Here is a 57,671-nt window from a genome sequence, read left to right as displayed (position 1 = left end):
CCAGGGCAACCTCGCTGTCACCGCTCTCAAGCTGTTCGGCGAGAGCGACGAGGCCAAGGAGGGCATCACCGCCTTCAACGAGAAGCGCGAGCCCGACTTCGGCAAGTACCGCAAGAGCTGAGGCCCGCTCGATGCGACTGGATGCCGAGCGGCTGGAGTTCGCCAAGGCGATCGAGTCCTTCTGCGAGCGGGAGTTCGGAACCCGCGAGCAGTGGGAGCGGGTGACTCTCGACGAGACCATCGCCAACAGCCCCGAGATCCTCAAGAGGATGGCGGGCCTGGGGTGGCTCGGCGTATCACTGCCCGAGCAGTACGGCGGTGGCGGAGCGGGCTTCGTGGACGAGTGTGTCTTCCTCGAGGAGACCAACCGCGGCCTGGCTCCGATCCTGGGCTACTCGACCGGCCTGACGGCTGCGCAGACCTACTTGAAGTGGGGCAGCGAGGAGCAGAAGAAGACGATCGTCACCAATCTCGCCGCCGGCAAGATCGAGGCGATCGCGCTCTCGGAGCCCGGCACCGGGTCCGACCTGGGCGCAATTCGCACCCGTGGCGTGCGGGACGGCGATGCGTATGTTGTCGAGGGCCAGAAGACCTGGATCTCGGCGGCACACGTCGCCGAGCACCTGCTGGTGCTGGTCCGCGAAGACGCCTCCGGGCCGAAGCACGCCGGCCTGACGCTGCTCATGGTTCCCACCGACACTCCCGGCATCGAGATGCGGGAGGTGAGGACGATGGAGGCACGCACGTGCAACGACGTGTTCTTCGCTGGCGCCCGGGTCCCGGTCTCGGCGGTCGTGGGAGAACCCGGCAGGGGCTGGCAGCATCTGATGCGCGGTCTCGGCGTCGAGCGCCTCATCATCGCCGCCTTCAGCATAGGCAACGCCAGGCGCGCACTGGAGGACGCTGTCGCCTACATGCGGCAGCGCGACGCCTTCGGCCAGCCGATCAGCGACTTCCAGGCCCTGCGCCATCGAGTCGCCGATCTGGCCACCGACATCGAGACCACTCGCGCATTCGTCTATGACGTGGCCCAGGCGATCGACGACGGCGAGGAGGCGAGTCTGGCAAAGGAGTCTTCCATGGCCAAGCTCCGAGCCACGGAGGTCGCCAAGAAGGCCACGCTCGAGGCCATGCAGCTCATGGGCGGCGCAGGATACGCCCGCGAGTACAGTATGGAGTTTCAGGTGCGTCGCGCACTTGCTCCGCCGATCTACGGCGGCACCAACGAGATCCAGCGCGAGATCATCGCCAAGAGCATCTTCGCCTGAGTGCCATTTCCCCATCAGCCACGACGACCCCAGGAGACACCCCGTGACGACCGATCCCTACTCAGGCGACGCACTCGCAGGCAAGCGCATCCTCATCACCGGCGGCGGCACCGGGCTCGGCCGCGGCGTCGCCAAGCACCTGGTCGAGCACGGTGCCGAGGTCATCCTCTGGGGTCGTCGTGAGCAGGTGCTCAAGGAGGCCGCCGACGAGGCGTCCGTCAACCGCCCAGGCACGGTCCAGGTCCAGACCGTCGACGTACGCGACTTCGATCAGGTCGACGCGGCGATGGAGCAGATCTGGACGCAGTACGGTCCGTTGACCGGGCTCATCAACAACGCCGCGGCCAACTTCATCGCGCAGACCAAGGACCTCAGCCCCCGCGGGTTCGAGGCGGTCACCGGCACGGTCATGAACGGGTCGTTCCACACCGCACTCGCCGCCGGCAAGCGGTGGATCGCCGCCGGCGACCCAGGAGTGATCCTCTCGACGCTGACCACGTGGATCTGGACCGGCTCCTCCTACGTCGTCCCGTCGGCGATGGCGAAGTCGGCGGTGCACGCGATGACCATGTCGCTGGCCGTCGAGTGGGCGAAGTACGGGATCAGGGTGCTGGCCACGGCACCCGGACCGATCCCGACCGACTATGCCTGGGAGATGCTCAACCCCACCGAGAAGTCGTCGGTCGGCGCCACCCAGTTCGACGCCGTCCCGGCCGGTCGGCCGGGCACCATCGAAGAGCTCGCCAACCTGACGATCTTCCTGCTCTCGGACGCCTGCGACTACCTCACCGGACAGGTGATCGCGATGGACGGCGGCCAGATGCTCGCCGGCCCCGGCACCTTCGCCGGTCTGACCACCATGACGGATGCGGACTGGGCCGAGGCGCGAGAGAAGAGCAAAGCCGCCACCGCCGCCAGCAAAGCCCAGCGCACCGTCTGAGGTCTCTGCGCAGCATGAGTGCTCCACCACTGTTCGCCCGCGGTCCCGAGACCCTGTTCGGGGTCGGCGTCGTGACGCAGCCCAGTCCTGCCTCGGACCTGATCCGCGGCTCCCAGCCGACGATCCTCGAGGGACCCGACGGCCGACCGGCGGTGGGGTCGCTCGGAGTGCTGGCCGACAATGTGCTCGGCTACTCCCTCATCGCGAGCCTTCCCGAAGGCTCGTGGACGGTCAGCACGGAGATATGGATCGACGTCGTCGCACCCCTCCCCACCCGACAAACCGGAGTGCTCGCCGAAGGCCGCACCGTCCAGCGAGGCTCGTACGCAACCGGATCGGTCACCGACAACGACGGAGACCTCCTGGCACTCATCCGCGAACGGGGCCGCCTCGTCGACACACCGGTCACCGCACTGGCACGAGACGTTCCCGCCGCACCCGCTCGCATCGGCACCGACGTCATGGACCGCCTCGGCCTCCTCCCCAAGGACGACGACACGTTGATCGTCGAGGTCGACGAGGAGTTGGAGAACCCCCGGCGGGCGCTCCACGGCGGCGTCTCCCTGTGTGCCGCCGAGGTTGCCGCGTCCTGGTCCCGGGTGCAGGCCAACCCTGACCTCGCCACGTCCTCGCTCCATGTCGTCCACAACCGACCCATCCCCAGCGGTTGCGTCGTGGAGTTTCGGGCGACGACGCGGCACGCGGGCCGCCGTCTGTGGGTGACGGACGTGACCGGGCTCGTTGAGGGTCGGGCCGCCGTCATCGCACGAGTGACCGCCGAGCCGCCGATTCTGTGAGGGCGACCACGATCCTCTCGATCTGGGCGGGGATCAGTCCAGGGCAACCAGCTTGGCGGCACAAACGCGACAGGTATCCGCATGGGCCAAGGGGAATCGGATGCCGAAGAGCTTCGGCCAGGACACGGTCGACATCCCGCATGCCGTCACCGTGCTCCCCATCTGTTTGGCATGCACCGTTGACACGAGCCGACCCGGCGGCCCGCCTGTGGCGATCTCCCAACGTACGGTGTGGGCGGCGGCGAACCAGCGCAGCCTCGTGGCGGGCGTCGCCCTGCCGACGGCGTCGGAAAGGTCGGAGGGCCCGTCGAGACTCATGGCTTCCTGCTGCCCGCGCTTCGGAGGGTAGGCACGTATCGGTAGGACGACGACCGGGTGAGCGCGAACTCGAAGATGCCGACACCCGGTATGCCGTTCCAGTCGAAGGAGGCCAGCCGGTCGGTCAGCGAGGAGTCGAGGGTCTTCGGGGTCACCGAGCCATCCAGGGCGTACACGTCGTACTCCTGGTGGTCTCGGCCCATCGGCTTGCCGTGGTGGCCGCCGTAGCCGGCGCCCGCCATATAGCCGCCACTCGCCCCCGCGTCCGTGGCCACGTCGTACGTCGCTCCGGACTCGGTCACGACCCTCACCCAGCCCGCCTCCAGGTCGAGCGAGTCGTCGAACACGAGGTCGTGCGTCACCTCGACGATGTCGTCGAGGCCACCGTCGGTGTGCATAACCGCACCCTCGAGCAGCAGCCGGCTGCCGTCGCGGCCCTCCACGAGCAGGAAGCCGATCGAGCGGTCGGGGAACTGAGCCTGATACCAGATGTGAAGGCCTTGGCCGCCGCTCATCGTGCGGACGCCGCGGGACCGGTCACGCTGGCCGTACCAGCCGTCGACCTGTTGGTCGACTCCGTCGATGATGAGCCAGCCGGAGTAGGTGCCGGACTGAAAGAGGTGGTCGAACGACGTCGGGTCGCCGGCGGTGTTCGTGACCGCCACGGAGCCCTGCCACGCAGGCGTGCGCGCGGTCCAGCGCAGGTCGAACTCGATGCCGGTCGGGTTCGGCGCGAGCGTCAGGCGCCACTCGCGGTTCGGCTCCTGCACGTCCCAGCGGAAGGGGCCGCCGGTGCGCCAGTCGGTGGCGCTGAGCTCGTCGGAGAAGCGCAGGTTCCGCTGCTCGGTGCCGTTGGACAGCTGGATGAAGCCGTCGACGACGTTCTTCGCCGGGTAGATCCCGAACCCGAGAATGATCGACGGGGCCGTTGCCTCGGTCGGGTGAAGGTTGAAGACGAACCTGTCGAAGAATCTCTCGGGCAGCCCTTCGGCCTCGTCCGGCGTGACTAGCGGGTCGTGGAACTCGGTCATCGATTCTCCTGAAGCAGCTCGGCCGAGGGCAGCGGCGGTTGCGGAAGGCCGGCCGCACGGTGCGCGGCCGCCAAGAAGGACTGCACCGAGGCGGGGTCGGCGTAGTAGGGGTCCCCGACCCCGAGTACGGCACGACGGCGGCCGTACTCGTAGAGCACGGCCAGCTTCCACAGCGCCATCGCGGTGTACCAGTGCAAGGAGTCGAGGTCCGCGCCGGTGCGGGCGGCGTAGCGAGCCGCGAGCTCGTCACGCGAGGGGTAGCCGGGCTCCAGCATCGCGGTGCTGAGCTCCTGGGTCGGTGTCGTGGGCTCCCCCGGCACCGGAACCGACGCCAGGAAGTAGCCGAGGTCGAGCAGCGGGTCGCCGATCGTCGCCAGCTCCCAGTCGAGGACGCCGCCGATCGCTCCGGGACGCTCGGCAGAGAGGACGACGTTGCCGATGCGGTAGTCGTTGTGCACGATCCCCGCTCCGGACTCCGGCGGCACGTTCTCGGCCAGCCAGCTGTCGATCGCGGCGAAGTGCGAGGGCGGAAGGCCGTCCTCGTCGGCGACGAGTGCCGCCATGCGTCGCAGGTGCCGGGCGTTGAATCCCTCGGGCTTGCCGAAGTCCCCGAGCCCTGCTGCCCGCCAGTCGACCAGGTGCAACTCGGCGAGGGTGTCGATGAGCGAGAGGCCGATCTCGCGACGGCGTGCTCGGGAGTCGAGCGGTTCCGGCGTGGAGGTGGTCACGATCGGCCCTGGCTCGAAGCTCATCACGTAGAAGTGGACGTCGATGACCTCGTCGGCCTCGGCGGTCGCCAGCACCGTGGGCACGGGTACGGCCGAGCCGTCGAGTGCCTGCAGCAGCCGAGCCTCCCGCAGCATGTCGTGTGCCCCTGGCGGCGTCGGCGGAGGAGGAGGTCGTCTCACGACGACCTGGCGGGCGCCGTCGCTGACCAGAAAGGTCAGGTTGGAGTGGCCGTCCCCGATTGCACGCGTGGTCACCGGCCCGCGGGTGATACCGCACCCCTCGAGAAAGACCGCTAGTCGTCCGCGGGTGTGCTCGTCCCAGTCCCAGTCGCTCATACCGGATCCGTCACCGCCCGGTGAAGCGCGGCTCGCGCTTCTCCTTGAAGGCCGCCAGCGCCTCGGGCATGTCCTCGGTCCGGGTCATCAGCGCCTGCCCCCGGTTTTCGAGCTCGAGCGCAGCGGCGTACGAGGTGATCTCCTGGTTGCGCTGGATCGCCCGCTTCGACATCCGTACGCCGCCGGGCGAGTTGGTCGCGATGAGGCGCGCCATCGCCAACGCCTCTTCCAGAAGGCTCTCGCTGGGGACGATGCGGTTGACCAGGCCGATGCGTTCGGCCTCCTCGGCAGCGACGATGCGAGCCGTGAAGCCGATCTCGGCGGCCCGGGCCGGCCCGACCAGGCGGCTGAGGTTGTAGGAGGTGCCGAGCTCACCCATCGACAGACCGACCTTGACGAAGGCGGCGCTGAACTTCGCCGTGGGCGCCGCCAGGCGGATGTCGGCCGAGAGGGCGAGCGCGAAGCCACCGCCGGTCGCGGGCCCATGGACCGCGGCGATGACGGGGAAGGGCAGGTGTCGGATCGCCTGGATGCCGCCGGTCGCCGTCTCCTGGAACTTGAGGAACTCGCGCACACCCATCTGGGTGATGACGTCGATCTCGTCCAGATCGAAGCCGGCGCAGAAGGCCCGCTCCCCCGCGCCGGTGACGATCAGCGCCCGCAGTGGCGCGTCGCGCAACGCGAACGCGGCCTCGCCGTGCTCGCTGAACATCCTCACGGTCTGGCTGTTCATCCGATCCGGGCGGTTGATCCGCAGGATCCCGATCTCTCCATCGACGACCTCGAAGGAGAGGGTCTCGAGCTCGGGGAACGGGAAGGGCAGTGCTGGGGCCTGGGTATTGGTCACGGTCATCTCCTCACGCTCCGGTGTAGACGGGCCGGCGCTTCTCTTTGAAGGCGGCGAGCGCCTCGGGCATGTCTGTGCTGCGGGTGAGCAGTGCCTGTCCTCGATTTTCGAGCTCGAGCGCCGCGGCGTAGGAGGAGACCTCCAGGTTGGCCTGGAGCGCGCGCTTGGAGAGCTGCACGCCGCCTGGGGAGTTGCCGACGATCTGCTCAGCCAGCGCCAGGGACTCGCTCAGGAGCCGCTCGGCGGGGACGACGCTGTTGACGAGGCCCAGTCGCTCGGCCTCCTCGGCGAGGACCATCCGGCCGGTGAAGCAGATCTCGCTGGCACGTGCCGGCCCGATCAGCCTCGTGAGCAGCCACGACACACCGAGGTCACCGGCGGTGAGCCCGATCTTGACGAACGCCGCGTTGAACTTGGCCTCGGTCGAGGCGATCCGGATGTCGGCGGCCAGCGCGAGCGAGAAACCGCCGCCCGCTGCCGCGCCGTTCACGGCGGCGACCAGCGGCACCCGCATCGTACGCAGCGCCAGCAGCGAGCGGGCGGCCCGCTCCTGCTGGTCGAGCATGCCGATGGCTCCGAGCGACGGCAGGTCGTCGGCGTCGGCGAGGTCGTAGCCGGCACAGAACGCCTTGCCCGCTCCGGTGAGAATAACGACGCGGAGGTCGTCCTCGGTGTCGAGCGCGAGCGCCACCCGCTCCATCTCGGAGAACATCGTGTTCGTCATCGCGTTGAACCGGTCGGGCCGGTTCAGGGTGACGACCACGACACCCGGCGCGGCCTCCTCCAGGGTGAGTGTTTCGTACGTCGTGCCAAGACTCTTCATCGATCTCTCCTCGAACTGTGGGTCGGGTGTGGCTCGAAGGGTGAGCCGATCGCGCCGGCCTCCTCCCAGGCGTGGATCTGCTCGGCGGGCACGCCCCAGGCGGCGAGGGCCGGTCGGGTGTGCTCGCCCGGGACGGGCGGCGGTGCGTCGACCTGAGCCGGCGTCCTGCTGAAACGTGGCTGGGGCGAGGGCTGGGTGACCCCGGCGACCTCCACGAAGGTCCCCCGAGCGCGGTTGTGCGGGTGCGTCCATGCCTCCTGGGGATCGAGCACCGCCGAGATGCACCCTCGGCCGTCGGCACGCTCGACCCACTCGTCACGGGGCCGGGTGCGGACGACGTCTGCGATGACCTGCTTCAGCGTGGGCCACCTCGCCTCGTCGTACTGGTCGGGAAGGCTGTCGGGGTCGAGGCCGAGGATGTCGAGGAGGTCGGCGTAGAAGTGCCGCTCCATCGCGGCGACGGCGAGCCAGCGGCCATCGGAGGTCTCGTAGGCGTCGTAGAACGGGGCGCCCGAGTCGACGATGTTGGTCCCGCGGTCCGGACGCCAGGTGCCGTTGCTGACGAAGCCGTGGAAGGCGGCGCCGAGCAGCGCGGCACCGTCCACCATCGCCGCGTCGATGATCTGCCCACGTCCGGAACGCGTCGCCTCCCACAGCGATGCGACGATGCCGAGGGCGAGGATCAGTCCGCCGCCGCCGAAGTCGCCGACCAGACTCAGTGGCGGCGTCGGGGGCTGTCCATGGCGGCCGACGAGTGCAAGCAGGCCGCTCTGGGCGACGTAGTTGAGGTCGTGCCCGACCGCGTGGGCCATGGGGCCGTCCTGGCCGTAGCCGGACATCCGGCCGTAGACGAGCCGTGGATTGACCTCGAAGCAGGCCTCGGGGCCGATGCCGAGGCGCTCGGCGACCCCCGGTCTGAAGCCCTCCATGAGGACGTCGGCGTGCTCGACGAGGTCCAGCACGACCTCGCGGCCAGCACGGTTCTTCAGGTCCACCGCGACCGAACGTCGCCCCCGGTGCATGACCTCGGTGCGGAAGTCGTCGTTGGGGCCCACCAGCGCCGCACCGCTGAGCCGGTCGACCCGGATCACGTCCGCGCCGAGGTCGGCGAGCAGCATCGCGCAGAACGGGCCGGGCCCGATGCTGCCGATCTCGACGACCTTCAACCCGGACAGCGGACCCGTGAACTTGGTTCCCGCCTCACCAGCCTGCTCCGGCGCCACCGACAACCACCTCCTTTCCGCCGAGCCTAGGCCAGATGCTAATGGTCAGTCCAAAAAATCGGCAGCACCGGCAGGAGATTTCTCCAGCGTCCCCGTGAACCCGTCAGAGTGCGATCAGCTCCTGGACCTCCCGGCTGGCGAGCTCCGCGACCGGCCCGCTTCCGACAAGCAGTCCGGTGCGAAGCGCGAGGAAGCGGTCCGCAAGGTTCTGGATCATCCCGATGTGCTGCTCGACGAGGAGCAGCGCGGTGCCGCGGGCGCGGATCTCCTTGAGCGCCTCGGTGATCGAGTCGATGATGACCGGGGCGAGCCCTTCGGTCGGCTCGTCCAGCATGAGCAGGGCAGGTCCGGACATCAGTCCACGAGCGATGGCCAGCATCTGCTGCTCGCCGCCACTGAGTGAGGTGCCTGGCCTGCGCTTGGCCCGGGCGAGGTTGGGGAAGAGGTCGTAGATGTCCGCGGTCGTCCAGGTCGTCGTCCGTCGGGACGCACGACCGAGCATGATGTTCTCCTCCACCGACAGGTTGGCGAAGATCCGCTTGCCCTGCGGCACGATGGAGACACCACGGGCGGTCGGGACATGAGCACGACCCTTGAGCGGATCGCCGTCGACGAAGATCTCGCCGCGAACGGTCGGCACTCCGTAGACGGCCATGAGAGTGGTCGTCTTGCCTGCCCCGTTTCGCCCGACCAGGCCGACGGTCTCGCCCGCCTCGATCGAGAACGAGACGTCCTGCAGGATCACCGCGCCGCCGTAGGACGCGTAGACGTTGCGGAACTCGAGCACCGTTGTCATGCCGCACTCCCCAGGTAGGCGTTGATCACGCGTTGGTCGGCGCGCACCTCTGCCGGTGTACCGGAGGCGAGCACCTTGCCCAGGTCGAGGACGGTGATGGCGTCGCAGGTGCGGAACACACCTTCGACGTCGTGTTCGACCAGAAGCACCGCGACGTCTCGTTCCCGGCACAACGCCCGTACGTGCTCCAGCATGGTCGCCGACTCGTCGGCGACCAGTCCCGCGCACGGCTCGTCGAGCAACACGACCCGCGGACGTCCGATCAACGCGATCGCCAGGTCCACCGAGCGCTGGGTGCCGTAGGCGATCTCGGAGCACACCCGATCGATCACGGAGCTCAGCCCGAGCCGTTCCACGATGGCGGCGAGGTCGGTCTCGCCGTTGGCGCGAGCGACCATCTCGAGCTGGGCTCGAACCGTCATCGACCCGAACACGCTGGTGCGTTGGAACGACCGGGCGATCCCGTGGCGGCGGCGCCACCGTATCGACCGACCGGTGATGTCCTCACCGTCCAACGACACGGTCCCCGCGGACGGTCGACGCCGTCCTGACAGGGCATCGATGAACGTCGACTTCCCGGCGCCGTTCGGCCCGATGACGCCGTGGACGATGCCAGGCTCCAGCGCGATGTGGACGTCGGTGAGAGCGGCGAGCGCCCCGTAGCGGACGGTGAGGCCACGGGCCTCGAAGATCGCACTCATCGATCCTCCTCGGTCGAGGGAGCGGGCTGGGCATCACGAGCGGCGCGGCGCCGACGGCTCCACGATGCGCGGAGCCGACCGACGGCGCCGGTGATCCCGCCGGGCAGGAAGACCAGCACCACCACGAGCGCGACGCCGGTGAAGAGGGGCAGGTTGCCCCCGAGGTTGAACTTGGCCTGGGCGTACACGAACAACGCGGTGCCGAGAAGCGGGCCGAGGAGGGTGCCGAGTCCACCGATGATCGCGGCGATCAGCGAGTCGCCACCCTTGGCGAACCCGAGCAGGTCGGGGCTGACATAGCCGGCGTTGACCGCGAAGAGCGCCCCGCCGACGGAGGCGACGAACCCGGACAGGACGAAGGCAGCGAGCCTCGGCATGAACGTGCCGTATCCGGAGAAGCGCATCCGCTCCTCGTTCTCCCGGATTCCCTCGAGGACCGTGCCGAAGCGTGAGCGACCCACGAGCCACAGCACGACGGCGCAGCCGACCAGGGCGACCCAGGCGAACGGCCAGAACAGGCCGGGGTTCATCAGGTCCGCGGCGGCCACCCCCAGGAACGTCGAGTCGCGGTCCATGACGATCAAGAGGCCGTCGTGCGCTCCCGTGAGCGAACGCATCGAGGTTTGGATGCACAGCTGGTAGAGCGCCTGGGATAGCGCGAGGGTGAGCATCAGGAACCCCATCCCCGACACCCGGACCACGAAGAACCCGATGACCAGGGCGATGAACGTGCCGGCCAGCACCGCGAACCCGAAGGCGAGGGTGGGCGACCACGCCCACTTCGTGACGGCGATCCCGAAGGCGTACGCCGAACCGCCGAAGAAGGCGATGTGACCCAGGCTGATGAGCCCGAGGTGACGGGCGAGAAAGCCGATGCCGAGGGCCAGCATGCCGGTGAGGGCGATCTCGAGCAGCAGGCCCATGGTGTAGCCGTCGGAGATGACGTACGGCGTCCCGAACCCGGCCAGCAGCACGCCACCGGCGACGACGAGGCCGATCACCAGGCCACCGGGGCGACGCCGACGCAGGACTGGCGGTCGACCGATGTCGGATGCGAGATCCTCCACAGGGGTGGACACGGTCATGACACTCTCTTTCCGGCGAGCCCGGTCGGTCGCCACAGCAGGATCACGAGGAGCGCGAGGTACGGGACGACGACCGCGATCGCGGGTGACCAGACCGTGGTGACGGTCTGGATCACGCCGAGGCCCAGCCCAGCGACCATCGCGCCACCGATGCTGCCGATGCCGCCGACCACGACGACGATGAGCACGATGATGAGGAACGTCCCGCCCATACCCGGGTCGAGAGAGATGTAGGGCGCCGCGAGCACGCCCGCCAGTCCCGCAAGCGCGGCACCGAGGCAGACGACGACGAGGCTCACCCGGTCGACATCGACACCCATGATGGACGCGGTCTCGAGGTCCTGGCTCGCGGCGCGGATGTGCAATCCCACCTTCGTCCGGTTGAGCCAGGCGATCAGGCCGAGCGCGAGCACCATCGCCACAGCGATGATCACCAGCCGGTACGTCGGGTAGTCGGTGCCGAAGACGGACGTTGTGCCCCCGAGCCCGGTCGGCGGGTCGAGCGACAGTGGCCTCTCCCCCCAGACCAGGACGACGACCCGTTCCACAATCATCGCGATGCCGAAGGTCACGAGACCGACCTCGATGTGGTTGCGGTGCTGGAGCGGCCTGAAGAGTGCGAGCTCCAGCACCGCTCCCAGAAGGGCCAGGACCAGCGGTGCGACGATGAGAGCGACCCAGAACGAGGTGCGCTCGGTCACCGAGTAGGCGACGTAGGCCCCGCCCATGTAGAGAGCTCCATGCGCGAAGTTCGCGACGCCTCGAAGCCCGTAGATCATCGCCAGGCCGGAGCTCAGGATCATCAGCAGCGAGCCGAGGGCGATTCCGTTGAGCAGCTGCGCCAAGTTCACGGCGTACCTTCCTTTCGACTGCGGGTGAAGGGCCGGAACCGTTGAGCTCTGGCCCGACACGCGGTCAGAGCTCGCAGTCGGAGTTCGGCTCGGGAGTCGTCTCGTCGGCGGATGCGGATGCGATGATCTTGAACTTCAGGCCACCTTCGTCCACGACCTGACCGAGGTAGCTGTCACGCAGCAGCTGGTGGTCCGCTCCGCGCATCGTCACCTCGCCGACGATGCTGTCGAAGGTGATGTCGTCCAGAGCGGCGGCGACGTCGTCGGGGTCGACGCTTCCGGCCTTCTCGATCCCTGCGAACAGCGTCTCCGCGGCAAGGTAGTTGTCGGCGGACACGTAGTAGGGCGCCGAACCGTACTCAGCGGTGTAGGCCTCGACGAACTCCTTGTTGAGGGCGTTGTCGGCGTCGACGTCGTAGCCGACGTTGTTGTAGTAGCCGGCGATGCTCGGGCCGAGCGTGTCGAAGAGCGGCTCGCTGACCATGTTGAATCCGAGGACCGCCTTCAGTTCCTTGCTGAGGTTGAACTGCTCAGCCTGCTTGACGAACGCGACCCCGTCCGCGCCGTACTCCACCGCGAAGACCGCGTCAGCGTCGCTGTCCTTGATCTTGGTGATGTAGGAGCCGAAGTCGGTCGTGTTCAACGGCGCGAACTGCTCGAGCACGACGTCCTTGCCGGCTGCGGCTGCAGCAGCCTTGAACTTCTCCGCCGCGCCGTGACCGGTCGCGTAGTCGACCGCCTGGATCGCCCACTTGTCGCCAGGGAGATCGGCCAGGGTCGAGGCCAGTGCGTTGACGTCCATACTGTTGCGCTGGACGATGTTGAAGCCGTTGGGGACGCACTGCTCACCGACGAGAGCGTCGTCCTTGCCGAGCGAGTTGAAGTTGAGGGCCCCTAGTCCGGAAAGCTGCGCCCCGAGGGCCGCATTCTCCGGGGACGTCATGATCGCCCCGATGAAAGTCGCCCCGTCCTGGGTCGTCACCTCCTTCGCGACCCGCAGCGTCGTGGCAGGGTCGGCGTCCGTGCCCTTCTCGACGATCTCGACCTTGCGACCATCGATGCCGCCATCCTCGTTCGCGACCTTGGCGGCCAGCTTCCAGGCCTTGACGGCGTCAGCCCCGAAGCGGGCGAGCGCACCGCTGGTTGGGGGGATCAGAGCGATCTTGATGGGCGCGTCGCCGTCATCCGAACCACCCGCCACGCCGCCACCGGTGCTCTCGGCCCCGCAGGCAGTCAGGGCAAGCACGGTCGCCAGCGCGACGCTCGCTCTCGTCAGACTTTGCATCATTCGCGAACTCCTACTCAGGTCAGATGGACCGGCCGAGCCCGGCAGTGTGGCGTGCGCCACATACATTGTGGTCTGATAGTTGGAGCAATATCGCCCCTCGTAAGAGTCAATCGCCTCCCCCCTTCGAGTGACACCCCTCACCTCGGGGGGATGTGTGCCGACTCCTCGACCGGCGCGACCGCCCTGCTCTCGCCCCACACCATGAGAAAGACCGATCCGACCACGAGACCGCCGCCGACCAGCACCGGCAGCCCGATCGGCTCCCCCAGCACCGCCCAGCCGAGCAGCACGGCGACGACGGGGTTCACATACGAGTGCGTCGAGGTCAACGAGAGCGGCACATGCGTGAGCAGCCAGGAGTAGGCCACGAAGCCGACCACGGAGCATGCGACGACGAGGTAGGCGAGAGCGAGCCAGCCGTGCACGGAGTAGTCGATGCTGAACCGCTCCCCCGTCGTCGCGGCAAGAAGCGCGCTGGAAGCTCCGGCGACGAACTGCTGGTACGTCGCGATGACAAAGGTGTCCCGTGGCAGGTCGACGACGCCTTGAAGATGGGAACCGACGATCCACGCGAGACTCGCTCCGAGGCACAGCATGAGCCCCACCAGCGGCATCGGCCCTCCGGCGCCGCGCCCCAGCAGGATGAGCAGCACCAGACCGACGAGGCCGAGGCCGACACCGGCGAGCGTCGCCGGGGCTGGGCGATCGCCCAGCACGAGGCGCAGCACCACCGCCCACATGGGCACCGAGGCGACCACGAGTGCAGCGATCCCCGACGGCAGCCCGTGACGCTGGGCGAGGGCCTGCAGGCCGTTGCCCAGGCCCAGCAGCAGGACCCCGGTCAGCACCAGCGAACGCAGCTGGGCCGGCGTGACCAGCAGCGCTCGCGGGCCTACGCGCAGCGCGACGATGGCGGCGAGCAGGAGGCCGGCGACGAGGAACCGTTGGGCCATCGCCTGAAACGGGTCGACCTCGTTGATCACCAGCCGGATCGCCAGGTAGATCGATCCCCAGATCACCCAGACCAGGCCCAGGCAGACCACGATGTGCCCGCGGCTGGTGCCAGGGGCGATCGGCGGCACCGCTGGTCCGTCAGCGGAAGTCGGGTGGGCGCTTGGCGATGAACGCGCTGATGCCCTCTGCTGCCTCGCCGTGCTCGAACAGACCCTGTTCCTGCGCGACCTCGAACACCATCCCCTCGGCGAGCGGCAGATCATCGGCCGCGTCCACCGCGCGTACGACCGCCAGCTGTGCCGGCAGCGAAGCGGTGACCAGCTCTGCGGCCAGCTCGAGCGCCTGCTTCACGACATCGCCGGTGGCGACTCGGTCGACCAGGCCGATCGAGAGCGCCTCGTCGGCCTGCACCTGCCGGGCGGTGAGCATGATGTCGATGGCGCGCCCTCGCCCGACCAGCCTCGGCAGACGCTGGGTGCCGCCTGCGCCCGGGATCAGGCCGAGCTTGACCTCGGGCAGCCCGAACTTCGCCCGCTGGCTGCTAACCCGCATCGTGCAGGCCAGGGCGAGCTCGAGACCCCCGCCGAGAGCCAGCCCGTCGACGGCCGCGATCGAGATCCAGGGCGCAGCGGCCAGCCTGTCGTTGACGGCGCGCATCTTGTCGCCGTAGGCGGTGAAGGACGCGGCGTCGATGGTCGACATGTGCTTGATGTCGGCCCCGGCGGCGAAGAACCCGTCCAGTGCCGAGGCGACGATCATGACCTTCACGTCACCGGCCGACTCGGCAGCATCGATCGCCCTGTGCATCCCGTCGAGGATCGGCAGGCCGAGCGCGTTGGCGGGCGGCCGCGCCAGGGTGACGACGACGATGCCATCGGACACGGCTTCCCAGGTAACGACATCGGAGCTCTCGGACACGACTTGCCTCTCCATAGGTATCGATTGGTCTGACCATAATTTGGTGCCCGGGTGCCGTCCACGACGGATGGACCCCGGGGATGTCGAACCCGACAGTCAAGGTCGCCGGGGGAAGCTGGTGAAGTCCGGTTTGCGCTTTTCCTTGAACGCCTCACGTCCCTCGCGCGCCTCTGCCTGGCCGTAGAACAGCAGGTTGGCGTCATGGGCCAGCTGCTGGATGCCTGCGTAGCCGTCCTCGTGGGCGTGGAAGCTCAGCTTCGACAGCCGCACCGCCCACGGCGAGAGCGCGAGGATCTCCCGCGCCCACCTGACCGTCTCGGCCTCGAGGTCCGCGAGGGGCACCACGGTGTTGACCAGGCCCATGTCGAGGGCGGTCGCGGCGTCGTACTGCCGGCAGAGCATCCAGATCTCCTTGGCCTTCTTGGGCCCGACGAGGTCCGAGAGGATGCTGGCGCCGTAGCCGCCGTCGAAGGATCCGACCTTGGGGCCGACCTGACCGAAGACCGCGTTGTCCGCGGCGATGGTCAGGTCGCAGACCAGGTGCAGCACGTGGCCGCCGCCGATGGCCCAGCCGGCGACCATCGCGATGATCGGTTTTGGGCAGCGGCGCATCGCCACGTGCAGGTCGGTGACGTGGAATCGTCCGGTGGACGCCGCGTCGGTCTTGTATCCGGAGTCTCCGCGCACCCGCTGGTCGCCGCCGGAGCAGAACGCCTTGTCCCCGGCTCCGGTCAGGATGATCGCGCCGACCCGCTCGTCCTCGCGCGCCAGGGTGAGCGCCGCGGAGACCTCGACCAGGGTCTGCGGCCGGAAGGCGTTGTGCACCTCGGGCCGGTCGATGGTGATCTTGGCGATGCCGTCGTCGGTGGTCTCGTAGCGGATGTCGGTCCACTCGCCGTCCGGATGCCAGACCGCTGGTTCGGGAGTCTGAGTTGCGGCCATCATGCCATCGTGAGGCCGCCGCTGACCGACAGCGTCTGGCCGGTCACGAAGCCCGCGCCGTCGGAGGCGAAGAACGAGACCGCCGGGCCGACGTCCTCAGGGGTGCCGAGGCGCTTCATCGGGACCGCGCTCGTCATGCCGGCGATCACCTTCTCGGCGTCACCGCCACCCGCGCCGTCGGCGAACTTGCGCAGCGCGGGCGTGTCGGTCGGCCCGGGGCACACCGTGTTCGCGGTGACGCCCTTGCGCGCGACCTCGCGGGCAAGGGTCTTGGTGAAGGCGATGATGCCGCCCTTGGCGCCGGAGTAGACGGCCTCCATGGACGAACCCACGCGACCGGCGTCGGAGCCGATGTTGATGACCCGGCCGAAGCCGCGCTCCATCATGCCGGGCACTACCGCGTGGATGACCCGCAGCGCACCCTTGTAGTTGATGTCGAGGATCTTGTCCCAGAAGTCCTCGGTCGTCTTCACGAACGGCATGAAGTCATCCCACCCGGCGTTGTTGACGATGACCTCGATCGGGCCCAGCTCGCTCTCGATCGCCGCCACAGCGGCGTTGACCGACTCGGTCGAGGTCACGTCGATCTCGACGGCGATGGCCTCGCCACCGGCGGCGCTGATCTCCTTCACGGTCTCCTCGGCGACGGCCAGGTTGAGGTCGGCCACGGCGACCCGGAAGCCGTCGCGGCCCAGCGTGGTGGCGATGCCCTTGCCGATGCCCTGCGCTCCGCCCGTGACGAGTGCGACTCGGTTGCTCATGTCGGTTGTTCTCCTTCGTTGGTTCTCAGTGGGATGAAGCGCTGTCGGGAGCCGGGTACCAGGTGACCGGACCAGCGATGATCGAGTGACTGGTGAGCGTGCGCCCCAGAGTTGTCTGGGCCTCCCGGGCCGCGAGGATGACCTGGTTGAGGTCGAGGCCGGTGTCGACGCCCATCTCCTCGAACATGCTGACCAGGTCCTCGGTCGCGATGTTCCCGGTCGATCCCTTGGGCACGGGGCAACCGCCCAGCTCGCCGAAGCTGGACTCGAAGCTGCTGCATCCTGCTTCGAGCGCGGCGTACGCGTTGGCGAGGCCCTGGCCACGGGTGTTGTGGAAGTGCGCCGTCACCTCGACACCGGGGAGCCGCTCGATCGCGGCGGCGAAGAACCTCGAGGCGTACGCCGGGTTGCACATCCCGGTGGTGTCGCCGAACCCGATCTCGGTCGCGCCGGCCTCAGCGAACTGTTCGGCGAGGTCGAGCACCCGCTCGATCGCGACCTTGCCCTCGTACGGGCAGCCGAACGAGGTGGCGACGACGGCGCAGAAGGTGAGGTCCTCGGCCACGATCCGCTTGCCCATGCTGATGACATCGGTCATCGTCTCGGCGACGGTGCGGTTGATGTTCTTCTTGTTGTGCGTCTCGCTCGCGCTCACGAACAGCGCCACCTCCTCGAACAGCGCTCGTTCCCGTAGAGCGTTGTCGAGACCCTTGCTGTTGGGCACCAGGACCATGCGCGCGACATCGTCCGGGAGGTCGATGCCACGCAGGACCTCGACACCGTCAGCGAGTTGCGGGATGACGTCGGGACGAACGAAGCTGGCGACCTCGATGCGCTTGAACCCGGCACTCCCCAAGGCGTTGATGAGCCGGATCTTGTCGTCGGTGGCGATGATCTCGGGTTCGTTCTGGAAGCCGTCGCGTGGTCCGACCTCCCGGACGTGCACCCGGCGGGTCTCCCCTTCGCTGCGGTTGTCTGCCACCGGTGTGGTGATGGTCATCGTGCTTCCTCCTGTTCGGCGAGGCTGCGTTCGAGCAGGTCGCGATGCTGTGGTGCGGCGATCTCGATGAGCCTGCGGGCGCGTTCGGGCACCGTGCAGCCGGTGAGTAGCGCGACACCGTGCTCGGTGACGACGGCGTCCACATCGACGCGTGCCGTGGTAACGACGTCGCCGTGCAGCCTCGGGTTGATGGTCGACTCTCCGGAGGACGTCGATCGCAGAGCGATGATCGACCGCGCTCCGGTCAACGACGCTGCCCGACTGAAGTCGACCTGGCCACCGACAGCACCGATGTGGACGCCGCGACGCAGCTCGGCACCGACCTGGCCGAGAAGATCGACCTCGATGGCGGAGTTGATCGACACCAGGGAGCGCAGCTGGGAGAGCACCGCAGGCGCGTGGGTGTAGCTCGCCGGGCGGAACTCGATCGGATAGCTCGAGAGCTGATCGTAGAAGCCGGTGCTGCCCAACGCAGCGCCGGTCACCACCGTCCCCCGGTCGATCTCCTTCTTCGCACCGGTGACGACGCCCTTGTCGACGAGGGTCAGAACGGCGTCGGTGATCATGCCCGAATGGAAGCCCAGATCGCGGTGGCCTGAGAGCTCCTCCAGCACGGCGTTCGGGAGGGAGCCGACACCGATCTGGACGGTGTCGCCATCGGCGACGAGTCCGGCTACGTTTCGCGCGATCGCCTGGTCGATTGCGTCGGCCCCGCGCGCGGGCGCCTCACGCAGGGGCCGGTCGGTCTCGACGACCGCGGCGAACCGGTCGAGTGGGATCCGCGGGGACCCGGTGGTCGCCGGCATCCGCGTGTTGATCTCGGCGATCAGCGTCGGGGTGTGCTCGATCGCATCGGCGACGTACTCGACGCCGATGCCGAGCGAGACGGTGCCATCCGCATCAGGGGGTGAGACCTGGACCAGTCCGACATCCGCAGGCAGCTGGCCCTGCGCGAACATCCGCGGGAGTGCTGAGTAGTGGCACGGAACGACGTCGAGCCTGCCGTCCCTGCTCAGCTGGCGCAGCTCGCCCAGTCCCCCGTACGACAGGACCGTGAGGTTGGCGGGCAACGGACCTGCCAGCGCCTCGTTCCAGGTGAGACCACAGAAGGCACGCACCGGTCCGATCCGGTCCGCCTGGTCCAGAAGTGCGTTGACCAGCACCTCCGGCTCGGCGCTGCCCTGTCCCCACCAGACCCCGGAGCCGGAGGGAATGTGACGGGCGAGGTCGATCATCATCGCACCCGCTGCACGAGGGTGGCGGTGCCGAGGCCGCCGCCACAGCACATCGTGACGAGGCCGAGCTCGACGTCACGGCGCTCCATCTCGGCCAGAAGTGTGGCGAAGAGGCGCGAACCTGTCGCACCGACGGGGTGTCCGAGCGCGAGCGCGCCGCCGTTGACGTTGACCCGGTCCATGTCGGGCTTGAGGTCACGCTCCCAGGCGAGCACGACCGAGCTGAACGCCTCGTTGATCTCGACCAGGTCGATGTCGCTCATCGCCAGGCCGTTGCGCTCCAGCAGCTTCTGCGTCGCCGGGATCGGACCCGTGAGCATGATGGCGGGATCCACGCCGACCGTGGTCTGGTCCAGGATGCGCGCACGCTTCGTCAGTCCGTACCTGTCCACCGCGGTGTCGGAGGCCAGGACAAGACCCGCGGCCCCGTCGGTCATCGGCGAGGAGGAGCCGGCCGTGATGCCGCCGTCGGGTCGGAAGACCGGCTTGAGCGCGGCGAGCGTGTCCAGGCTCGTCCCGGCTCGGATGCCCTGGTCGCTGACGCGAAGCGCTCCGTCGAGCTCGAGCGGGACCATCTCCCGCTCGAACCGTCCGTTCGCGTCCGCGTCGGCCGCAAGCCGGTGCGACCGGACCGCGAACGCGTCCATCTCCGCCCGCTCGATCCCCCACCGGTCGGCGATGCGTTCGGCCGCCTCGCCCATGGCCGGGAAGTCCCACTCTGTCAGCAGCTCGGCGGGCCAGGCAGCGCCGTAGAGCTTCTCGATCTCGACGACGGCCGCCATCGGGATGTGGCCCATGTGCTCGACCCCGCCGGCGATGACCACGTCATGGGTCCCCGAGGCGACGAACGCGGCGGCCACCTCGACCGCTGTCTGGGCGGACCCGCAGCGCCGGTCCAGCTGGACGGCAGGGATGGTCGGCGAGTACCCGGCGGTCAGCCAGGCGTTGCGGCCGACGTTGCGGGACTGCTCACCGAACGGTGCCGTGTTGCCGATGACGAGATCCTCGACGTCGGTGTCGGCAAGCCCGGTGCCGGCCAGCAGCGCCCGGTAGACCTCGGCGAGGATGGTGTTGGGATGGACGTCGCGGTACCACCCCTTCTCGAGGTGGCCGCGTCCCATGGGCGTACGCAACGCCTCGACGATCCAGGCATCGCGCCCAGTTCCTGCGAAGGCCATCAGATGACCGTCCCTCCGTCGACGGGGAGCACCTGTCCGGTGATGTACGAGGCCGCATCGGAGGCGAAGAACACGAAGCTGGCCGCGATCTCCTCCGGGTCGGCCCATCTGGCCAGCGGGATGCGCGCCAGGGTCATCTCGGACAGCTTCTCGTTGCTGCGGATGTTCGAGGTCATGTTGGTGGCCGCGAGCGGAGCGATCGCGTTGACGGTGATCTGCCTCTTTGCCAGCTCGCGGGCCAGCGACTTGGTGATGCCGACGATGCCGGCCTTCGCGGCGCCGTAGTTGACCTGGCCGATGGTGCCGACGAGCCCGGCCGCCGAGGTCACGTTGATCACCCGCCCGGTGCCGTCGTCAGGGAGATGGGGAAGTGCCGCCTGGGTGACGGCGAAGGTGCCGCCGACATGTACGTCGAGCACGAACCGGAACTGGTCGGCGCTCATCTTGTGGAACATCGCCGGGGCGATCGCGCCGGCGTTGTTCACGACGATGTTGAGCACGCCGTCGCCGAGTGCGGCGGCCTGCTGCGCCGCGGCAGCGGCCTGGTCAGAGTCGCGTACGTCGACCGCCGCGGACTCCGCACGCCCGCCGGCGCTGACGATGCGCTCGGCGACCGCCGCGGCCGCGTCCTTGTCGAGATCGCTGACCACGACCGCGGCACCCGCCGCGGCGAACGCGGTGGCGACCGCCGCGCCGATGCCGTTGCCGGCACCGGTCACCAGCGCCGTACGGCCTGTCAGTGCGAACCTGTCAGCCATCAGTAGCTCCTTGGGAGACCGAGCACGTGCTCGGCCAGGAAGTTGAGGATCATCTCCTGGCTGATCGGGGCGATCCGGGTCAGCCGTGCCTCGCGGAAGTAGCGGGCGACGTTGTACTCCTCGGAGTAGCCCATCCCGCCGTGGGTCTGCAGTGCGCGATCGGCCACGTCGAAACCGGCATCGGCGCAGAGGTATTTCGCGGTGTTCGCCTCACGCCCGCAGGGCAGGCCCTTGTCGTAGAGCCAGGTCGCCTTGCGCAGCATGAGCTCGGCGGCGTCCAGCCGCGCGAGGGAGTCGGCGAGCGGAAACGCGACACCCTGGTTCTTGCCGATCGGGCGGCCGAAGACCTCGCGCTCGTTGCCGTAGCGTACGGCCGACCTCAGGGCGGCTCTGCCGATGCCCAGTGCCTCGGACGCAACCAGGCAGCGCTCGGGATTGAGCCCGTCGAGGATGTACTTGAAGCCCTGGCCCTCCTCACCGACACGGTGCTCCTCGGGGATGCGCAGGTCGTCGATGAACAGCTCGTTCGACGTGACCGCGTTGCGTCCCATCTTCTTGATGGGACGGATGTCGACATGAGCCCGGTCCAAGTCGGTGAAGAAGAGGGTGAGGCCGTCCGTCTTGCGCTGGACGTCGTCGAACTTCGTGGTCCGGGTGAGCAGCAGGATCTTCTCCGACTCCATCGCCTTGGAGATCCAGACCTTGCGGCCGTTGACCACGTAGTCGGAGCCGTCGCGGCGGGCGAAGGTGGTGATCCGGGTGGTGTCGAGACCGGCTCCCGGCTCGGTGACCCCGAAGCAGACATGGAGGTCTCCGCTCGCGATGCGCGGCAGGTTCTCCTCCTTCATCGCGTCCGACCCGTGCACGATCACCGGATGCATGCCGAAGATCGACATGTGGATCGAGCTGGCACCGTTCATGCCTGCCCCCGAGGCCGCGACCTCCTCCAGCAGGATCGAGGCCTCGGTAATGCCGAAGCCGCTGCCCCCGTACTCCTCGGGGGTCGTGATGCCCAGCCAACCACCGTCGGCGAACGCCTTGTAGAACTCCGTCGGGAACTCGTGCGCGGCGTCCTTCTCCATCCAGTAGCTGTCGTCGAACTTGGCGGCCAGCTCGGCCACGGCCCGGCGGATCAGTCCCTGGTCCTCATTGAGTTCGAAGTCCACGGCAACGCTCCCCTCTCGTCATTTGATTCGACATTATCTTTTGGCCTGACCTTTTACAACGTCGGTGTCATTTCGAGACTGTCGGCAAGCACATCGAGCCAGGCTCCGGGCGTACCGAAGAGCTGCTCGTCGAGCAGCGCGCGCTTGTAGAACAGCTGGAGGTCGTGTTCCCACGTGTAGCCGATGGCGCCATGGAGGGTGAGCGCGCTGTCGGCGGCTCGGGACGCCTCCGCCGTCACCTCGGCCTTGACCGCCGCGGCGTGCTGGTCCCATCCGGGAGCTCGACCGTCGACCGACGCAGCCGCGAAGTACACCGAGGATCGCGCGGCCTCGATGCCCACCAGCATCGTCGCGGCGGCATGCTTGACTGCCTGGAAGGATCCGATCGGGACGCCGAACTGGTGGCGCTGAAGGCTGTAGGCGACGGCCAGGTCCAACATCCGCTGCGACGCGCCCAGTGCGTCAGCGGCCACCAGGACGGCTGCGGTGGCGGACACCTCTGCGAGCAGCTCGGGCAGCGGCGCGGACAACGTCAACGGCTCTCCGGCGCCCTCGCCGAGCGTGACGTCCGCGACCGACCGGCTGCGGTCGAGCAGGTCGCGGCGTACGACGACAGCCTCCGCACCAGGCAGCAGGCCGGCGCCGCGCTCGCCGAGCACGATCCAGCGATCGGCAATGTCAGCCGCGAGAACGCGAGGCACAGTCGTGCCGGAGTCCTCGGCCCACGACGACGGGATCGCGTCGGAGCGCCCCAACACCGCCACCGTCTCTCCGGAGAGCGCCGCTTCGAGCACAGCCGGCTGCTGCCGCAGGAAGGGTGCGGCGAGCACCGTCGCCAGCCATGCCGAGCTCGGCGCGCACGCACGCCCGAGTTCCTCGGCGGTGAGCGCCAGCTCGACCAGACCGCCGCCCTGACCACCGTGCTCCTCCTCGATGCCCACGCCCGCCCAGCCAGCGGAGGCGAAGAGCTCGACGAAGGTTCTGTGCCCCTCGGCGCCACGCTCGCCCCAGTCCCGAAGGGCCTCCGGCGTCGCCACGGAGGTCAGCCAACCCCGCAGGGCCTGCTGGTAGTCAACCTGCTCTTGAGTCAGATGCCAGTGCATCTCTCCACCCTCTCCACGGAGCGGCCCGCATCGGCCGATCGATTCATTGCTAAGTTAGGTATGACCATTTTCACGATGCAAGGGTGCTTATCGATGTCACTCGCTTCCGACACCAGCGGCGATGCCGCCCGTCCGGTGCAGCTCGCCCCGATGCACGTCCCGAAGGCTTCCGACGTCCTTGCCGAGGAGCTGCGCGAGCGGATCCTTCGCGGAGAGTTCCCCGAAGGCACCTCGCTGCCGCCAGAGCGTGAGCTCGTCACCCAGACGCAGATGAGCCGAACCACGGTCCGCGAGGCGCTCCGCATCCTCGAGGTGCAGGGACTGGTGCGGGTCAAGACCGGGCGCGCCGGCGGGGCCTTCGTCCAGAAGCCGGGCGAGGCGGCGATCGCCAGCTCAGTGACGCTTCTCATCCGGGGACGGCAGATCAAGCTGGCCGACCTATTGGAGACGCGTGAGGCGATCGAGCCCTCGTGCGCACGGCTGGCTGCGCTCCATCGCACCGATGCGGACCTGGCGCGGCTGGACGCGGCTAACGAGCTGATCGCGAAGGATGGATCGCTCGACGACTTCCTCCAGGCGAATGTCGACTGGCACGTGGGAGTCGCTCTCGCCAGCCACAACGAGCTGCTCATCGGGGTGATGTCTGCGTTGTCGCGCGCCATCTACACCGCCACCAACAACCAGGGCTTCGTCGACGATGCCGTCCGCCGCACGACGGTGACCGTCCATACCGGCATCACCGAGGCGATCCGCGCCGGCGACGACGCTGCGGCGATGCGACGGATGACCCGGCACGTGCACCAGTACGCCGAGGCCGTGCTCGCCAGCGATGAGCGTACGACCATCGAGGTCGCCGACTGAGGGCTCATCACAGGTCCTTGACCTTGACCCGGATGTCCTCGATCACCTCGGGGTTCTCGGCTCCGGAGAGGTCACCCGGGTCGGTGCCGAGCACCGCAGCGCGCACCGCCCGGCGCAGGATCTTGGCGGAGCGTGTCTTGGGCAGGGCATCGACGCGGACCACTTGAGCCGGCGCGAACGGCTTGCCGACCTCGGCGGCGACGGCGGCGCGCAGTCGCTCCGACACCGCGACGTCGTCGGCCGCGTCACCTTTCCGGCGCACCCAGAACGCCCAGACCGCCTCGCCCTTCTTCGCGTCGGGGATGCCGACCACGGCCGACTCGGCGACGGCCGGATCGACGGCCAGCACGGCCTCGATCTCGGCCGGCGCGACCCGCTTGCCGGCGACGTTCATGACGTCGTCGGAGCGGCCAAGGATGAACCAGCCGCCCTCGGCGTCGGCGAGCGCGTAGTCCCCGTGCCGCCACAGCCCCGGGAACGTCGACCAGTACGCCTCGAGATAGCGAGCCTCGTCCTGCCACACGCCCCGTGTCATGGACGGCCAGGGCTGCCGACAGACCAGCTCGCCCACCCGCCCGCGCAGCGGCTCTCCGTCGTCGTCGACGACATCGACGTCCATACCCAGCGCCGGGCCGCCCAACGAGCAGCTCCTGATCGGCTCGATCGGATAGGGGCAGAGGAACGACCCACCGACCTCGGTGCCACCGGAGAAGTTGATGATGGGAACCCTGCCACCGAAGACGTCGACAGCGAGCCATTCGTAGGACTCCGGGTCCCACGGCTCGCCGGTGGAGCCGAGCACCCGCACCGACGACAGGTCCAGTCCGGCGGGAGCCGTGTTCGCGGCGCGCAGGGTGCGGATCAGGGTCGGGGAGACACCGAGCATCGACACCTGGTGCCGCTCGACGAGCTCCCAGAGCCGGTTGGCGTCCGGGACGTCCGGGGAGCCTTCGTAGACGAGCAGGGAGCCGCCGTTGGCATGAGTGCCGATGATCGAGAGCGGCCCCATGATCCAGCCCATGTCGGTGATCCAGCTGAACGTACGCCCTGGGGTGATCTCGAAGCCGTAGGCGACCTCGCTGGCGGTCTTCACCAGGAAGCCGGCGTGGGTGTGAACGGCGCCCTTGGGACGGCCGGTCGTGCCCGAGGTGTAGCCGAGCAGCAGCACGTCGGAGGCAGCGGTGTCCTCGACCGCGGGGTCCGGGTCGCCGGCCAGCAGGTCGGACCAGAGCACGTCACGGCCGGAGACCAGGTTGGGTTCCTCACCGAGGTTGGGCACGACGACGACCAGCTCCACGTCAGGGCACTGCTCGAGTGCCTCGTCGAGCACGGGCAGCATGCGCGCGGTCCGGCCGCGGCGGACGGTGCCGTCGGCGGTGATGACTGCTTTGGCCCCGGCGTCCTGCACGCGGGAGGCGACGGCGGTGGCGGCGAACCCGGAGAACAGCGGCACGACCATCGCGCCGAGGCTGGCGACGGCGTAGGTCGCGACCACGGCTGCGGGGGTCATCGGGAGGTAGAGAGCGACCGCGTCGCCCTTGCCGATGCCGCGCTGTCGCAGGGAACCACGTAGGCGGGCCACCTGGTCGGCGAGCTCGGCGTAGCTGAGGCGGGTGACCTCGCCGGCCTCGGTCTCGTGGACCACGGCGGTCGCGTCGGGCGTCTCCCGAGCCCACCGGTCGACGGTGACGTCGACGACGTTGAGACGACCGTCGACGAACCACTCGGGGAACTGGATGCCCCGGCTGACGTCGAGGACCTCGGAGTAGGGCGTACGGAAGGTGATCTCGAGGTCCTCGACAACCGCATCCCAGAAGCCACCGACATCGGCCACCGAGCGTGCGCGCAGCTCGTCCGCCGTGGCGATGCCGAGGGAGCGCATCAGCCGGGCGACGTTGGAGTTGTCGAGGTAGTCGTCGGAGGGGGTCCAGACGTAGGTGCTGCTCATGATGGCCGCCTCTCAGGATCGGGGCATGCCGAGGATGCGCTCGGCGACGATGTTGCGCTGGATGAAGGTGGATCCGCCGGCGATGGCCGTGCCACGCGCCTGGTTGGCGAGCCGGAGCCATCGGTGGGTCCGCTCCGGCTGAGCCGGATCGACGTCTTCGAGGCCGAACTGATCGCCGAGAGGCTCGAGCGAGAGACCGAAGTCCGCCAGATCCTCCACGAGCGGGCAGAAGTACAGCTTGCCGATCGACGTCACCGGACCGGGAGGCGCGCCGGCTGCTGCGGAGCTGATCACCCGCTGGCCGATCGTGTAATGAGTGAAGGCTCGCGCCCACAGCGATGCGACCTTGCGTCGTACGTGGGGGTCGGCGCCCAGTGGCTCGCCCTCGTCGCTGGTGCGCTCCCGCACCTCGGCGATGAGGTCGTCCACCGCCTTGGTCGTGTTGACACGGCCGGTGGCGATGGCGACCCGCTCGAACGCGAGGGTTCCCATGGCGACCGCCCAGCCGCCGTCCACCTCGCCGACGACGGACTCGTCCGGGATGAACACGTCGTCGAGAAAGACCTCGTTGAACTCGGCCTCCCCCAGCATGTGAGCCAGCGGCCGAACGGTGATGCCAGGGCTGTCCATCGCAACGAGGAAGTACGTGATGCCGCGGTGCCGCTCACCGCCGCCGGTGCGGGCGAGCAGGATCGCATGCGCGGCGATCTGGGCACGGCTCGTCCAGATCTTCTGTCCCTGGATGCGCCAACCGCCTTCGACCTTGGTCGCCTTGGTCCGAAGCGACGCCAGATCGGACCCCGACTCGGGTTCAGAGAACAGCTGGCACCAGATCTCTTCACCGCTCAGGATCTGAGGCAGGTAGCGCTCCCGCTGCTCCGCCGTGCCGAAGTGGGCGATCGTTGGTCCCGCGAAGTCCTCGCCGATGGTGTTGAGCCGCTCGGGAGCCCCGGCACGGTCGCACTCCTCGGTGAAGATGGCTCGCATCCGCTCGTCGAGACCACGGCCGCCGTACTCCTCTGGCCATGTGAGCCCGGCGAACCCGCCCTCAAAGAGGCTGGTCTGCCACTCCCGCCAGAACGGGAGCTTCGCCGTGAGGTCCGCCGGCTCGGGCCACGGCAGCGTCGGCAACGCCTTGTCCAGGAAGGCCCGAACGCCCTGACGGAACTCGGCCTCCTCCGTCGAATCGGTGAGGTCCATCATGCCCTCAGCTTCTCGACGATGTCGCCACGCAGCACGTGCTTCTGGATCTTGCCGGTGGCCGTCATGGGCATCTCCCCGAGGATCTCGAGGCGCTCGGGCACCTTCTGGATGGCGAGACCCCTACCCGTCAGATAGACGCGGACCTCGTCCAGGGTGAGGGCAGGATGTCCCTCTGCGGGCACGACGTAAGCACACGCGCGCTCCCCCATCTGCTCGTCAGGCATAGCGACGACAGCGATGTCCCGGATTGCAGGGTGGGCGATCAGCATGTCCTCCACCTGGCGGACACTGATGTTCATGCCTCCGCGGATCACGATGTCCTTGAGTCGGCCGGTGACGCGGACGTAGCCGTCCTGGTCCATGACTCCGAGGTCGCCGGAGCGATGGAAGCCGTCCGAGGTGTAGTTGGCGATGGTCTCATCAGGCTGATTGATGTATTCGAGGCAGTTCATCGCGCCGCGATAGGCGATGTCACCCTCGGTTCCTGTGGGGACCTCGTTGCCGAGTTCGTCGACGATCCGCACTTCCTGCAGGGGCAGAGCCTTGCCGTCGGAGGTGATCGAGCGGGCCGGATCGTCCTCGAACGTGCACATCGTGGTCGTGACGTTCTCCGTGCGGCCGTAAAGGCTGAGGACCTGCATCGTCGGCAGTGTCGCTCGCGCCTTCTCGACGAACGCACCTGGGATCGGGGAGCCGGCACAAGTCCAGAAGCGCATCGTGCTCGCGTCGTGGACGTCGGGATCGTAGACCTCCATCACCGTCTGGAGAAAGGTCGTGGCCGTGACTGCGGCCGTGCAGCCGAACTTGGCGATGCGCTCCAGGGCCTCGCGCGGGTTCCACTGTTCCATCACGTGCGTCGCGGCACCGTGGATCAACGGCAGGACGAAGCTGGTGACCAGGCCGGTGGTGTGGGTGACCGGGGACGGCCCGAACTGCACGTCGTTCTCGTCGTAGGCCCAGCCCCGACTGAGCAGCCGAGCCCCGCAGGCGACCGTGTTGAACGTGTGTAGGCAACCCTTCGGGCGCGCGGTCGTGCCCGAGGTGAAGACGATCGAGAACGGCTCGTCCGGCCCGGCTCCATCGCCGAGCTCGGCGTCGGCGGTGGCGGGATCCACATCGGCGAGGACGTCAGCCAGCGCGATGGCTCCGTCGCGCACCTCGTCCGGACGTACGACGATCACTGTCTCCAGCAGGTTGTCGCCGCCGGCGATCTCCAGAAACATCCCCTGGTGGTCCCACTTGCGGTAGCTGTCGGAGGTGAAGGCTGCCTTCGCTCCGGCTGCCTCGACGACGTAGGCGACGTCGTCGGTGCGGTAGATCGGCATGATCGGGACGATGATCGCGCCCAGCCTGTTCACCGCTGCCGCGATGACGAAGAAGTCGGTCCAGCTCGGCATCTGGACGGCGACGCGATCGCCCTTGACGATGCCGATGCGCGCCAGGCCCGCGGCCAGCCGCAACGCCGCGTCGCGCAGCTGGGCATAGGTCAGCGAGGTCGTCGCGTCGGAGCAGAAGACCTTGTCACCGCGCACCTGCGCCTGCGTCCGGAGGACGCTGAACAGGGTCTCTTGCTGCCAGAGGCCGTTCGCGTAGAACTGCGCGATCTGATCATCTTCGTAGCGGTCGTGAACCGTTGCCAGTGCCATCCCAGGTCCTTGCCTCGTTGGTGGGTCGCCACTGTCCCGACGTGGCGCGTGTCACTCGATGCAATCAACCATATAAATGGTCTGACCATATATCAAGGCCGGTTCGGCCGTCCCGGCGCAGGGCTCTGTCGGAATCTCCAGTGAGCCACCCAGCGCCGGTCGATCGTGTGCGCTTCGGGGCTATGCCTCCCGAGCCCCGATGGTGAGCCTGAGATAGTGAGAGATCGCCTCAGCACGGTTCTCGACGCGCAGCTTGCGCAGGATGCCCTTGACGTGCGACTTGACCGTGTCGGTCGCGATGACGAGCTGATGAGCGATGCGATCGTTCGTCGCACCGGTCGACATCAGCTCCAGGACCTCCAGCTCGCGATCGGTCAGGAGCCCGCTCAAGGCATCGGCCCGTTCGGTCACGACCGGGCGCACCGGTCTCGAGACCGCCAGCGCCGTCGTATGGGCGCGCGTGGCCAGCTCAACCTCGGCGTCGGCCAGCTGCTCGAGCATCGCCTCCAGCGCCTGAGTCGCCTGGACCACCTCCGCACGCTGATCGTGCAGGCGACCGAGCAGGACGGCCCGCTCGAAGATCTGGGCGAACCCGAGCGAGAAGAACCACAGGATGTCGCGATCGAGCTCGTCCACCTCGATCTGGTGGTAGTCCGCGTGCAGGAGGCCGATCACCCGCTCCCCCACGACGATGGGCGACGCGACGTACGAGGTGAGCCTGGCCGCGCTCGCCAACGGCCGGTAGACGCGGCGATCGGAGCAGGCGTCGGCCACGATGGCGGGCTGACGACGGCGCACCATCTGGCTCTCCAGCAACATGTCGCCGAGCTTGATCGAGACCTCGCCCTCGATCCAGGCCCCGAAGCCCCGCTCGGCCTCGCCGAGGACGTCGGCGTAGCTGCGCCACGGCCGCCAGATGTCATGATCGACCTTCGAGAGCATGACGCGATCGAACCCGCAGTGCTCCGCCGCCGCCTCGCAGACGACGGCGAGCAGCTCATCCTGGTCGGGGGCCGCCCGCAGCTTGGCCAGGCCCCGATCGAGCGCATCGAGCCGACGGATCCGCTCGTAGCCGAGGTGATCATGGATCGCGAATCGCACGGCGTGGACCTCGTGCAGAACCTGACTGGCCTCCGCCACCTCGTGAGCGGTGGTTCGGTGGGTGGTCTCACGCAGCCGTTCGCGCAGAATGCCTCCGAGGATCGCGAGCTGACCGTCGAGGGTGCGCAGGTCACGAGCGGGCGCGGGCTCCACGTCGTCCTGCGGCCCCACCAGCGCGAGGGCCAGGCCATGGGCCTTCGCGGCATCCACAGCGAGCAGCGTACGTCTGTCCACGCGCGTCACCGGGAGCTTCCCCCGCTGCCGAAGGACCACATCGACGCGGCGATACGACGCTTCTGCAGCTCGTCACTGCCCTCGGTGATGCGGTAGCGGCGGTGGTGGCGGTATATAAACTCGAACGGCACGTGCCGGGTGTAGCCGACTCCGCCGTGGATCTGCATGGCCCGGTCGGCGGCCTCGCAGGCGAACTGGTTGCTGCGGAAGTTGACCATCGAGACCTTCTCGGTCACGCCTGTCCGGCCCCGTTCGTCCATCTCCCAGGCTGTGCGGTAGAGGAGGCTGCGGATGAGCTCCGCGTCGGTCTGCAGCTCGACGAGCTGCCACTGCAGACCCTGGTAGTCGCGCATCGGCTTTCCGAAGAGCTGCCGCTCGTCGGCGTACGCCACGCTCCGGTCGATGCAGAACTGGCCGGCGCCGAGCGAGGATGCGGCTTGACGGATCCGGTTCTCGTGGACGAACAGCTGTGCGCACTCCAGCCCACGGCCGACCTCGCCGAGGACTGCGCTGCCCGGCACCCGCACGCCGTTGAGATGCACCTCGGCATGGTCGGACGGCATGTTGAAGCACCAGTGGTAGTAGGGAATCTCGAAGCCGTCGGCGCTGGTCGGGACCAGGAAGGCGGTGATCCCGTCGGCCTTGCCCGGCTCCCCGGACGTGCGGGCGAACACCAGATCGACCTCGGAGACGTCGACCACGCTGTTGAAGCGCTTCTCACCGGTGATGATCCAGTCCGAGCCGTCCCGTACGGCCGTCGTCTCCAGCCACGTCGCATCGCTGCCGTGGTGCGGCTCGGTGAGCCCGAAGGCCATCTCCATCTCACCCGAGCAGAGCCGCTCCAGGTACTGCTCCTTCTGCTCGTCGGTGCCGTACTCGTGCAGCACCAGCGCCAGGGGGAGGTTGGCGACGACCGATGCCTCGTGGCTGAGCTCGGCGTGCAGGCCCGGGCCGCGTCGGGCGAGGTGCTCGCGGATCATCGCCATCGCCACGTTGCTGGCCGCCTGGCCGCCCAGCGCCGTCGGCAGCGGGTAGCGGTAGAAGCCGGCCTTGTCGGCCAACACGCGGGCCTCGTGCATGATCTCCCGCCACCGTCGGGTAGGAATGCCACCCCGCTCGAGGTCGGTGCGGCTGAACTCGCGCCGGTGGTCGAAGAACTCGGGGTTCGCCTCTTCGATCGGCTTGATCTCGTTGTCGATGAATGCGTCCATCTCGGCGATGAACCGGGTGACGTCCTCCGGGATCGACAGGTCCATGTGGGCTCCTCAGCTCGGTCTTCGTTCGGCTATGTCCCCGACGCTAGGCATCGTCGGGCCGAGCGCGGAGGGGCTCGCCGAAGTCCACTGTGGAGTCCTCCAGCGGGCCGCGGCGCGCAGGTGGCAGCACCGTTCACGATGGCGGAGGCTCGCTCACATGCTGACGATCAACGGAATCGACTCGCTGCGCACGAAGGTCGGCGACGAGCTCGGCACCAGTGCCTGGCACACCGTCACCCAGGAGCACATCAACGCGTTCGCGAGCGCCACCGATGACTACGAGGAGCTCCATCTCAACCCCGAACGGGCCGCGGAGACACCGTGGGGGGTCACCATCGCGCACGGTCTCTACACGTTGTCGCTCGGCCCGAAGTTCACCTATGAGATCTTACGGATGACCGGTATCTCCTACCCGCTCAACTACGGCTTCGAGAAGGTCCGGTTCACCTCTCCGGTCCCCGAGGGAAGCCAGGTTCGGATGACGTTGCGCCTGCTGTCCGCCGATGACATCGCGGGCGGGACGAAGTTCAGGTTCGAGCAGCGTTTCGAGATCAGAGGCAGGGACAAGCCCGCCTGCGTCGCCGAGGCCGTCTTCGCCTACTTCCACTGAACCGTCACGAGCACCGAGGAGGAACCGAGGATGCGAGCCGTTGTCATCGAGGAGCTGAACGGTCCGAGCGCGGCCGTCCTGCGCGACGTACCCGATCCGGCCGGGGCACACCGACGGGCCCAGGGACGCCGCGTCCTGGTCGAGGTGCATGCCGTGGGCCTCTCCTTCATCGACCCGTTGCAGACCCACGGCAGATACCAGGCCGGCGTACCAGCGCCCTACATCTGTGGGTCTGAGCTGTCCGGCCGAGTGCTGGAAGCACCCGGCGACTCCTGGCTGTCGCCCGGCGACCGGGTGGCCGGGATCGTCTGGCAAGGAGCGATGGCCGAGCAGGCCCTGGCGATCGAGGACTATCTGGTTCGGCTTCCGGACGCGATCTCCTACGTCGAAGGCGCCGCCGTCTACATGAACTACGCCACCGCCTGGTACGCCCTGGACCGCGGCGGCGCGTCCGCGGGAGACACGGTGCTGGTCACCGGCGCCGCCGGCGGCGTCGGCACCTGTGTCCTCGATCTCGGCCCGGCGTTCGGCGTCTTCACGATCGCGCTGGTCTCCAGCGACGACAAGGCGGCCATGGCACGCACGGCCGGGGCCACCCACGTCGTACGCACCGACGAGGACTGGCTGACACAGGTGCGTGACATCACCGGGGGCCGCGGCGTCGACCAGTTCGTCGACATGGTCGGTGGTGACGGCTTCCTCGACACCGTACGGTCGCTGCGGATCGGCGGCCGAGGTGTGATCGTCGGCTTCGCCGGAGGCACCATCCCCTCGCTGAAGATGAACCGCCTGCTCCTGCGCAACCTCACCCTGACCGGGATCACGATGGATGTCATGGAGACCGCTGAGCCAGGCACACTGGAGCGGGTGCGGCTCGGGGTCCAGAGCCTTCTCGACGAGGGCCGCCTCAGTCCCGCCATCGGTGCGGTCTATCCGATCGAGAAGGCGGCCGAGGCGCTCCTCGCCCTGGAACAGCGCACTGCGGTCGGGAAGGTCGTCGTGGAAGTCCGGTCGTGACGGTCAGTCGCGAACCCTCACCACGACCTTGCCGTGGGCCTCGCGGCCGCCGAGGATGCTCAGCGCCTCTCCTGCTCGCTCCCAGGGCAGGACGTCGCCGATGTAGGGCGCCACTCGCTCCGTCGCCATCGCGTCCTCGAGCTCGCCGATCATCTGCGCCCCTAGGCCGGGATGTCGCTGGAGCCACGGGTCCAACGCGACGCCCATGACCGTCAGGTCGCGCAGCAGCAGCCGGTTGACCTTCACCTCCGGGATGGTCCCCGCGGCGAAGCCGACGACCATGAGCCGCCCACCCAGGTCGAGCGCGCGCAGAGAGTCGACGAACCGGTCGCCACCGACCGGATCGACCACGACATCAACACCGTTGCCTCCGGTGAGGTCGCGTGCCTGTTGCAACCATCCCTGATCGGAGCGGAGGACCGCATCGGCGCCCGCCTTCCACGCCACCTTCTCCTTCTCCTCGGAGGAGACGACGGCGATCGTGGGCGCACCACGACCCCGCAGCAGGTCGAGCACGGCGGTGCCGACCCCACCGGCGGCGCCGTGCACCAGGACCGATTCGCCGTTGTGGAAGGCTGCGCGGTGGAGCGTGAACCACGCGGTCGAGTAGTTGAGGAAGACCGCCGCGCCCACCTCCCACGAGACGCGGTCCGGGAGCTTCATCGTGTAGCGAGGCACGGCGAGAACGCGCTCGGCGAGCGCGCCATAGACCGAGAGCCCGGCGACGCGGTCCCCTGGAGCGAACCGCGATCCAGGCGGGGCCTCGAGCACCACGCCGGCGTACTCGCCGCCGGTGACGTAGGGCACCGGCGGGGAGAACTGGTAGCCGCCACGGCTCTGCAGGACGTCGGGGAACGCGACTGCGGCCACGTGCACATCCACGAGGAGCCGCTGCCCCTCCGCCCACGGGTGCGCGCCCTCGGGCTCGGCCACGTCGGCGAGGACGGCCGCGCCGGGGCCGTCCAGCGCGGGGACGAGGACTGCTCTCATCGGCTCTCGCCCGCGGGGCGGCGTACGACGCTCGAGGTCACCGACCGCGTGTTGAGCTCGTCGCCGCCGTCGACGGTGAGGAGCTGCCCGGTGACCATCCCGGACGAGGGCGACGCGAAGAAGGCGACACCGTTGGCGATGTCGGCGGGATCGACGAACCCGTTGGGCAGCGACTCGAGCCACGCCTCCTTGATCTCGTCGGGCATCGCCAGGATGCCTGATGACCCGGTCATCCCTGGCAGGACCACGTTGCAGGTGACGCCGGTGCTGACGTTCTCCGCGGCAACGGTCTTGGCCATCCCGATCAGGCCGGCCTTGCTGGTGGCGTAGGAGACCTGTGCCGGCATGCCCTGCGTCGCCGACGTACTGGAGATCACGACGATCCGGCCGAAGCCGCGCTCACGCATGCCGCGCAGCACCTGTTGGAGGACGCGGAAGGTTCCGGTCAGGTTGATGTCGAGGTCGAGTCGCCACTTGGCGAGGTCCAGGTTGTGGGCGGACCCGAACAACGTGGTGATCGCGGCATTGGCGACGTAGACGTCGATCGGACCGAAGTCGGGCAGCTCGTCGCGACCGATGTCGACCTGCCAGGTGCATCCGGGCTCCTTGTCGAGGGTGACGACCTCCATGCCGTCCGCCTCGAGCCGCTTGACGATCGCCTGGCCGATGCCGCCCTCTCGTCCCGCGCCGGTCACCAGCGCCCGATAGGTCATGAGGCGCTCACGGCGCGGTCGACGGGCGCCTCCAGCTCCTCCAGCGGCGGGACCGCGGGATGTCCCTCGAGCCGGAGCACGAGGAGCGCGGTCTGCACGCTGAGCTGGTCGTTCGGGTCGGCGGCGACGTCCAGGCCGGTGAGGTCGTGGACCTTGCCGAGGCGGAGCCGAACCGTGTTCTCGTGGATGCCGAGCCTCGTCGAGGACTCGCGAACGCTTCGACCGGAGTCGAAGAAGCATTGCAGCGTACGCAGCAGGTCGGGCGTGCCGGGCCGACCGTCAAGCAGGGCGCCGAGGACGTCATGGACATAGCGCCTGACCGACGCGACGTCGCTGTTGGCCACAAAGAGACGGGCCGGGCCGAGGTCGTCGACGGCCAGGATCCGCGTCGAGGCGCCGGAGAAGCGGTCGATGCACAACGCCACCTCCCGGGTCTCCCGATAGGCGCGCTGGAGCGCGTCCGGCGAGGTGACCGCCGAGACACCTGCGATCACCCCCTCGACGCCCACCGACCGCAGCACTGCCGCCAGCTCGAGCTTGACGCGCTGCACCATGGCTACCGGTGCGATCTCCTCGGGTGCCTCGACGAGCAGCATCAGGCCTTCGCTGCCCAGCGCGGCGAGCACCTCGACGCCGACGGCGCGGCCGAGCCGGTCGGCCACGTCGGCATCGTCGATCCGTGCGCCGCCGTGCTCGGGCTCGGTGAGGTAGATGATCACGCGCTTGACCGACACCTGGATCCCTAGATAGTCGGCGCTGGCGATGAGTTCGCTGCCGGACACGGAGCCGCGTACGAGCTGCCGGGTGAGCGCGGCGCGCGCGTTCCAGGAGGCTTTCGCGACGCGCTGCTGGACGGCGTACTCACCGGCGAGGTGGAAACCCGCGCGCTCGATGACGGAGACCTCGGTGCCGGTCACGCGGGTGGGCACCTCGGCGACGATCAGCCAGGCGAACAGGTCACCACCCCTGGCGATCGGCATGACCACGTGCCGTCTGGTGAGGCCGGCGTCCTGGTGGACCGCGACGACGCACGGGCGCGGGGCCTCCACGTCGATCGACGCACCGGCCAGGTCACGCAGCGCCTCGACGTCGGGCACCCTGAACTGCGACGACCGTGCCGCCGCGGACCGGGTCACCACGCGGTGATGGGTATCGACCAGCCAGACCGGCTTGCCGACCATCTCCGCGACCACCTCGACGAGACCTCGGATGCCGCGGCCGCTCGGGATGATCTCGGACAGGATCATCTCGGCCCGGTGCCTGCGGGCCAGGTCCTGATGTCGCAACCGCAGGTCGTCGGTGCCGTCGGCGGCCGCGACGACGACCGCCGTCATCGGAGCTTCTCCGTGATGTCGGCACGGAGCACGTGCTTCTGGATCTTACCGGTGGCCGTCATCGGCATCGCCTCGACGACCTCCAGCCGCTCGGGCAGCTTCTGCGTCGTCACCTTGCGCTCCTTCAGGAAGGAGACGATGTCGTCGAGACCGGGTCGTCTCGCCGGGTCCTTGGCGACGACGTACGCGCAGACCTTCTCCCCCAGCCGCTCGTCCGGCATGCCGACGACGGCGACGTTGGCGATGTCGGGGTGCTCGAGGAGGTGGTCCTCGAGCTCACGGGCGCTGATGTTCATGCCGCCCCGGATCACGATGTCCTTGAGCCGTCCCGTGACCCGGACATAGCCGTCCGCATCCATCCGGCCGAGGTCGCCCGAGCGAGAGAACCCGTCAGGAGTGAACAGTGCGGCTGTTCGTTCGTCGTCGTGGAAGTACTCGATCATGTGGCTCGGGCCGCGGTAGGCGATGTCGCCCTCCTCGCCACGGGGCACCTCCACACCGTCATGGTCGATGATCTTGACTGCGGCGCCTTCCAGCGCGGTGCCGTCGGAGGTGGCCGAGCACTCGGGGGCGTCGTCCACCGTGCACATGGTGGTCAGGAAGTTCTCGGAGCGACCGTAGAGCGACAAAGTCTGGAATCCCAGCAGCTCCCGTGACTTCTCCACGACCGACCCCGGGATCGGCGACCCGGCACACACCCAGAGCCGCATGCTGGCGGTGTCGTGCCTGTCGGCGTCGTACGCACCCATCAACATCTGGAGGAACGGGGTCGCGGTGACAGCAGCGGTGAGCCGGTGCTGGGCGATGCAGCGCAGCGCCTCCTCCGGCTCCCACACCTCCATGAGGTAGGAGCTGGCGCCCTTGAGCAGCGGGAGCACGACGCTGGTGACGAGCCCGGTGCTGTGGGTGATGGGCGAGGGACCGAACTGCACGTCCGCGTCGGTGTAGTCGAGGCTCTTGGCGATGGCCGCCGCACTCGCGCGAAGCGTGTTGAAGGTGTGGAAGCAGCCCTTCGGCCGCGAGGTGGTGCCGGAGGTGTAGACGATGAGAAACCCGTCGTCCGGGGAACTGTCCGGGCCGATCTCCGTCTCGAGATCGGCTACCTCTCCGGTGACTTCCAAGGCGGTCAGGGAGTCGGCGCCAGCGCCGCGGGCGACGATGACGTCGCGCACCGCTGGTGCGTCGGCGCGAAGTGACTCGAACATCGCTCGGTGCCCGAAACCGCGGAAGTCCTCACAGGTCACCACGGCGACCGCGCCCGAGTGCTGCAGCAGATAGCCGACCTCGTTGTCACGGTAGATCGGCATGATCGGCACGAGAATCGCGCCCAGACGCGAGAGCGCCGCCGCGACCAGGGGGAACTCGACCCAGTTGGGAAGCTGGACGGCGACTCTCTCCCCACGGCGGATCCCCAGTCGATGGAGACCTGCTGCGATCCTGACGGACCGTTCGGCGAACTCGGCGAACGTGACGCTCGCGCTCGAGTCGAAGACGAACGCCTTGTCGGAATGATCGGCCGCCCGCTCGGCGATCAGCTGGTTGAAGCTGGTCGGCTGCCAGAAGCCAGCCGTGTAGAAGTCGGAGATCTGCTGCTCGCTGTAGCGATCTCGCACACTTCGGAGCGCTGCGGTCATTCGAGGGCCTCCTCTATGTGTCTGTCGTCACACAAAGATTAGAATGGTATGACCATTTATTCAAGCGTCAGTTGACCATCTCTCGGCGAAACTCTCGTATCCGGGCGGGATCGGCGCCGTGACGGGTCAGCCATGCCTCGGCACCGCCCGCGTCATCGAGGTGGTCGAGGAGCTCGATCATCAGCTCCCGTCGCGGTTCGTGATCCTGGTCGGTCATGGCCGCGAGCATCTCGTCGTACGGGGGCGTGACGCTCAACCGAGCAATCACGGCGGCGATGCCGACGCGGGTCAGCTCGTAGTCGGCGACGATCTCGTCGCGCCCGACGCCGAGGAGAGAGAGAAGGATGGCCGCGACGACACCGGTTCGATCCTTGCCAGCCGCACAGTGGAACAGCGCGGGCTGCCCAGCACTGTCCATGAGCGTCACGACCGCTGCCACGACGGACTCCGGCCCCGTCTCCAGATACGACGGATAGCGCGCATGCCAGGAGTCCGCCCGGCTGGACACGATGGGGTGGCGAACGTACCGCACGCCGTACGCCGCCCAGGCAACACACTCCGCGGCGACCTCGCTCCCCCGCCGCAGGTCGACGACCGTACGCAGGCCCAGGGATCGGACTGCGGCCGGGCCGTCGCCACCCTCGGCGAACAACGGGTAGTCGCTGCGGTAGATCCGCCCCCGCCTCACGACCTTGCCCGAGGCGGACGGCAGACCGCCGAGATCACGGACGTTGTGCGATCCGGGCAGGGAGAGGACACGATCGCGGGACGAGGGGGTCAAGGCGCTCACGCCTCCATTCACGCCGACGCCGCCGGCGCCCACAACGCCGGGGCACGGGTCGACTGTGGGGATCGACAGTCGGCACCGTGCTCGCCGCGGCCCTGGCTGAGCGACCCGTCATACGGTGCAGGGGTGAGCACCCCCTCCCCGACCTTCGTGCAGGTGACAGAGATCCCGGCAATGCTGACCGGAACGGTGGCACCGGACTACATCGACGTCAACGGACACATGAACATCCGCCACTACCTGGAGTACGGCGCGGTCGCGGCCGACATGGTCTGTCGCGACGTGGGTATCGACGATGCCTACCGCGCCGGGCGGCGGATGGGTGTCTTCACCGTGGAGCACCACCTGCGCTACTTCAGCGAGATGCACGAGGGCGAGGAGTTCAGCGCACACACGCGGACCCTCGAACGCTCCGACAAGGCCGTCCACCTGATGACCTTCCTCCTCGACGCCAGCAACCGACGGGTCTCAAACACCCTGGAGATCCTGCTGATCCACGTCGGCATGGACACCCGACGCCCGACCCCGATGCCCCTCGACATCGCCGAAGGCTGGGATCGCCACATCAAGGAATCCGTCGGACTGGGGTGGGCGGCTCCAGTGTGTGGCGCCATGGGGATACGCCACTGACAAGGAACGAGTTCAGTGCGATTCGATGTGACGACACTGCGCGGTCCGCCGCGGACAGCAGCCCTGGAATCGGGTGGCGGTCTGCGACGCTTTCGAGAGCGTCAGTGGAGCACTCCTGACAATGTCGCGTTCGTCTGTTGGAAGGGTGCGTACGCCGATCAGCAGTTTTCACGGGTCAGGTCGTTCTCGTCGACTCGTCCCCGAGAACACTGGCGGCAAGATCCGAAAGAATGAACTGCGCACGCAGATCGGTCAACTCCCCCTCCCACGTCGCGCAGGCCGAGAGACCGCACACCGGCCCCCATTAGCCGCCAAGATTGACCGTGTGAGCCCTTCGCAAGGCACTCCACTGACCCACGACCAGGAGAAGACCACATTGATCTCCATCCCGATCCTCGTTGGCGGCAAAGCAGTCAGGGTCGCCGAATCAATTCGAATGGTGCCGCAGTGAGCGGCCGGCCGGCCGTGTTGATCACCGATGCTTCGCAACGCATCGGCGAGGCGACCGCGCGTCGCTTGGCAGCGGCCGGCAACGACCTGACAATCTCCGGACGCGACCCCGCACCGCTCTACGCCCTTGCTGCAGAACTCTCGGAGATCCATCCCGTCAGCGTCGCCGTGACTGCGGCTGACATGTTGCAGGAGGAGGACGTCACCGCCCTCGCCGCCGCACACCTCCGCTGGCACGAGCGGCTCGACGTCCTGGTACTCAACGCGGAGTTGAATGACATCGGGCCGATCTCGGACTATCCGGTGCGGCGGCTCGACAGGATGTTCACTGCCAACGTTCGTTCTGCGTATCTGCTGATTCAGGCTGTTCTGCCAGCACTCCTTGAAGCTGGCCAGACGACAGTCGGTGGCGGCAAGGTGATTGCCATCGCCTCACATAGTGAAGGCATCGGAGAGCCCCTCAACGCTGCCCATGGCGCCACCAAGTCAGCCCTCATCGCACTATGCACGACGCTTTGCGCGGAGCACTCTGCTGACGGAGTCATCGCAACTGCGGTCTACTCGGAGAATGTCGCGATCTCGAAGACGGAATCACTGCAGATCGCAGCAAGCGAGACGCTCCCGGCCGCTGACGTTGCCGAAGTGGTTCTAGGCCTCACGCGACTCTCAAAGCGGACCGTTGTACCCAGCATCTCCCTCACCCTTCCTAGGCCACATCCCAGGCAGGCCTGAGCGCGACGTACCGATTCTTCCGAGTCCCTTGTCCGCGAGTCGGTCATCTGGTTTCCCCATTTACTTGGAAGTCATACTATTCCAATACTTAGACGTCAAAGCATTTCTTAGAGAGGAGTCCTGATGACCCAGCTACACAAGCCCAGGAACCCAGTCCGCCTGATCACGGCCAGCAGTCTGTTCGACGGACACGACGCCTCGATCAACATCATGCGGCGGATCTTCCAGAGCCAGGGTTGCGAGGTCATCCACCTCGGCCACAACAGGTCAGTCGGCGAGGTCGCGGATGCCGCGATCGAGGAGGACGTCAACGGCATTGCGGTCTCCTCCTATCAGGGTGGACACGTCGAGTACTTCGAATATCTCGTGAGCATGCTCCGCGAACGGGGAGCTGGTCACATCCAGGTGGTCGGTGGCGGCGGTGGCGTCATCGTGGCCGACGAGATCGCACGCCTGCGCCGTGCGGGTGTCACCATCTTCTCGCCCGAAGACGGTCAGCGCATGGGCCTCGCCGGCATGATCAACTCAGTCGTCAGTGCCCTCGATACCGACCTTTACGCTGCGCGAGGTTCCAGGGCCGACGGCGTCCTCGCCGGCGACAGCACGGAACTCGCCCGGGCGATCACCGGGGCCGAGCAAGGGCGCCTACCCGCCGAGATGCTCGATGCGCTACGGTCCGCGGGCCGAAACGTCCCCGTCGTCGGAATCACCGGGACCGGCGGATCAGGTAAGTCCTCGCTGACCGACGAGCTCGTGCGCCGCTTGCGTAGAGACCAGCAGGACAAGCTACGTCTGGCCGTGCTCGCTATCGATCCAAGTAGGCTGCGTGGCGGCGGGGCTCTGCTCGGGGACAGAATTCGTATGAACGCGATCGATGGCGACAGCGTCTTCTACCGCTCGCTGGCAACCAGAGGCTCCCACGAGCTGCCCGAGCATCTCGACGACGTACTGGCCGTCGTCAAGGCTGGCGGCTTCGACCTGGTGATCGTGGAGACTCCGGGCATCGGACAGGGAGACGCCGGAATCGTGCCGTTCGTCGACCTGGCGATGTATGTGATGACACCAGAGTTCGGCGCGGCGAGCCAGCTCGAGAAGATCGACATGCTCGATTTCGCCAACCTCGTGGCAATCAACAAGTTCGAACGACGTGGCGCGGAGGATGCGCTGCGAGACGTGGGCCGTCAACTGATCCGCAACCGAGAGGCGTTCGGGTCACAGCCTTCCGAGATGCCGGTCTTCGGCACGTCGGCGGCGACGTTCAACGACGACGGCGTCACTGCGCTCTACCAGGAGCTCGTCAGGTTGTTGCGCCCGCTCGGGGTGCCGTTCGAGGAGGGGCGAATCGCACCCGTATCCGTACGCCACTCGAGCGGTACGCGGCAGCCGGTGCCTGCTCAGCGGGTGCGCTATCTCGCCGAGATCGCCGACACTGTCCGCGACTATCACTCGGTGACGGAGACGTTGGTCGCCGCGGCTCGGCGAGTCGACCGGCTCGATCGCGTCCAGAAAGAGCTGAGTGACGACGCTGGCTCCAGCGCATTGGGAGAGCTGCTCACCAGTGCGCGTCGCGACGTCCCGCACGAGCTGAGCGAGCAGATCGGGCGCTGGCCCGACATTGTCGCCTCGTACTCAGGCGACGAACAGGCAGTCACTGTTCGCGACAAGGAGATCGTCACGAAGCTGACCAAGGAGTCGCTCTCGGGCACGAGAGTATCGAGGGTGGCGCTCCCGCCAGATGACGAGGTCGGGAGTCTTGTCCGCTTCTGGCGTAAGGAGAATCTCCCCGGCTTCTACCCGTTCACCGCAGGTGTATTCCCGTTCAAGCGGGACAACGAGGACCCGGCCCGAATGTTCGCCGGCGAGGGCGACCCGTTCCGCACCAACCGCCGCTTCAAACTGCTCTCCGAGGGCCAGCCCGCCACCCGGCTGAGCACCGCGTTCGACTCGGTGACGCTCTACGGCCGCGACCCGGGCGAACGCCCTGACATCTACGGCAAGGTCGGCACCTCCGGCGTCTCGGTCGCGACCCTGGACGACATGAGGGCGCTCTACGACGGCTTCGACCTGACCGCCCCGTCGACCAGTGTCTCGATGACCATCAACGGCCCCGCACCCACCGTGCTCGCCTTCTTCCTCAACACCGCAATCGACCAAGAGGTCGACAAGTTTCGCGCGAAGGAGGGCCGCGAACCCTCGAGCACAGAGAGAGACCAGCTGGCTGCGTACGCCGTCGCGACGGTGCGCGGCACGGTGCAGGCCGACATCCTCAAGGAGGACCAGGGCCAGAACACCTGCCTGTTCTCCACGGAGTTCTCGCTGCGCTGCATGGCCGACATCCAGGAGTGGTTCATCGAGCAGGGGGTGCGCAACTTCTACTCGGTCTCGATCTCCGGCTATCACATCGCCGAGGCCGGGGCGAACCCCATCTCCCAGCTCGCCTTCACGCTGGCCAACGGGTTCACCTACGTCGAGTCCTACCTCGCCCGCGGGATGTCGATCGACGACTTCGCGCCCAACCTGTCCTTCTTCTTCTCCAACGGCATGGACCCCGAATACTCCGTCATCGGCCGGGTCGCCCGCCGCATCTGGGCCGTCGCGATGAAAGAGAAGTACGGCGCGAGCGAGCGCAGTCAGAAGCTGAAGTACCACATCCAGACGAGCGGGCGGTCCCTGCACGCACAGGAGATGGACTTCAACGACATCCGCACCACCCTGCAGGCGCTGATCGCGATCTACGACAACGCCCAGTCGCTGCACACCAACGCCTATGACGAGGCCGTCACCACGCCGTCCACCGAATCGGTGCGCCGGGCCCTGGCGATCCAGCTGATCATCAACCGCGAGTGGGGCCTCGCGATGAATGAGAACCCGCTCCAGGGCTCCTTCATCATCGACGAGCTCACCGACCTCGTCGAGGAGGCCGTGCTCAAGGAGTTCGACCGGATCTCCGAGCGCGGCGGCGTGCTCGGCGCGATGGAGACCGGCTACCAGCGCGGCAAGATCCAGGACGAGTCGATGCTCTACGAGCACCGCAAGCACGACGGCACCCTGCCCATCATCGGGGTCAACACCTTTCTGCGACCGAACGCGGATGAGGTTGAACCCGCTTCGGTCGATCTTGCCCGAGCAACCGAGGCGGAGAAGTCCGGACAATTGCAGCGCGTCCAGGCGTTCCACGAGAAGCACCATGACGCGGCGGGTGCGGCCCTGGCACGTCTCAAGGATGCGGCCAGCTCCGGCGAGAACGTGTTCGCTGCCTTGATGGACACCGCCCGGGTCTGCTCACTCGGGCAGATCACTGATGCCTTCTTCGAGATCGGCGGCGCCTACCGGCGGAACGTGTAGAAGCGTGAAACGGGATGTACCGACACCGGCCCAAGCCGGTGTCGGTACATCCCGTCCGGCCGATCAGTCGCATTCGAGGGTGAACGCCGAGGACGCTGACCCCGCCCGGTGGGTACGGTGGTGTGCTAAGTACTCCAAAGGCTTAAGCGCTTCAAACGAGCCGACCGCGGACACCAGCCACTGGAGGTCGGCGCCCTGAGTGACGCATCGAATGCTTTCGCTCCCGACCGAGGGCCGAACATTCAGAGTTCGACGGCACCGCGTCCTCCCGACTCGGTGCCTTGCCGGGGTAGGTCACGAGTTAAACCGCTCCCGACACCACTCAGCAATCAGGAAGTCCACGGCCGATACTCGGTTGAACAACCTGGCTGGGCACATAACTGGTCAGGCGACGGACGACGGGTTTCCTGAGACCAAAGATTCGGCGTATGCGGTGGAGATCGACCCTCCGGTTCCATTCGCCTCAGCCTCACTCAGGGATCAACTCTCCTATCAGCGGCTCGATGCGTGAAGCGGCGACGCGCATCTTCACCACCAAGCGTTGATCGAGGTTGTCGCGCAGTCGCATGGTCGGCATCGCGACGACGAGAGCTCCTACCGCTGTGCCCGACTCGTTGCGCAGGCACACAGCAACCGCCGACAGGCCGATTTCGACCTCATCCACTGCAGTGGCATATCCCAGCTCGCGGATGGCCCGCATCGAACGGAGAAACTGCCGAAACTCCTCCGATGTCATCCGGTCGTCCTGCCGCGCACGATCGGACAGATAGAGGTCCTCCAGTTCCGACGTGTCCAACTCGGCAAGCAGTACCTTTCCCCCGACCGCAGCGCGCGCCGGTGGGACATGTCCTTGTCGGCTTCCTGCCCGAAGGGGCCGCGTGGATTCCTCGCTCGCCATCACCCTGGCCAGCGTTCCCGTGCGCACCACAATGTTGACGGTCTCCCCGGTTGCGTCCGCAAGTTCTCGCATCTCCTGCCGACAAGCATCGCGAAAGCCGCGCGCCCAGCGTGCCTCTGCAGGGGGAACGCCGATGGAGGGGCCGGCTCGGTAGCGGCGAGACGCGTCCTGGACGACGAAGCCGTGAAAGATCAGGGTCGCCAGCATACGGTGAGCCGTCGACTCGGCGACCCCGATCTCTGCGGCCGCGTCCTTGAGCCGCAACTCCCCCTGATCGCGGATCGAATTGAGCAGGATCAGCGCCTTGTGTACGGACTCGACCATGTAAGTCGGCCGCTCGTTGGGGCTCCTGCGAGGCGTCGGACCGTCCATCTGCTGATGCTGTCACACGTGAACGAGCCCCGGAGGGTCGTCATAGAATCGACCGAATCGGCGATTGAGCTCAGCCATCAAGTGCGTGCGCATGACGATGCCGTACCCCTCGCGGCCATCGAGAGTCCAACGCATCATAGACAAGTGGACCAATGCACTCGGCGCCGCGATCCATGGCGCCCCAACGTCGGCGTAGGCACGCAGGTGGTACTGGCGGCCGCCAGCGTCGGTCACTTGCATGTCAAGGCTGGTGCATAGGAAGCCGGTGGACTGTGAGGTCATGGTGAGCTCGTCAGTCAGGCCGTGGACCTCACCGTCGCGCAGGACGTAGCCATGGGAGAGCGTGTTGGCGGCACGTCCCTTACGATCCGGTTCCCACGGGCAGATCATGTGAAATGCGAGATCCTCACCGAAAGTCGCGGAGATCACGTGAACCTGCTTGCCAGCCTTCATCGGGTCGCGCGGCCCCCAACTGCGGTCCATGCGCTCGATGGAGTCCACGACGAACTCGCGCCCTCTCACCTTCACCGTGCCGGTTGCTCGGCCGGTCATATCGGCATGCCCGACGTTCGGAGGAGAATCGCCCGGGTCGATGTCTGCATGGATGTCGAGAGCCCGACCAGCCTGAGGACTGTGTTCCGGATTGTGGATGTCGAACGGCGGCATCAGGTTGGTCCAGTCGACGTGGATCTCAGTTCCGTCGTCGGCGACATAGTCGATCCGGAACTTCCATGGTGCATCCACGGACTGGATACGAAGGCCCAGCGGGGACTGGATATCACTGAACGAGTCGGGGGCCGGCAGATGCGGGTTCTCCGCGTAGTGCAATAGCTCCGCCCGGGTATCGGTAGGTACCCCGCAGACGATTACCTGGTTCCACATCACGCCGAGCCCAGGTCGGACGTTGGTGTACACGAACGCGAACAGGTGGGCTTCGGGGACCACGATGGGAAACATGATCGTCTCAACCCACAGATGGTCGGCATCGGGTGGTGCCTGATACTCGAAGTGCTCTGCACCCCAATCGACAGCCATCAGGCCCTCACCTCCATCGCGGGGCGGGTAGAGCGCTCACTCGCGAGCAGACCGGCGCCTCCCAGCGCCCAGCAGGACACGAGCGTCAGGCAAACCACCGCCGTGCCGTAGAGCGCGGGGATTGCCGGCCCCCACACCCCGGCGAGAGCAGCCGCGACGATCGGGGTCGGCCCGGCAAACAGCGTGGTAGCGAGCTGCCATCCCAAAGAGAGCCCGGTGTAGCGGGTGTCGGTGCGGAACAACTCGGTGAGCAACGGAACCGTGGCGGTGACGTTGGCCGCGATCAGTGGAGCGATGACGACCATCACCGCTGCCGACACCGCAACCGATCCCTGGGTCATGAGCTGGAACGACGGATAGAGGAGGATCGAGAGAGCAACAGACGAGCACATGATCTGGGGCACACGGCCGATCCGGTCTGTGAGCGTGGCCAGTGGCACGATGCTTGCTACGTACACGACCAGGCCGACTAGCGTGACCACCACTGCGTCGCCGGCATCGTAGCCGGAGAACTCCCGGAGCGCTGAGGGTAGATAGATGAAGTACAACGCCATCAAGACTGAGTTGGTGGCAGCGATACCCAGCCCGATCAGCACAGCCGTACGGTCGCGCTTGATCGTCGTGCGCAGCGGCGAGGACTGGATCTGATCCTGCTTCCCGAGCTTGCTGAACTCAGGCGTCTCTTCGAGCTTGAGTCGAATGTAGAGCCCGATCAGACCCAGCGGAAGAGCGACGAGCAACGGGACCCGCCATCCCCAGGACTCCATCGCGGCGGTGGGCACGAACCGTGCCATCGCCAACGAAAGCGTCGCACCTACCAGCATCGCAGCACCCACCATCATGGACACGAAACCGACGTAAAACCCGCGGCGGCCGCGAGGAGCGAACTCTGCAACGACCGAGGTGGCGCCGCCGTACTCACCTCCGGCGGAGATGCCCTGGAGCAGCCGGAGAACGGTGAGCAGAATCGGTGCTGCGATCCCGATCTGTGCATAGGTCGGAAGCAACCCGATTCCTGCGGTTGCCAGGGTCATGAGGAGGATGACCCCGGCCAGCACTGGCCTGCGACCGTGCTTGTCTCCTAGCGGCGCGAACACGATGGCACCGATCGGCCGCGCCAGGAAACTGACGGCGAAGGCGCCGAAGGTGAGCAGCAGACTGACGAACGAACTTCCCGTGGGGAAGAACTGAGCAGCGATATAAGACGCCACATAGCCGTAGATAACGAAGTCGTAGTACTCGACGAACGTGCCGACGGTGGCCGCGGCGATGGCGCGCCTTCGCTGTGTGCGATCGGCAAGTTGGGCAGCCGGTGTGTTCACTGATTTACCTCCTGGTGTGAAAGGTCACGTTGAGCGGTGACGCTCGGGTAAAGGAGCTCTTCGAGGGGCGGAACGCTGCTGGGGTCCGGGTCGAACCCCTGCGGGGCAAACCACGCGCGATGCAGCTGAATCAGGTCTTTGCTGTGGCGCAACGCCAGCCTGTGCACTTCGATCGAGTCGGAGCACGCCACCGCACGGCTGATGGCCTCAGCCAAGGTGTCAGTGGTGGCCACCAATGCAACCGGGGACGGGAAGCCGCTCAGCAGCTCGCGCGCCCGTTTCAGCGGTGGGTCAAGCAGCTCAACGGCCGTCGTGTCGACATGCGCACACTTCTGCAACGCATGGGCGAGATCGATGTTGATCCGCAACTGCTGTGACCGCCGAGCGTATTCGTGCGGCGCCCGGTCGGCGTAGAAGTCGAGGATGTTCGAAGCAACCGCGGTCTGCTCAACGGCAGTGCCGCTCCCCTCCGAGATGGATGGACCAACCACCTCCCGGAGCGAGCGGGACGCCGCCATCAGTGCGTTAGCTAGCTTGTCGGGCATCAGAGCACCTCCGTAAGGTCAAGGCGAAGCTGTTCGGCCATCACGCCAGCCACCGCTTCCAAACCAGTCAGAACAACGTCCTGATGCGAGCGCCGCAGCTTTGAGACGCGATAGGCCGAGCCAGTTGCGGTGACCACCGCCTGGTAACAGTTGAGAATGCGGTAGAAGCGCAGCCTGTCCGGATCGACGGTGAGGCCAGACACCGATTCGTAGCGATCAAAGAACTCATCGGTCGGCAACAAGCCCGCCACCAAGAACTCTCTGGTTCGCTCGTCACGGTGACCGAAGGCCGGCAACGAGGTCCAGGCCAGATCGCGGTGGCGGTCGCCTAGGTGGCTTCGCTCCCAGTCGAGGATTCCCGTAATCTCGGCCCGCTCCTCGTCGAACATGAAGTTCCCGCCGCGGTAATCGCCATGCACGAGACTGACGTGATCGAGCTCGGGAAGATTGCGGGTCAACCACGATGCGGCCACGTCCAGCAGCGGGAAGTGCTCACCACGGTCCTCCTCCCAGACACGGCGTGCACGATTGACCTGCCAAAGAGCGGTCTCCGTGCTTGCCAGCGCTGGAAGATCGTAGTGGGGCAGACCACGGCTGACATCGTGCGCGTGAATCCTCGCAAGGTTGTCGACGAAGGCAGCCGCGAGCCCGGCGCGCAATTGGGGCCCGTAGTTGATTCCGATCCCCGCGATTCGGCTGGTTGCGCGGGAAGGCTTCGGAGATCCAGGAATCCATGAATAGATGAGCGCCGGCTCCGGGAACCATTCGGCATGCTCGTCGACCCATCGCACCTCGGGTACCGGCACCACGACCCGCATGGCTTCCAGAGCGCTGAACTCACGCAACCTGCTCGTAGCGTTTAGCGACTCCTGAGGCTCCATCCGGAGTACGAGGCGCTCCGTCTGACGCTCAGCGATTCCGTCGTGGCCGAACGTTTCTAGAGTGAACCCGACTTGGATCTTGGACGCTCCCCCGGTGAGCCAGCGAGGGTCGCGGACGGTATACCCACCGTCCAGTTGCTGTTCGAGCAGCAGGTCCAACGATCGCAGCAGTCGCTCGAGGTCATAGCGGACAGATGTCTGCAGCTCCGAACGGCGCATCATCTTGCGAGTCAGAACCCGGTCATACTCGGACTCTGTGGGGAACGCCTCCTGAAGTCCGGCGACGACGGCTGTCGTCGGCCGGTCACGGTCGTGCTCGGTAAGCCATGGTTGTTCGAGGGATCGCTGAATGACGGCCACGGAACCTCCTACAGTTTGGTAAGACCAAAACCGTAAGTGTGACCTCCGTCATATCCCTAGAGGATTCTGCTAGGCGGAGGATGGCACGCTCATCGCTCTTTCAACGTCTGCAGCTCGACCTGCTCCAGATCGGCGCAACCTGATCCGCTGGAGCCGTTTGACGGTCAGGCTCAACTGGCGGCGATTCGGGAGGTGTCCATGCAAACTTCTCGAGGCTATGTCTGAGCCAATCGAGCGCAATGGCCCGGCCCCGGGCAGGGCTGAGCGCGGGTGCGACACCGAAACCCGATCGGGGATCTCATCAAACTATGTTCCGAGCTGATTGGCGCACGATGGGCTGTGGACGGACGGTCTCGGACTGCGGAGAATCACCCGGCACCCGCGCAATCCCTGTTGCTCTGCGTAGAGCCGACAGGGCCTGATGGCGGTCCGAGCGCTCAGATTCGGTTTGGGCACCGGGACCGAGCGGGAGGTCGCTGGTGATGTGGTAGCGCTCACGGTAGGCTGCAACGGTCGCCACGAAGGTCATCCAAGTACGACGAGCGGCAGGGGTGCCGGGCGGTTCTCCGAGGCGGCGAAGCCAGGGCGAGACGGCGAGCACCGCTGCCTCGGCGAGTTCGTTGGCGCGGGTCTCGATGACGTCCCTGCGTTGCTCCAGCGCTTCTCTCATCTCTGTGGCCATTGGACCTTGCGCGGCCGGGATCAACCCGACGATGAAGCCCGGGGCCGATCCGGCTGAGACCTGATGCGTGCCGGCAATGCCCGTCGCAAGACGAAGGCGATGGCGCAGGACGGCTCCAACGTCTTTTGCATCGTCCAGATCACGTCGGGCGACCAAACTCGAAAACAGCCGTTCTAGGTCGTAACCACCCGCTTCGGCTCGACGCAGGGCCGCGGACAGTGCGCCGAAGGAACTGCCAATGATGACCGCCTCAGACTGAGGCTCCGTGAGTTTGGAGCGTTGGATGAGGGCTTCCCAGCGTGGGCGCTGAGCTGCCGCGGCAATGGTGTCGTACTCGTCGGCAAGCTGGGCGATCGATGTCCACGTCTCCTGCTCAGCGATGATTGTTGCGTGAGCGGAGAGTTCCGCGCTGGAGTGCTTGAGCACGCCGAAAAGGACCCTCCGGGCGTCGACGTCGCCCCCTGTCGGCGGGCCGGCGTGAGCCTCATCAGGTTGGTCCAAGGCGACGTAGGCCTTGTTCGAGTCGCGTCCTCTGGTCATCGCGACGTACAGATGCTCGCGGGCAGCCTTCGGTGTGACCACGACGTGAGCGGAGTTGACGGTGAGGCCTTGGGCGCGGTGGGCGGTGATGGCGTAACCAAGGTCGACGTGTTCGGCGACGTAGCAGGGCGGAAGGACAAGCGTGTCGCGGCGGCGTCCGTCGCGGCGATGCACGACCATGCTTTCGTCCGACCGGACGGAGTCAACTTCCCAGAGGTCTCCATTGCGTACCCAGATTCCTGTCGGAGTGCGCAGTGAGCGGTCGTTACGACGAGTGATGATCTGGTCGCCGATGGATGCCTGGGCACCTCCGGAGACCGCTACCTGACGCGAGGCCGCTACAGCCCCTCGGAGAATGCGATCGGCGCGTGCGCGCATGTTAAGTGCATGGACTAGGTCAGTCGATTCTGCGATCAGAACGGTTGCGTACCCTTCCTCAAGGTCTCGCGTCCAGGCGGCGTAAGCCGAGTTGATCATCTCTACGGTCGTGCCGCCTTCGAGGCGGTCGTGGTAGGCGTAGGCGGCGATCGAACGCGCATGGCCGGCGCGGAGGTCAAGGGAGGCAGCCTTCTCCCATTCGTGGGTGAAGCGGTGGACCTCGGTGAGCTCGGGAACGTCAGGCCGAGCATGGGCCAGCATGCCGAACGCGCCACCGGTGCTGACCGCCTGGAGCTGTGCCCAGTCCCCCACCGCGAGCACCTTCGCATCGGCATCATCAGCGAGCCCCATGATCCGGTCGAGGGTGGCTGTATCGGCTAGAGATGCCTCATCGAGGATCACGAGCTGGCCGTGTCGAAACCCGACGTGGCCGAGGTCGAACTGGGTCAACCACATCGCGGTGTTCTCGCACGGAATCCCCAGATCGTTGGCCAGTACCGCGGCTGCGGCCGCCGAGGGAGCGAGACCGACGACGCTTTGGGGGCCGTGCTGTACCTCCCAAGCAGTCCGCAGCGCGTGCATCGCGGCGGTCTTCCCTGCCCCCGCCGGACCAACGAGTACATCAAGCCTCCGGCCCGAGGTAGCGATCGTGTCGAGCGCTCCGATCTGGGCGACTGTGAGCCGATGCCCATCATGTGGACGGCCCGCGACGTGCTCAACGATGGACGCGCGCACCCGTGGAGCGCTCCGGTCCTCCGCCATGGCGATCAGACGGTCTTCAGCAGCAAGGATTGATGCGGACGAGTACACGGAAGAGTACCGTGGACGGAAGACGCTGGTGCCGTCACCGCGTCGGAACTCCGGAGGACTTGGTGCGAGCTCGCCAGGCGTGAGCAGCACCGATGCTCGCTCAGCAGCAACAACGATCTGAGCGGTGATCCTTTCGCGGTCTCCCACAGTGGCGAACCGCCAGTGCATCGTCTGACGCGACGCCTCCGCCCACATGTTCCAATGACGCCAAGTCGCACGCTTCTGGCCCACGACAGCAACCACAGCGGCACCGATCTGGTCGATGACCTCGCCCGCGATGTCCAAGGCACGCACCACCAGGACGGCATCATCGGCCATCACGGCTCCGGTCCACGCGATTGGATCCGGGCCTATCACCCGGGCTGCGCGCCGGCGCCAGTCGAAGCTCAGGTCGGCGAGAGAACGGATCTCCTTCTCGGGACGGGTCGCCAAAGTCGCCTGGGCACGCAGCCGGATCATCATGGCATCCGATGGTGGGTGCCCGTGACTGTCGACGTACGCGCCGACTAGGTGTTCGGTTGCCCGGTCGATGTCTCGCGTCCTGCTGGAGAAGGCCTCGATCAGTTGCTGCGGCACACCGACGATCTCGGCATGCGGGTACATGTTCCTACCGCGCACATGCATCTCCCAGTTGACGCCCAACATCTCGGTCATCCGGTCGGCGAGTACCGCGTCGTAGTAGGCCGAAAGTGCGGTCACGGCCTCGTGTATCGGCCGACCATCCAGGCTGCGCCAGTGACCATCGAGGACGGCCTGAACCTTGTTGGAGATCACCACGTGCGTATGAAGCTGTGGGTCACCGGCTCGAGAGTCCCAATGGTCGAAGGCTGCGGCCGCGACTCCACGTACCGCGACCTGGGCCACCGCGCCGTCCACGGCACCCACGCCCGTCCTCGTGGCCGCAATCTCCCGTTCTAGGAACGCGATGACATCGGCGATCGCCGTGTGGTGTGCCACGACGATCCCCTCCTGAATGTCGGCATCAGCGAGCCCCCACAGAACAGATACCGACTTCGGCACGCTGAACGTGAGGTCGTATCCAGCCACCGGCCGACGGCCGCCTGCTGCAATCTCCTCGACTTCGATCCGCGCCGTCTCGACCGCTCGTTCGGCAGCGCTTAGTCCGGAGTCGAGATCCTTGACTCGTTGCGCAACCCTTTCTTCGGTCGACCGGTAATCGGGGTACGCCCGTCCTAGCCTTTCGCCCGTCACTGGGTCCCTCCCGATGCCAATGAGCAGAGCGAGTTGCGCCTCGGTCACTTGAGCGCCCGGAACGATCTGACCGTCGCCGAATGCACAGAGACTCGACCCAAGCCAGCTACCGGGCGGCGTGCCCTTCTCCGCGTAATAACGGGTTAGAGGCGTCGAGAGTGAACGGTCACCGTCCGCAGCGACCACGCTGCGAAGCAGATACTTGTATCCATCGCCTGCGGACATCACTCTCATCGACACGGACACAGCACTTACCTCCCGAATGCGAGGTGCGCACCGCTGCCCCGCCTCCTCAATCTGCAAGTGTGTGACGCGTTCCGGTGTTTACGCAGGACCGGTCGCCTTCACGAACGCGTCATGGACGCCTGCCAGTCATGCCGGTCCTTGCCAAGGATGTGGGATCGATGGGTAAGTGGGTGCGGGTCGGTCGGCCTTATAGAGCCCTCGGTTTGAAGGCTGGGCCAGTCTGGCCAGGAGTGCAGTGACGAGAGTTCCTGCCGCTCGAGCTTGCCGGGCATCTACATGGCCATCAGCATTTGGCTCCAAGCTGCCCTCGTCACGGACTGCCGGAGATCGGCCAGTCATCCTAAGCGGGGAGGCCGGCGGCCTGGACGACTTCCGCAGGAGATTAGTGCGGCGCAGCGGCGGCTACAGTCCTCGTTCCTTACTCCGCGAGGTTGGCGGCCGCGTACCTATCCGGTGCGTCGATGACCGCGGACGACATCAATCTCAAGAATTTATTCGTAGGTTTCTTGTCTCGGCAACAATCGCGCGCCTGCACGACCGGAGTGTCGTGTCGACCGCATGTGAGAGAAGAATGCACCCCATGCATCGATCATGCGTGGATCCACCGCTTGACCTGCGAAAACTGGTTGCACCCCTCACGCGTGCATCACAACTGTCTACGGCGGAAAGTGTTCCACGTACATCCGCCCTGACAGGGACTGCAAGCAGAGCGAGGTGCAATCCCGCTGAGCCCGTCGGGACCCGGGGGGCGCCATGTTTCCCGTTGCGTAAAGAGTCTCAGTAGTGCCTAATGGACGGAGCGCCTGAGCCATCGACCTGCGGCTCACACTCTCGGCGCTGGACCTCGAAGGGCCACCAATCAGCTCGCCGAGGAAGGCATTCCACTGTGATCTGTCCCCGTCGATTTCTCGTGATCGCGACAGGCGTTCTGGCGCTTGCCGCTGGTACTTCGTGCGCCGGTGAAGGCCCGAGCGGTTCACCGAAGACGCCGTCGGCACCGGCGACGAGCAGCCCGGAATCGGCACAGGCTTCCGACACCGAGGCCGCCTCGAACGCCGCGACCAAGACCGTGCGCAGCTACTTCGCTGTCCTCGACGATCTCCGCCAGGGCGACAGGAAACCGTTAGGCGGTCTGCAGAGTGTCGCCACGAGCAGCCAGTTGACTGCGCAGAAGCGACTGCTCGAGAACGAGCGCTCAAAGAAGCTCCGTCAGGTCGGAGACACCGAACTCCCCGACCTCAAGGTCGAGTCGGTGAACCTGGACAACTCGGACCCTGGGGCCGGCAAAGTCCCGACCGTCGTGGTCGATGTCTGCTGGGACGTCAGCGACGCCGACCTCCTCGACGCATCCGGGGAGTCGGTCGTGAGTCCGGATCGAGTCGACGTCGGCTGGACGCGCTACACAGTCGCGAACTACGAGTACCAGAGCGACCCGTTGACGGGTTGGCGGGTCGCCTCGGGGAAGGACCTCGCGCAACCGCCATGCGATGCCTGATCCGAGCACTCATCCTGGTCTGCGTCATCGCAGGCCTAGGGGTGCTCGGCCCGGGACCGGCGAACGCCGATACCAAGTGTCAGCAGACCGATCCGTTGACTGGGGAGTGCACGTTGACGATCGAAGTCCCAGGTGGAGGCGGCGGGAGCGACACGGGCAAGCCTGCCGGGGACGATGGCCCGAAGGACACCGGCAAGGGCGCCTCGTGCTACTTCGATCCCTCCAAGCAAGGAGTGCCGGGCCAGGCCGGTCCGGTCCCGTGCCAGAGCCCCTACGGCTACTGGTCGAACGGCAACAACTGTTACATCGAGCCGGCGAAGCCACCTCCCCCGGCCGGCGACCCGGCATGGAAAGGACACGAGCCTGACGACGGAGCCGTCTACAACTGCTACCAGCCTCAGACCTCACTGCTCACGCTCATCTGGTCTCCAGCGCCACCCGAAGGAGCAGCTGCCGGCCCGTCGCCTCGCGAGGTAGCTGAGATGGCAGTCGAGAAGCTCGACCTCTCGGCCATCCAGATCGGTATCACGCCGGAGCCGGGGCCTGACCGGGTCGGGCTGGTCGGCATGCCGGTATGGATGTGGGCGAAGAAGCCCAACAGCAACACGTACGGACCGGCCACTGCGTCGGCATCAGCAGGTGGAATCACGGTGACTGCAACGGCGCGGGTGCACGAGATCACCTGGGACATGGGTGATGGCACCACCGTTGAGTGCCGCAGTGCGGGAACGCCGTACGAGGCGTCCTTCGGGAAGAAGGCGTCGCCCGACTGTGGCCACGTCTACAGGTTGTCGTCTGCCAGAGAGCCCAACGGGACGTATTCCGTGACGGCTACCTCGGCGTGGGTGATCACCTGGCAAGGGGCAGGACAGGCCGGGACGATCCGGCTGGACGGACTAAGCCGCTCCGTCGACATCGCGGTCGGGGAAGCGCAGGTGCTCGTGAAGTAGCGGGCACTCATGAGGCGGGGGTAGACACATGTCCAGAGCCACACCGGACGAAGACCGGGTCACCGGTGCTCCGCCCACGCCCCGACTCGTCCCGCCGCCCAAGCTTCGGCGCCGGCCCGTTCACATTGTCGCCACGGTCGCGGCGATCCTGATGGGCGCGGCGATCGCGGCCTGGGGATGGTCGGCCACGACCACGAGCGACTCCGTGGTGGCTGCTCGCACCACGATCCCGCGCGGCAGCGTGATCACCGCCGACGAACTGACGACGGCGCAGATCTCCGGCGACAGTGCTCTTCAGGTCGTTCCGGGTGACAGTCTGAAAGACCTCGTCGGCAAGCGTGCGGCGCTTGATATCGCGGCCGGCGGGCTGCTTACTCCCGAGATGGCAACGGAGGACAACATGCCGCCGGCCGGGCAGTCCGTCGTAGGGATCGCCCTCACCCCGGCCCAGGTGCCGGCCGTCGACCTTCGCAACGGCGACAAGGTCCGCGTGATCGCGACGACCGGCGAGGGTGGCGAGGTCGCATCTGGCACTCCGCTGGCCACAAGCGCTGAGATCCTCGGGGCGAGCACCGACGAGGTCTCGGGCAACACCGTCGTCAACCTGCTGGTCCCATACGCCGATGCGCCCGTGCTCGCCGATCGCGCGAGCACCGGGAATGTCGCTCTGGTCATCGATCCCCTGGAGCGGTGATGGTGGTCATCGCGCTCGCTTCTGCGTCCGGCTCCCCCGGCGTCTCAACGACAACGCTCGGCCTCGCGATGGCGTGGCCTCGCCCGGTACTCGTCGTCGAGGCCGACCCGACGGGCGGCTCTGCGATCATGGCCGGCTACCTCCGTGGGCACACCCAACCAGGGGCCGACCTGGTCGACCTGATGATGTCGCCGCTCGGAGTCGCCCAGGCGCTCCCCCACGTCACCGCGTCCCTTCCAGGAACAACCGTCTCGTACGTCGCAGGGACCCGCACCCACGTCCAGGCCTCCGCCCTGCGGGACCACTGGACTGGTCTTGCCGAAGCACTCGCCGACCTCGACGCGAACGGACAGGACGTCATCATCGACGCCGGCCGGCTAGGTCTGACTGGGTCACCCGAGCCATTGCTCGGCGCAGTCGATGTGACGCTCCTGGTGACGCGTACTAACCTCCCTGCCCTGGTTGCCGCCCGTTCGTGGGCCGAGTCGGTGGCCCAACCCGGCGTCGGGTGGCGGTGGCCAGGCATCCTGATCGTCGGCGAAGGAATGCCCTACACCTCGCGCGAGGTGTCCCGGCTCCTTGGCCTGCCTGTGGTGGCCGAGGTGGCGGACGACCCGGCGGGGGCGGCTGCCTTCCACCGCGGAGCTGCGCGACCGCGCCGATTCGAGACCGGTGCGTACGCCCGGTCCCTCCGTGCCGCTGCTGAGGAGATCCAGGCCGAGGTCGGCCGGTCGCAGGCGCAGGTTGCGAAGGTGGTGGCGCAATGACCGAGCAATGGGAGCCGTACCGTCCCGACGTCACCAGCCTGCCGTTGTTCGCAACGGGGCTGCGGCCCGTCGATGACCTGCCCACCTCTCTGAAGGTACACCTCCCCGCCACTCCCCCAGGTATCAATGGGCAACCGACCCCGGCGTCGAAGGACCTGGACTGGGCCGTTGTTTCCTCTCTGCGGTCACAAGCATCCGAACAGCTCTCCCAGGCAGTCGCGGCCGAGTCGCAGCCCTTGGACCGACGCACCCAGGAGGAGCTCGGACGATCGATCGTGCTCGAACTGATCGAGACAGCGGCTGCAGAGGCGGTCAACGATGGTGATTCGTCCTGGACTCTCATCCGCCAGCAGGACGTGGCACGTGCTGTGTTCGACTCGCTCTTCCGCCTCGGCCGGCTCCAGCCCCTCGTCGATGACGACCGCGTGGAGAACATCATCATCTGCGGATACGACAACGTCACCCTCGACCTCGTCGACGGGTCACAAGTTCCCGGCCCATCTGTCGCTGACTCCGACCAGGAGCTCATCGACTTCCTCGTCTTCCTGGCCTCACGCAGCGAGGTCAACGCGCGTGGCTTCTCCGAAGCCCAGCCGAAGCTTCACCTGCGCCTCGACGACGGATCCCGGCTCGCCGCCGCGGCCTGGGTCATGCCTCGCCCTTCCGTGGTGATCCGGCGACACCGACTCATGGAGGTGACCCTCGAGGACCTCGTGCGCCGCGACATGCTCACTCCCATAGCCGCCTCGTTCCTCCAGGCAGCCGTCCGCGCTCGGAAGTCGATCGTCGTCTCCGGAGCGCAAGGGGCAGGTAAGACCACCCTGGTCCGTGCGCTCTGTGCCGAGATCGACCCAGCCGAGGCGATCGGGACCTTCGAGACCGAATACGAACTGCACCTTCACCAGCTGCCTGACCGGCATCGGATTGTGCACCCCTGGGAAGCACG

Annotated in this window: 52 protein-coding genes (2 of these 52 only partly in view); 15 read left to right on the top strand and 37 right to left on the bottom strand. The window is 67.1% G+C overall.

Annotated features, from left to right (window positions below):
• The 4 genes in view from ACW14X_RS28360 to ACW14X_RS28345 are tightly spaced (at most 43 nt apart) and all read left to right on the top strand, a layout consistent with a single transcriptional unit that may run on beyond the window.
• A protein-coding gene (locus tag ACW14X_RS28360) for an enoyl-CoA hydratase-related protein (protein WP_457164109.1) crosses the window boundary here: on the top strand, positions 1 to 121 show its end. The gene continues 686 nt to the left of window position 1, outside the view; only the last 121 of its 807 coding nucleotides appear in the window; its start codon lies beyond the left edge, outside the window; the stop codon is at positions 119 to 121.
• A gap of 10 nt (positions 122 to 131) precedes the next feature.
• Positions 132 to 1,268, top strand: coding sequence for an acyl-CoA dehydrogenase family protein (locus ACW14X_RS28355; protein ID WP_457164108.1), 1,137 nt, complete (start codon positions 132 to 134; stop codon positions 1,266 to 1,268).
• 43 nt (positions 1,269 to 1,311) lie between these two features.
• Positions 1,312 to 2,208: an SDR family oxidoreductase gene (locus ACW14X_RS28350; protein WP_457164107.1), complete on the top strand. Its 897-nt coding sequence runs from the start codon at positions 1,312 to 1,314 to the stop codon at positions 2,206 to 2,208.
• A gap of 14 nt (positions 2,209 to 2,222) precedes the next feature.
• Entirely contained in the window at positions 2,223 to 3,005 is a 783-nt protein-coding gene (locus tag ACW14X_RS28345; RefSeq protein ID WP_457164106.1) for a PaaI family thioesterase, read from the top strand.
• Between the two features lie 33 nt (positions 3,006 to 3,038).
• Here ACW14X_RS28345 and ACW14X_RS28340 read toward each other — a convergent pair whose 3' ends face one another.
• From ACW14X_RS28340 to ACW14X_RS28240, 21 genes are all read right to left on the bottom strand, one after another.
• Positions 3,039 to 3,323, bottom strand: coding sequence for a hypothetical protein (locus ACW14X_RS28340; RefSeq protein ID WP_457164105.1), 285 nt, complete (start codon positions 3,321 to 3,323; stop codon positions 3,039 to 3,041).
• On the bottom strand, positions 3,320 to 4,354 hold the full coding sequence (locus ACW14X_RS28335; RefSeq protein WP_457164104.1) for a hypothetical protein: 1,035 nt from the start codon (positions 4,352 to 4,354) through the stop codon (positions 3,320 to 3,322). The genes ACW14X_RS28340 and ACW14X_RS28335 overlap by 4 nt, the downstream gene beginning before the upstream one ends.
• Complete coding sequence (locus ACW14X_RS28330) at positions 4,351 to 5,418, bottom strand: phosphotransferase family protein (RefSeq protein ID WP_457164103.1); 1,068 nt, start codon at positions 5,416 to 5,418, stop codon at positions 4,351 to 4,353. The genes ACW14X_RS28335 and ACW14X_RS28330 overlap by 4 nt, the downstream gene beginning before the upstream one ends.
• Positions 5,419 to 5,428: 10 nt before the next feature.
• Positions 5,429 to 6,265: an enoyl-CoA hydratase/isomerase family protein gene (locus ACW14X_RS28325; protein ID WP_457164102.1), complete on the bottom strand. Its 837-nt coding sequence runs from the start codon at positions 6,263 to 6,265 to the stop codon at positions 5,429 to 5,431.
• A gap of 10 nt (positions 6,266 to 6,275) precedes the next feature.
• Positions 6,276 to 7,088, bottom strand: a complete 813-nt coding sequence (locus tag ACW14X_RS28320; RefSeq protein WP_457164101.1) for an enoyl-CoA hydratase/isomerase family protein — start codon at positions 7,086 to 7,088, stop codon at positions 6,276 to 6,278.
• On the bottom strand, positions 7,085 to 8,311 hold the full coding sequence (locus tag ACW14X_RS28315; protein ID WP_457164100.1) for a CaiB/BaiF CoA transferase family protein: 1,227 nt from the start codon (positions 8,309 to 8,311) through the stop codon (positions 7,085 to 7,087). Before ACW14X_RS28315 ends, ACW14X_RS28320 begins: the two co-directional genes overlap by 4 nt.
• 103 nt (positions 8,312 to 8,414) lie before the next feature.
• On the bottom strand, positions 8,415 to 9,107 hold the full coding sequence (locus ACW14X_RS28310) for an ABC transporter ATP-binding protein (protein WP_457164099.1): 693 nt from the start codon (positions 9,105 to 9,107) through the stop codon (positions 8,415 to 8,417).
• Positions 9,104 to 9,808: an ABC transporter ATP-binding protein gene (locus ACW14X_RS28305; protein WP_457164098.1), complete on the bottom strand. Its 705-nt coding sequence runs from the start codon at positions 9,806 to 9,808 to the stop codon at positions 9,104 to 9,106. Before ACW14X_RS28305 ends, ACW14X_RS28310 begins: the two co-directional genes overlap by 4 nt.
• Positions 9,805 to 10,887, bottom strand: coding sequence for a branched-chain amino acid ABC transporter permease (locus ACW14X_RS28300; RefSeq protein ID WP_457164097.1), 1,083 nt, complete (start codon positions 10,885 to 10,887; stop codon positions 9,805 to 9,807). The genes ACW14X_RS28305 and ACW14X_RS28300 overlap by 4 nt, the downstream gene beginning before the upstream one ends.
• 2 nt (positions 10,888 to 10,889) lie before the next feature.
• Entirely contained in the window at positions 10,890 to 11,744 is an 855-nt protein-coding gene (locus ACW14X_RS28295) for a branched-chain amino acid ABC transporter permease (RefSeq protein ID WP_457164096.1), read from the bottom strand.
• A 64-nt stretch (positions 11,745 to 11,808) separates the two neighbouring features.
• Complete coding sequence (locus tag ACW14X_RS28290; RefSeq protein ID WP_457164095.1) at positions 11,809 to 13,029, bottom strand: ABC transporter substrate-binding protein; 1,221 nt, start codon at positions 13,027 to 13,029, stop codon at positions 11,809 to 11,811.
• Positions 13,030 to 13,169: 140 nt separating this feature from the next.
• A complete protein-coding gene (locus tag ACW14X_RS28285) occupies positions 13,170 to 14,114 on the bottom strand; it encodes an EamA family transporter (RefSeq protein ID WP_457164094.1) in 945 nt (314 codons plus the stop codon).
• Positions 14,115 to 14,124: 10 nt separating this feature from the next.
• Complete coding sequence (locus ACW14X_RS28280; RefSeq protein ID WP_457164093.1) at positions 14,125 to 14,868, bottom strand: enoyl-CoA hydratase/isomerase family protein; 744 nt, start codon at positions 14,866 to 14,868, stop codon at positions 14,125 to 14,127.
• A 132-nt stretch (positions 14,869 to 15,000) separates the two neighbouring features.
• Positions 15,001 to 15,846 carry a 1,4-dihydroxy-2-naphthoyl-CoA synthase gene (menB, locus tag ACW14X_RS28275; RefSeq protein ID WP_457164092.1) on the bottom strand — a complete coding sequence of 282 codons (846 nt, stop codon included), beginning with the start codon at positions 15,844 to 15,846 and terminating at the stop codon, positions 15,001 to 15,003.
• Positions 15,846 to 16,607 carry an SDR family NAD(P)-dependent oxidoreductase gene (locus ACW14X_RS28270; protein ID WP_457164091.1) on the bottom strand — a complete coding sequence of 254 codons (762 nt, stop codon included), beginning with the start codon at positions 16,605 to 16,607 and terminating at the stop codon, positions 15,846 to 15,848. Before ACW14X_RS28270 ends, menB begins: the two co-directional genes overlap by 1 nt.
• Before the next feature lie 25 nt (positions 16,608 to 16,632).
• On the bottom strand, positions 16,633 to 17,607 hold the full coding sequence (locus ACW14X_RS28265) for a hydroxymethylglutaryl-CoA lyase (RefSeq protein WP_457164090.1): 975 nt from the start codon (positions 17,605 to 17,607) through the stop codon (positions 16,633 to 16,635).
• The gene (locus tag ACW14X_RS28260) at positions 17,604 to 18,842 is read right to left on the bottom strand and encodes an acetyl-CoA hydrolase/transferase family protein (RefSeq protein ID WP_457164089.1); all 1,239 of its coding nucleotides are present in this window, start codon (positions 18,840 to 18,842) and stop codon (positions 17,604 to 17,606) included. Before ACW14X_RS28260 ends, ACW14X_RS28265 begins: the two co-directional genes overlap by 4 nt.
• Positions 18,842 to 20,020: a thiolase family protein gene (locus ACW14X_RS28255; RefSeq protein ID WP_457164088.1), complete on the bottom strand. Its 1,179-nt coding sequence runs from the start codon at positions 20,018 to 20,020 to the stop codon at positions 18,842 to 18,844. Before ACW14X_RS28255 ends, ACW14X_RS28260 begins: the two co-directional genes overlap by 1 nt.
• On the bottom strand, positions 20,020 to 20,778 hold the full coding sequence (locus ACW14X_RS28250; protein ID WP_457164087.1) for an SDR family oxidoreductase: 759 nt from the start codon (positions 20,776 to 20,778) through the stop codon (positions 20,020 to 20,022). The genes ACW14X_RS28255 and ACW14X_RS28250 overlap by 1 nt, the downstream gene beginning before the upstream one ends.
• Positions 20,778 to 21,944 carry an acyl-CoA dehydrogenase family protein gene (locus ACW14X_RS28245; RefSeq protein WP_457164086.1) on the bottom strand — a complete coding sequence of 389 codons (1,167 nt, stop codon included), beginning with the start codon at positions 21,942 to 21,944 and terminating at the stop codon, positions 20,778 to 20,780. Before ACW14X_RS28245 ends, ACW14X_RS28250 begins: the two co-directional genes overlap by 1 nt.
• Positions 21,945 to 21,997: 53 nt before the next feature.
• Positions 21,998 to 23,047, bottom strand: coding sequence for an acyl-CoA dehydrogenase family protein (locus ACW14X_RS28240; protein ID WP_457164085.1), 1,050 nt, complete (start codon positions 23,045 to 23,047; stop codon positions 21,998 to 22,000).
• Between the two features lie 93 nt (positions 23,048 to 23,140).
• Here ACW14X_RS28240 and ACW14X_RS28235 point away from each other — a divergent pair, with 93 nt between their 5' ends.
• Positions 23,141 to 23,908, top strand: coding sequence for a FadR/GntR family transcriptional regulator (locus ACW14X_RS28235; protein ID WP_457164084.1), 768 nt, complete (start codon positions 23,141 to 23,143; stop codon positions 23,906 to 23,908).
• 7 nt (positions 23,909 to 23,915) lie between these two features.
• Here ACW14X_RS28235 and ACW14X_RS28230 read toward each other — a convergent pair whose 3' ends face one another.
• The 5 genes from ACW14X_RS28230 to ACW14X_RS28210 all read right to left on the bottom strand — a co-directional run bounded on the left by ACW14X_RS28230 (position 23,916) and on the right by ACW14X_RS28210 (position 31,296).
• Positions 23,916 to 25,856 (bottom strand): AMP-binding protein, encoded by a 1,941-nt coding sequence (locus ACW14X_RS28230; protein ID WP_457164083.1) that lies wholly within the window; start codon positions 25,854 to 25,856, stop codon positions 23,916 to 23,918.
• 12 nt (positions 25,857 to 25,868) lie between these two features.
• Positions 25,869 to 27,056, bottom strand: coding sequence for an acyl-CoA dehydrogenase family protein (locus tag ACW14X_RS28225; protein WP_457164082.1), 1,188 nt, complete (start codon positions 27,054 to 27,056; stop codon positions 25,869 to 25,871).
• A complete protein-coding gene (locus ACW14X_RS28220) occupies positions 27,056 to 28,705 on the bottom strand; it encodes an AMP-binding protein (RefSeq protein ID WP_457164081.1) in 1,650 nt (549 codons plus the stop codon). Before ACW14X_RS28220 ends, ACW14X_RS28225 begins: the two co-directional genes overlap by 1 nt.
• A gap of 180 nt (positions 28,706 to 28,885) precedes the next feature.
• On the bottom strand, positions 28,886 to 30,049 hold the full coding sequence (locus ACW14X_RS28215) for a LuxR C-terminal-related transcriptional regulator (protein WP_457164080.1): 1,164 nt from the start codon (positions 30,047 to 30,049) through the stop codon (positions 28,886 to 28,888).
• Positions 30,046 to 31,296, bottom strand: a complete 1,251-nt coding sequence (locus ACW14X_RS28210; protein WP_457164079.1) for an acyl-CoA dehydrogenase family protein — start codon at positions 31,294 to 31,296, stop codon at positions 30,046 to 30,048. Before ACW14X_RS28210 ends, ACW14X_RS28215 begins: the two co-directional genes overlap by 4 nt.
• 157 nt (positions 31,297 to 31,453) lie before the next feature.
• Here ACW14X_RS28210 and ACW14X_RS28205 point away from each other — a divergent pair, with 157 nt between their 5' ends.
• Together ACW14X_RS28205 and ACW14X_RS28200 are read left to right on the top strand one after the other, a co-directional pair.
• Positions 31,454 to 31,906: a MaoC family dehydratase gene (locus ACW14X_RS28205; RefSeq protein ID WP_457164078.1), complete on the top strand. Its 453-nt coding sequence runs from the start codon at positions 31,454 to 31,456 to the stop codon at positions 31,904 to 31,906.
• A gap of 30 nt (positions 31,907 to 31,936) precedes the next feature.
• On the top strand, positions 31,937 to 32,923 hold the full coding sequence (locus ACW14X_RS28200) for an NADPH:quinone oxidoreductase family protein (RefSeq protein WP_457164077.1): 987 nt from the start codon (positions 31,937 to 31,939) through the stop codon (positions 32,921 to 32,923).
• A 3-nt stretch (positions 32,924 to 32,926) separates the two neighbouring features.
• Here the strand turns inward: ACW14X_RS28200 and ACW14X_RS28195 are convergent, their stop codons facing one another.
• The 5 genes from ACW14X_RS28195 to ACW14X_RS28175 all read right to left on the bottom strand — a co-directional run bounded on the left by ACW14X_RS28195 (position 32,927) and on the right by ACW14X_RS28175 (position 38,384).
• A complete protein-coding gene (locus tag ACW14X_RS28195; protein ID WP_457164076.1) occupies positions 32,927 to 33,913 on the bottom strand; it encodes an NADPH:quinone oxidoreductase family protein in 987 nt (328 codons plus the stop codon).
• Entirely contained in the window at positions 33,910 to 34,626 is a 717-nt protein-coding gene (locus ACW14X_RS28190; protein ID WP_457164075.1) for an SDR family oxidoreductase, read from the bottom strand. The genes ACW14X_RS28195 and ACW14X_RS28190 overlap by 4 nt, the downstream gene beginning before the upstream one ends.
• A complete protein-coding gene (locus tag ACW14X_RS28185; RefSeq protein ID WP_457164074.1) occupies positions 34,623 to 35,960 on the bottom strand; it encodes a PucR family transcriptional regulator in 1,338 nt (445 codons plus the stop codon). Before ACW14X_RS28185 ends, ACW14X_RS28190 begins: the two co-directional genes overlap by 4 nt.
• Positions 35,957 to 37,594, bottom strand: a complete 1,638-nt coding sequence (locus tag ACW14X_RS28180; RefSeq protein WP_457164073.1) for an AMP-binding protein — start codon at positions 37,592 to 37,594, stop codon at positions 35,957 to 35,959. Before ACW14X_RS28180 ends, ACW14X_RS28185 begins: the two co-directional genes overlap by 4 nt.
• 67 nt (positions 37,595 to 37,661) lie before the next feature.
• The gene (locus tag ACW14X_RS28175) at positions 37,662 to 38,384 is read right to left on the bottom strand and encodes a tyrosine-protein phosphatase (protein ID WP_457164072.1); all 723 of its coding nucleotides are present in this window, start codon (positions 38,382 to 38,384) and stop codon (positions 37,662 to 37,664) included.
• Positions 38,385 to 38,507: 123 nt separating this feature from the next.
• Between ACW14X_RS28175 and ACW14X_RS28170 the strand changes: the two genes are divergently transcribed.
• The 3 genes from ACW14X_RS28170 to icmF all read left to right on the top strand — a co-directional run bounded on the left by ACW14X_RS28170 (position 38,508) and on the right by icmF (position 43,538).
• The gene (locus ACW14X_RS28170; RefSeq protein ID WP_457164071.1) at positions 38,508 to 39,011 is read left to right on the top strand and encodes a thioesterase family protein; all 504 of its coding nucleotides are present in this window, start codon (positions 38,508 to 38,510) and stop codon (positions 39,009 to 39,011) included.
• 447 nt (positions 39,012 to 39,458) lie between these two features.
• Entirely contained in the window at positions 39,459 to 40,193 is a 735-nt protein-coding gene (locus ACW14X_RS28165) for an SDR family NAD(P)-dependent oxidoreductase (protein WP_457164070.1), read from the top strand.
• Between the two features lie 123 nt (positions 40,194 to 40,316).
• Positions 40,317 to 43,538, top strand: coding sequence for a fused isobutyryl-CoA mutase/GTPase IcmF (icmF, locus tag ACW14X_RS28160; RefSeq protein WP_457164069.1), 3,222 nt, complete (start codon positions 40,317 to 40,319; stop codon positions 43,536 to 43,538).
• 469 nt (positions 43,539 to 44,007) lie between these two features.
• Here the strand turns inward: icmF and ACW14X_RS28155 are convergent, their stop codons facing one another.
• From ACW14X_RS28155 to mobF, 6 genes are all read right to left on the bottom strand, one after another.
• The gene (locus ACW14X_RS28155; protein WP_457164068.1) at positions 44,008 to 44,760 is read right to left on the bottom strand and encodes an IclR family transcriptional regulator; all 753 of its coding nucleotides are present in this window, start codon (positions 44,758 to 44,760) and stop codon (positions 44,008 to 44,010) included.
• 60 nt (positions 44,761 to 44,820) lie between these two features.
• Positions 44,821 to 45,843, bottom strand: coding sequence for a DUF7064 domain-containing protein (locus ACW14X_RS28150; RefSeq protein ID WP_457164067.1), 1,023 nt, complete (start codon positions 45,841 to 45,843; stop codon positions 44,821 to 44,823).
• Entirely contained in the window at positions 45,843 to 47,165 is a 1,323-nt protein-coding gene (locus ACW14X_RS28145) for an MFS transporter (protein ID WP_457164066.1), read from the bottom strand. The genes ACW14X_RS28150 and ACW14X_RS28145 overlap by 1 nt, the downstream gene beginning before the upstream one ends.
• The gene (locus ACW14X_RS28140) at positions 47,162 to 47,710 is read right to left on the bottom strand and encodes a hypothetical protein (RefSeq protein ID WP_457164065.1); all 549 of its coding nucleotides are present in this window, start codon (positions 47,708 to 47,710) and stop codon (positions 47,162 to 47,164) included. The genes ACW14X_RS28145 and ACW14X_RS28140 overlap by 4 nt, the downstream gene beginning before the upstream one ends.
• Positions 47,710 to 48,951: a phosphotransferase family protein gene (locus tag ACW14X_RS28135; RefSeq protein WP_457164064.1), complete on the bottom strand. Its 1,242-nt coding sequence runs from the start codon at positions 48,949 to 48,951 to the stop codon at positions 47,710 to 47,712. Before ACW14X_RS28135 ends, ACW14X_RS28140 begins: the two co-directional genes overlap by 1 nt.
• Before the next feature lie 301 nt (positions 48,952 to 49,252).
• On the bottom strand, positions 49,253 to 52,798 hold the full coding sequence (gene mobF / locus ACW14X_RS28130; RefSeq protein WP_457164063.1) for a MobF family relaxase: 3,546 nt from the start codon (positions 52,796 to 52,798) through the stop codon (positions 49,253 to 49,255).
• Positions 52,799 to 53,729: 931 nt separating this feature from the next.
• Between mobF and ACW14X_RS28125 the strand changes: the two genes are divergently transcribed.
• The 5 genes from ACW14X_RS28125 to ACW14X_RS28105 all read left to right on the top strand — a co-directional run.
• On the top strand, positions 53,730 to 54,314 hold the full coding sequence (locus tag ACW14X_RS28125) for a hypothetical protein (RefSeq protein ID WP_457164062.1): 585 nt from the start codon (positions 53,730 to 53,732) through the stop codon (positions 54,312 to 54,314).
• 113 nt (positions 54,315 to 54,427) lie between these two features.
• Complete coding sequence (locus tag ACW14X_RS28120; protein WP_457164061.1) at positions 54,428 to 55,264, top strand: hypothetical protein; 837 nt, start codon at positions 54,428 to 54,430, stop codon at positions 55,262 to 55,264.
• A gap of 28 nt (positions 55,265 to 55,292) precedes the next feature.
• Complete coding sequence (locus ACW14X_RS28115) at positions 55,293 to 55,958, top strand: SAF domain-containing protein (protein ID WP_457164060.1); 666 nt, start codon at positions 55,293 to 55,295, stop codon at positions 55,956 to 55,958.
• 68 nt (positions 55,959 to 56,026) lie between these two features.
• A complete protein-coding gene (locus ACW14X_RS28110; RefSeq protein ID WP_457164059.1) occupies positions 56,027 to 56,725 on the top strand; it encodes a hypothetical protein in 699 nt (232 codons plus the stop codon).
• A gap of 275 nt (positions 56,726 to 57,000) precedes the next feature.
• Positions 57,001 to 57,671, top strand: partial view of a CpaF family protein gene (locus ACW14X_RS28105; protein ID WP_457164058.1) — the 5' portion only. 544 nt of this gene lie beyond the right edge of the window; 671 of the gene's 1,215 nt are visible here — the first part of the coding sequence; it begins with the start codon at positions 57,001 to 57,003; the stop codon falls past the right edge of the window.

This window comes from Nocardioides sp. YJ-D4, from assembly GCF_054031495.1.
Note: the sequence above shows the minus strand (reverse complement) of the source record. Positions and strands in the feature narration are given on the sequence as shown.

Excerpts from the sequence above, each read along its gene's own strand:
- ACW14X_RS28355 (WP_457164108.1), top strand. The coding sequence starts at position 132 with ATGCGACTGGATGCCGAGCGGCTGGAGTTCGCCAAGGCGATCGAGTCC.
- ACW14X_RS28345 (WP_457164106.1), top strand. The coding sequence starts at position 2,223 with ATGAGTGCTCCACCACTGTTCGCCCGCGGTCCCGAGACCCTGTTCGGG.
- ACW14X_RS28340 (WP_457164105.1), bottom strand. The coding sequence starts at position 3,323 with ATGAGTCTCGACGGGCCCTCCGACCTTTCCGACGCCGTCGGCAGGGCG.
- ACW14X_RS28335 (WP_457164104.1), bottom strand. The coding sequence starts at position 4,354 with ATGACCGAGTTCCACGACCCGCTAGTCACGCCGGACGAGGCCGAAGGG.
- ACW14X_RS28330 (WP_457164103.1), bottom strand. The coding sequence starts at position 5,418 with ATGAGCGACTGGGACTGGGACGAGCACACCCGCGGACGACTAGCGGTC.
- ACW14X_RS28320 (WP_457164101.1), bottom strand. The coding sequence starts at position 7,088 with ATGAAGAGTCTTGGCACGACGTACGAAACACTCACCCTGGAGGAGGCC.
- ACW14X_RS28310 (WP_457164099.1), bottom strand. The coding sequence starts at position 9,107 with ATGACAACGGTGCTCGAGTTCCGCAACGTCTACGCGTCCTACGGCGGC.
- ACW14X_RS28305 (WP_457164098.1), bottom strand. The coding sequence starts at position 9,808 with ATGAGTGCGATCTTCGAGGCCCGTGGCCTCACCGTCCGCTACGGGGCG.
- ACW14X_RS28290 (WP_457164095.1), bottom strand. The coding sequence starts at position 13,029 with ATGCAAAGTCTGACGAGAGCGAGCGTCGCGCTGGCGACCGTGCTTGCC.
- menB (WP_457164092.1), bottom strand. The coding sequence starts at position 15,846 with ATGGCCGCAACTCAGACTCCCGAACCAGCGGTCTGGCATCCGGACGGC.
- ACW14X_RS28270 (WP_457164091.1), bottom strand. The coding sequence starts at position 16,607 with ATGAGCAACCGAGTCGCACTCGTCACGGGCGGAGCGCAGGGCATCGGC.
- ACW14X_RS28265 (WP_457164090.1), bottom strand. The coding sequence starts at position 17,607 with ATGACCATCACCACACCGGTGGCAGACAACCGCAGCGAAGGGGAGACC.
- ACW14X_RS28260 (WP_457164089.1), bottom strand. The coding sequence starts at position 18,842 with ATGATCGACCTCGCCCGTCACATTCCCTCCGGCTCCGGGGTCTGGTGG.
- ACW14X_RS28255 (WP_457164088.1), bottom strand. The coding sequence starts at position 20,020 with ATGGCCTTCGCAGGAACTGGGCGCGATGCCTGGATCGTCGAGGCGTTG.
- ACW14X_RS28250 (WP_457164087.1), bottom strand. The coding sequence starts at position 20,778 with ATGGCTGACAGGTTCGCACTGACAGGCCGTACGGCGCTGGTGACCGGT.
- ACW14X_RS28240 (WP_457164085.1), bottom strand. The coding sequence starts at position 23,047 with ATGCACTGGCATCTGACTCAAGAGCAGGTTGACTACCAGCAGGCCCTG.
- ACW14X_RS28235 (WP_457164084.1), top strand. The coding sequence starts at position 23,141 with ATGTCACTCGCTTCCGACACCAGCGGCGATGCCGCCCGTCCGGTGCAG.
- ACW14X_RS28230 (WP_457164083.1), bottom strand. The coding sequence starts at position 25,856 with ATGAGCAGCACCTACGTCTGGACCCCCTCCGACGACTACCTCGACAAC.
- ACW14X_RS28225 (WP_457164082.1), bottom strand. The coding sequence starts at position 27,056 with ATGGACCTCACCGATTCGACGGAGGAGGCCGAGTTCCGTCAGGGCGTT.
- ACW14X_RS28220 (WP_457164081.1), bottom strand. The coding sequence starts at position 28,705 with ATGGCACTGGCAACGGTTCACGACCGCTACGAAGATGATCAGATCGCG.
- ACW14X_RS28210 (WP_457164079.1), bottom strand. The coding sequence starts at position 31,296 with ATGGACCTGTCGATCCCGGAGGACGTCACCCGGTTCATCGCCGAGATG.
- ACW14X_RS28205 (WP_457164078.1), top strand. The coding sequence starts at position 31,454 with ATGCTGACGATCAACGGAATCGACTCGCTGCGCACGAAGGTCGGCGAC.
- ACW14X_RS28200 (WP_457164077.1), top strand. The coding sequence starts at position 31,937 with ATGCGAGCCGTTGTCATCGAGGAGCTGAACGGTCCGAGCGCGGCCGTC.
- ACW14X_RS28195 (WP_457164076.1), bottom strand. The coding sequence starts at position 33,913 with ATGAGAGCAGTCCTCGTCCCCGCGCTGGACGGCCCCGGCGCGGCCGTC.
- ACW14X_RS28190 (WP_457164075.1), bottom strand. The coding sequence starts at position 34,626 with ATGACCTATCGGGCGCTGGTGACCGGCGCGGGACGAGAGGGCGGCATC.
- ACW14X_RS28185 (WP_457164074.1), bottom strand. The coding sequence starts at position 35,960 with ATGACGGCGGTCGTCGTCGCGGCCGCCGACGGCACCGACGACCTGCGG.
- ACW14X_RS28180 (WP_457164073.1), bottom strand. The coding sequence starts at position 37,594 with ATGACCGCAGCGCTCCGAAGTGTGCGAGATCGCTACAGCGAGCAGCAG.
- icmF (WP_457164069.1), top strand. The coding sequence starts at position 40,317 with ATGACCCAGCTACACAAGCCCAGGAACCCAGTCCGCCTGATCACGGCC.
- ACW14X_RS28155 (WP_457164068.1), bottom strand. The coding sequence starts at position 44,760 with ATGGTCGAGTCCGTACACAAGGCGCTGATCCTGCTCAATTCGATCCGC.
- ACW14X_RS28150 (WP_457164067.1), bottom strand. The coding sequence starts at position 45,843 with ATGGCTGTCGATTGGGGTGCAGAGCACTTCGAGTATCAGGCACCACCC.
- ACW14X_RS28140 (WP_457164065.1), bottom strand. The coding sequence starts at position 47,710 with ATGCCCGACAAGCTAGCTAACGCACTGATGGCGGCGTCCCGCTCGCTC.
- mobF (WP_457164063.1), bottom strand. The coding sequence starts at position 52,798 with ATGTCCGCAGGCGATGGATACAAGTATCTGCTTCGCAGCGTGGTCGCT.
- ACW14X_RS28115 (WP_457164060.1), top strand. The coding sequence starts at position 55,293 with ATGTCCAGAGCCACACCGGACGAAGACCGGGTCACCGGTGCTCCGCCC.
- ACW14X_RS28110 (WP_457164059.1), top strand. The coding sequence starts at position 56,027 with ATGGCGTGGCCTCGCCCGGTACTCGTCGTCGAGGCCGACCCGACGGGC.